Annotated in this window: 54 protein-coding genes, 3 pseudogenes and 1 other annotated feature (1 of these 58 running past the window's edge); of the genes and pseudogenes, 27 read left to right on the top strand and 30 right to left on the bottom strand. The window is 59.5% G+C overall.

Translation table 11 applies throughout. The annotated features are described in order from the left end of the window. The 4 genes in view from K410_RS0126200 to K410_RS37255 are tightly spaced (at most 36 nt apart) and all read left to right on the top strand, a layout consistent with a single transcriptional unit that may run on beyond the window. Positions 1-141, top strand: partial view of an acyl carrier protein gene (locus K410_RS0126200; RefSeq protein WP_196236065.1) — the 3' portion only. 96 nt of this gene lie to the left of the window's left edge; 141 of the gene's 237 nt are visible here — the last part of the coding sequence; the start codon falls outside the window, past its left edge; its stop codon occupies positions 139-141. 36 nt (positions 142-177) lie between these two features. After that, complete coding sequence (locus K410_RS37260) at positions 178-2,070, top strand: HAD-IIIC family phosphatase (protein WP_080672247.1); 1,893 nt, start codon at positions 178-180, stop codon at positions 2,068-2,070. Between the two features lie 12 nt (positions 2,071-2,082). Continuing rightward, positions 2,083-3,024: a class I SAM-dependent methyltransferase gene (locus K410_RS0126190; RefSeq protein ID WP_028137618.1), complete on the top strand. Its 942-nt coding sequence runs from the start codon at positions 2,083-2,085 to the stop codon at positions 3,022-3,024. Further along, entirely contained in the window at positions 3,021-3,473 is a 453-nt protein-coding gene (locus K410_RS37255) for a VOC family protein (RefSeq protein ID WP_155253696.1), read from the top strand. The genes K410_RS0126190 and K410_RS37255 overlap by 4 nt, the downstream gene beginning before the upstream one ends. Positions 3,474-3,791: 318 nt before the next feature. Here K410_RS37255 and K410_RS0126180 read toward each other — a convergent pair whose 3' ends face one another. Together K410_RS0126180 and K410_RS39815 are read right to left on the bottom strand one after the other, a co-directional pair. Then, complete coding sequence (locus K410_RS0126180; RefSeq protein WP_155253695.1) at positions 3,792-5,162, bottom strand: hypothetical protein; 1,371 nt, start codon at positions 5,160-5,162, stop codon at positions 3,792-3,794. A 100-nt stretch (positions 5,163-5,262) separates the two neighbouring features. After that, complete coding sequence (locus K410_RS39815) at positions 5,263-6,051, bottom strand: hypothetical protein (RefSeq protein ID WP_155253694.1); 789 nt, start codon at positions 6,049-6,051, stop codon at positions 5,263-5,265. On the opposite strand from K410_RS39815, the gene K410_RS0126170 reads away from it, so the two are divergent. From K410_RS0126170 to K410_RS37245, 6 genes are all read left to right on the top strand, one after another. Continuing rightward, positions 5,993-7,519 carry an MATE family efflux transporter gene (locus K410_RS0126170; protein ID WP_155253693.1) on the top strand — a complete coding sequence of 509 codons (1,527 nt, stop codon included), beginning with the start codon at positions 5,993-5,995 and terminating at the stop codon, positions 7,517-7,519. The genes K410_RS39815 and K410_RS0126170 overlap by 59 nt on opposite strands. A 221-nt stretch (positions 7,520-7,740) precedes the next feature. After that, positions 7,741-8,550, top strand: a complete 810-nt coding sequence (locus K410_RS0126165) for a class I SAM-dependent methyltransferase (RefSeq protein ID WP_155253692.1) — start codon at positions 7,741-7,743, stop codon at positions 8,548-8,550. 182 nt (positions 8,551-8,732) lie between these two features. Continuing rightward, positions 8,733-9,635 (top strand): hypothetical protein, encoded by a 903-nt coding sequence (locus tag K410_RS0126160; RefSeq protein WP_433994215.1) that lies wholly within the window; start codon positions 8,733-8,735, stop codon positions 9,633-9,635. Between the two features lie 29 nt (positions 9,636-9,664). Next, positions 9,665-10,078, top strand: a complete 414-nt coding sequence (locus tag K410_RS37250; protein ID WP_049820310.1) for a cupin domain-containing protein — start codon at positions 9,665-9,667, stop codon at positions 10,076-10,078. Beyond that, on the top strand, positions 10,075-11,181 hold the full coding sequence (locus K410_RS0126150) for a DegT/DnrJ/EryC1/StrS family aminotransferase (RefSeq protein ID WP_028137613.1): 1,107 nt from the start codon (positions 10,075-10,077) through the stop codon (positions 11,179-11,181). The genes K410_RS37250 and K410_RS0126150 overlap by 4 nt, the downstream gene beginning before the upstream one ends. An 8-nt stretch (positions 11,182-11,189) precedes the next feature. Next, positions 11,190-12,383: a glycosyltransferase family 4 protein gene (locus K410_RS37245; protein ID WP_049820309.1), complete on the top strand. Its 1,194-nt coding sequence runs from the start codon at positions 11,190-11,192 to the stop codon at positions 12,381-12,383. Between the two features lie 42 nt (positions 12,384-12,425). Here the strand turns inward: K410_RS37245 and K410_RS37240 are convergent, their stop codons facing one another. The 4 genes from K410_RS37240 to K410_RS0126125 all read right to left on the bottom strand — a co-directional run bounded on the left by K410_RS37240 (position 12,426) and on the right by K410_RS0126125 (position 17,255). Beyond that, entirely contained in the window at positions 12,426-13,217 is a 792-nt protein-coding gene (locus tag K410_RS37240; RefSeq protein WP_080672246.1) for a class I SAM-dependent methyltransferase, read from the bottom strand. Then, complete coding sequence (locus K410_RS0126135; protein WP_028137612.1) at positions 13,214-14,407, bottom strand: CgeB family protein; 1,194 nt, start codon at positions 14,405-14,407, stop codon at positions 13,214-13,216. The genes K410_RS37240 and K410_RS0126135 overlap by 4 nt, the downstream gene beginning before the upstream one ends. 667 nt (positions 14,408-15,074) lie before the next feature. Continuing rightward, positions 15,075-16,376: a hypothetical protein gene (locus tag K410_RS0126130; protein WP_028137611.1), complete on the bottom strand. Its 1,302-nt coding sequence runs from the start codon at positions 16,374-16,376 to the stop codon at positions 15,075-15,077. A 36-nt stretch (positions 16,377-16,412) separates the two neighbouring features. Further along, positions 16,413-17,255 carry a GumC domain-containing protein gene (locus tag K410_RS0126125; RefSeq protein WP_155253690.1) on the bottom strand — a complete coding sequence of 281 codons (843 nt, stop codon included), beginning with the start codon at positions 17,253-17,255 and terminating at the stop codon, positions 16,413-16,415. Positions 17,256-17,654: 399 nt separating this feature from the next. Here K410_RS0126125 and K410_RS0126120 point away from each other — a divergent pair, with 399 nt between their 5' ends. The 10 genes and pseudogenes from K410_RS0126120 to K410_RS39805 all read left to right on the top strand — a co-directional run bounded on the left by K410_RS0126120 (position 17,655) and on the right by K410_RS39805 (position 26,723). Next, positions 17,655-18,716, top strand: coding sequence for a Gfo/Idh/MocA family protein (locus K410_RS0126120; RefSeq protein ID WP_028137609.1), 1,062 nt, complete (start codon positions 17,655-17,657; stop codon positions 18,714-18,716). Further along, complete coding sequence (locus K410_RS0126115) at positions 18,713-19,180, top strand: acyltransferase (protein ID WP_028137608.1); 468 nt, start codon at positions 18,713-18,715, stop codon at positions 19,178-19,180. The genes K410_RS0126120 and K410_RS0126115 overlap by 4 nt, the downstream gene beginning before the upstream one ends. Before the next feature lie 4 nt (positions 19,181-19,184). After that, positions 19,185-20,288, top strand: coding sequence for a DegT/DnrJ/EryC1/StrS family aminotransferase (locus tag K410_RS0126110; protein ID WP_028137607.1), 1,104 nt, complete (start codon positions 19,185-19,187; stop codon positions 20,286-20,288). A 430-nt stretch (positions 20,289-20,718) separates the two neighbouring features. Next, entirely contained in the window at positions 20,719-21,939 is a 1,221-nt protein-coding gene (locus K410_RS0126100) for a glycosyltransferase family 4 protein (RefSeq protein WP_028137606.1), read from the top strand. After that, positions 21,936-22,898 carry an NAD-dependent epimerase/dehydratase family protein gene (locus K410_RS37235; protein ID WP_049820306.1) on the top strand — a complete coding sequence of 321 codons (963 nt, stop codon included), beginning with the start codon at positions 21,936-21,938 and terminating at the stop codon, positions 22,896-22,898. Before K410_RS0126100 ends, K410_RS37235 begins: the two co-directional genes overlap by 4 nt. A gap of 379 nt (positions 22,899-23,277) precedes the next feature. Then, a pseudogene (locus tag K410_RS39810) lies at positions 23,278-23,470 on the top strand (GDP-mannose 4,6-dehydratase); the annotation flags it as partial. A 134-nt stretch (positions 23,471-23,604) separates the two neighbouring features. Further along, the gene (gene istA, locus K410_RS0126090) at positions 23,605-25,338 is read left to right on the top strand and encodes an IS21 family transposase (protein WP_155253689.1); all 1,734 of its coding nucleotides are present in this window, start codon (positions 23,605-23,607) and stop codon (positions 25,336-25,338) included. Beyond that, on the top strand, positions 25,316-26,083 hold the full coding sequence (gene istB / locus K410_RS0126085) for an IS21-like element IS1631 family helper ATPase IstB (protein WP_028133017.1): 768 nt from the start codon (positions 25,316-25,318) through the stop codon (positions 26,081-26,083). The genes istA and istB overlap by 23 nt, the downstream gene beginning before the upstream one ends. Before the next feature lie 150 nt (positions 26,084-26,233). Further along, positions 26,234-26,405 (top strand): annotated as a pseudogene (locus K410_RS41055) (GDP-mannose 4,6-dehydratase); the annotation flags it as partial. 96 nt (positions 26,406-26,501) lie between these two features. After that, entirely contained in the window at positions 26,502-26,723 is a 222-nt protein-coding gene (locus K410_RS39805) for a hypothetical protein (RefSeq protein ID WP_155253688.1), read from the top strand. 234 nt (positions 26,724-26,957) lie between these two features. Here K410_RS39805 and K410_RS0126075 read toward each other — a convergent pair whose 3' ends face one another. From K410_RS0126075 to K410_RS38675, 4 genes and pseudogenes are all read right to left on the bottom strand, one after another. Beyond that, positions 26,958-28,799 carry a carbamoyltransferase family protein gene (locus K410_RS0126075; protein ID WP_049820305.1) on the bottom strand — a complete coding sequence of 614 codons (1,842 nt, stop codon included), beginning with the start codon at positions 28,797-28,799 and terminating at the stop codon, positions 26,958-26,960. Then, entirely contained in the window at positions 28,799-28,948 is a 150-nt protein-coding gene (locus tag K410_RS40555) for a DUF5989 family protein (RefSeq protein WP_196236064.1), read from the bottom strand. The genes K410_RS0126075 and K410_RS40555 overlap by 1 nt, the downstream gene beginning before the upstream one ends. Positions 28,949-28,956: 8 nt before the next feature. Next, positions 28,957-29,298: a hypothetical protein gene (locus K410_RS0126065; RefSeq protein WP_155253687.1), complete on the bottom strand. Its 342-nt coding sequence runs from the start codon at positions 29,296-29,298 to the stop codon at positions 28,957-28,959. 815 nt (positions 29,299-30,113) lie between these two features. Further along, positions 30,114-30,548, bottom strand: a pseudogene (locus tag K410_RS38675) (transposase); the annotation flags it as partial. Further along, positions 30,115-30,228, bottom strand: a sequence feature (AL1L pseudoknot). (Overlaps the previous pseudogene by 114 nt.) A gap of 384 nt (positions 30,549-30,932) precedes the next feature. Here K410_RS38675 and gmd point away from each other — a divergent pair. Both gmd and fcl read left to right on the top strand, forming a co-directional pair. Continuing rightward, entirely contained in the window at positions 30,933-32,003 is a 1,071-nt protein-coding gene (gene gmd / locus K410_RS0126055; RefSeq protein WP_028137601.1) for a GDP-mannose 4,6-dehydratase, read from the top strand. Further along, positions 31,984-32,928 (top strand): GDP-L-fucose synthase, encoded by a 945-nt coding sequence (fcl, locus tag K410_RS0126050; RefSeq protein ID WP_028137600.1) that lies wholly within the window; start codon positions 31,984-31,986, stop codon positions 32,926-32,928. The genes gmd and fcl overlap by 20 nt, the downstream gene beginning before the upstream one ends. An 83-nt stretch (positions 32,929-33,011) precedes the next feature. Here fcl and K410_RS37230 read toward each other — a convergent pair whose 3' ends face one another. Genes K410_RS37230 through K410_RS0126035 form a run of 3 tightly spaced genes read right to left on the bottom strand, consistent with a single transcriptional unit; the run spans position 33,012 to position 35,738 of the window. Continuing rightward, complete coding sequence (locus K410_RS37230) at positions 33,012-33,743, bottom strand: hypothetical protein (protein WP_245269528.1); 732 nt, start codon at positions 33,741-33,743, stop codon at positions 33,012-33,014. After that, positions 33,740-34,918 (bottom strand): ERF family protein, encoded by a 1,179-nt coding sequence (locus K410_RS0126040; protein ID WP_028137599.1) that lies wholly within the window; start codon positions 34,916-34,918, stop codon positions 33,740-33,742. Before K410_RS0126040 ends, K410_RS37230 begins: the two co-directional genes overlap by 4 nt. Next, on the bottom strand, positions 34,902-35,738 hold the full coding sequence (locus tag K410_RS0126035) for a YqaJ viral recombinase family nuclease (RefSeq protein WP_049820435.1): 837 nt from the start codon (positions 35,736-35,738) through the stop codon (positions 34,902-34,904). Before K410_RS0126035 ends, K410_RS0126040 begins: the two co-directional genes overlap by 17 nt. Before the next feature lie 403 nt (positions 35,739-36,141). Between K410_RS0126035 and K410_RS0126030 the strand changes: the two genes are divergently transcribed. Together K410_RS0126030 and K410_RS38670 are read left to right on the top strand one after the other, a co-directional pair. Next, the gene (locus K410_RS0126030; RefSeq protein ID WP_028137597.1) at positions 36,142-36,699 is read left to right on the top strand and encodes a D-glycero-alpha-D-manno-heptose-1,7-bisphosphate 7-phosphatase; all 558 of its coding nucleotides are present in this window, start codon (positions 36,142-36,144) and stop codon (positions 36,697-36,699) included. Positions 36,700-37,559: 860 nt separating this feature from the next. Continuing rightward, the gene (locus tag K410_RS38670) at positions 37,560-37,772 is read left to right on the top strand and encodes a hypothetical protein (RefSeq protein ID WP_080672243.1); all 213 of its coding nucleotides are present in this window, start codon (positions 37,560-37,562) and stop codon (positions 37,770-37,772) included. Between the two features lie 180 nt (positions 37,773-37,952). On the opposite strand, the gene K410_RS0126025 is transcribed toward K410_RS38670, so the two are convergent. From K410_RS0126025 to K410_RS0126005, 5 genes are all read right to left on the bottom strand, one after another. Further along, entirely contained in the window at positions 37,953-38,159 is a 207-nt protein-coding gene (locus K410_RS0126025; RefSeq protein WP_028137596.1) for a hypothetical protein, read from the bottom strand. Positions 38,160-38,514: 355 nt separating this feature from the next. Beyond that, positions 38,515-38,697, bottom strand: coding sequence for a hypothetical protein (locus K410_RS0126020; protein WP_028137595.1), 183 nt, complete (start codon positions 38,695-38,697; stop codon positions 38,515-38,517). Positions 38,698-38,747: 50 nt separating this feature from the next. Continuing rightward, positions 38,748-40,424 (bottom strand): recombinase family protein, encoded by a 1,677-nt coding sequence (locus K410_RS37225; RefSeq protein WP_080672305.1) that lies wholly within the window; start codon positions 40,422-40,424, stop codon positions 38,748-38,750. A gap of 124 nt (positions 40,425-40,548) precedes the next feature. Then, complete coding sequence (locus K410_RS0126010) at positions 40,549-40,776, bottom strand: hypothetical protein (protein WP_049820301.1); 228 nt, start codon at positions 40,774-40,776, stop codon at positions 40,549-40,551. Positions 40,777-40,934: 158 nt separating this feature from the next. Continuing rightward, positions 40,935-41,180, bottom strand: coding sequence for a helix-turn-helix domain-containing protein (locus K410_RS0126005; RefSeq protein ID WP_028137593.1), 246 nt, complete (start codon positions 41,178-41,180; stop codon positions 40,935-40,937). A 179-nt stretch (positions 41,181-41,359) separates the two neighbouring features. Between K410_RS0126005 and K410_RS0126000 the strand changes: the two genes are divergently transcribed. Further along, positions 41,360-41,875 (top strand): hypothetical protein, encoded by a 516-nt coding sequence (locus K410_RS0126000; protein ID WP_028137592.1) that lies wholly within the window; start codon positions 41,360-41,362, stop codon positions 41,873-41,875. On the opposite strand, the gene K410_RS0125995 is transcribed toward K410_RS0126000, so the two are convergent. The 5 genes from K410_RS0125995 to K410_RS0125975 form a co-directional block, all read right to left on the bottom strand. After that, entirely contained in the window at positions 41,859-42,263 is a 405-nt protein-coding gene (locus K410_RS0125995) for a hypothetical protein (RefSeq protein ID WP_155253686.1), read from the bottom strand. The two genes, K410_RS0126000 and K410_RS0125995, sit on opposite strands and share 17 nt — an antisense overlap. Positions 42,264-42,275: 12 nt before the next feature. Beyond that, on the bottom strand, positions 42,276-42,689 hold the full coding sequence (locus tag K410_RS41555; protein WP_433994209.1) for a DUF5681 domain-containing protein: 414 nt from the start codon (positions 42,687-42,689) through the stop codon (positions 42,276-42,278). A gap of 141 nt (positions 42,690-42,830) precedes the next feature. Next, positions 42,831-44,117: a site-specific DNA-methyltransferase gene (locus tag K410_RS0125990; RefSeq protein ID WP_028137590.1), complete on the bottom strand. Its 1,287-nt coding sequence runs from the start codon at positions 44,115-44,117 to the stop codon at positions 42,831-42,833. Positions 44,118-44,203: 86 nt separating this feature from the next. Beyond that, positions 44,204-44,614, bottom strand: a complete 411-nt coding sequence (locus K410_RS0125985; protein WP_028137589.1) for a hypothetical protein — start codon at positions 44,612-44,614, stop codon at positions 44,204-44,206. Between the two features lie 529 nt (positions 44,615-45,143). Further along, positions 45,144-46,367: a phenylacetate--CoA ligase family protein gene (locus K410_RS0125975; protein WP_028137587.1), complete on the bottom strand. Its 1,224-nt coding sequence runs from the start codon at positions 46,365-46,367 to the stop codon at positions 45,144-45,146. Between the two features lie 86 nt (positions 46,368-46,453). Here K410_RS0125975 and K410_RS0125970 point away from each other — a divergent pair, with 86 nt between their 5' ends. Further along, entirely contained in the window at positions 46,454-47,608 is a 1,155-nt protein-coding gene (locus tag K410_RS0125970) for an AGE family epimerase/isomerase (RefSeq protein ID WP_028137586.1), read from the top strand. Positions 47,609-47,620: 12 nt separating this feature from the next. Here K410_RS0125970 and K410_RS0125965 read toward each other — a convergent pair whose 3' ends face one another. From K410_RS0125965 to K410_RS0125940, 6 genes are all read right to left on the bottom strand, one after another. Next, a complete protein-coding gene (locus K410_RS0125965; RefSeq protein WP_028137585.1) occupies positions 47,621-48,460 on the bottom strand; it encodes an ABC transporter ATP-binding protein in 840 nt (279 codons plus the stop codon). 125 nt (positions 48,461-48,585) lie between these two features. After that, positions 48,586-49,869, bottom strand: a complete 1,284-nt coding sequence (locus tag K410_RS0125960; protein WP_028137584.1) for an ABC transporter substrate-binding protein — start codon at positions 49,867-49,869, stop codon at positions 48,586-48,588. A 43-nt stretch (positions 49,870-49,912) separates the two neighbouring features. Continuing rightward, entirely contained in the window at positions 49,913-50,986 is a 1,074-nt protein-coding gene (locus tag K410_RS0125955; RefSeq protein WP_028137583.1) for a branched-chain amino acid ABC transporter permease, read from the bottom strand. Between the two features lie 3 nt (positions 50,987-50,989). Then, on the bottom strand, positions 50,990-51,883 hold the full coding sequence (locus K410_RS0125950; protein ID WP_018317428.1) for a branched-chain amino acid ABC transporter permease: 894 nt from the start codon (positions 51,881-51,883) through the stop codon (positions 50,990-50,992). 118 nt (positions 51,884-52,001) lie between these two features. Beyond that, positions 52,002-53,933, bottom strand: coding sequence for a long-chain fatty acid--CoA ligase (locus K410_RS0125945; RefSeq protein WP_028137582.1), 1,932 nt, complete (start codon positions 53,931-53,933; stop codon positions 52,002-52,004). Further along, positions 53,930-54,751, bottom strand: coding sequence for an ABC transporter ATP-binding protein (locus tag K410_RS0125940; RefSeq protein WP_028137581.1), 822 nt, complete (start codon positions 54,749-54,751; stop codon positions 53,930-53,932). The genes K410_RS0125945 and K410_RS0125940 overlap by 4 nt, the downstream gene beginning before the upstream one ends. Positions 54,752-55,087: 336 nt before the next feature. Between K410_RS0125940 and K410_RS0125935 the strand changes: the two genes are divergently transcribed. Next, positions 55,088-55,762: a Crp/Fnr family transcriptional regulator gene (locus tag K410_RS0125935; RefSeq protein WP_028137580.1), complete on the top strand. Its 675-nt coding sequence runs from the start codon at positions 55,088-55,090 to the stop codon at positions 55,760-55,762. A 7-nt stretch (positions 55,763-55,769) separates the two neighbouring features. Here K410_RS0125935 and K410_RS0125930 read toward each other — a convergent pair whose 3' ends face one another. After that, entirely contained in the window at positions 55,770-57,032 is a 1,263-nt protein-coding gene (locus K410_RS0125930; protein WP_028137579.1) for an MFS transporter, read from the bottom strand. Between the last annotated feature and the right edge of the window lie 101 nt (positions 57,033-57,133).

Here is a 57,133-nt window from a genome sequence, read left to right as displayed (position 1 = left end):
GACGACGTGGACGGATGGGACAGCCTTGCGACAATTCGTATCGTTGCTGCAGTCGAAAGAGAGTTCGACCGCGAGTTCGATGCTGCGCAGATCGAGAGCGTGCGCTCGGTGAGCGATTTGATCTCGATGATCGACGCGTGACGTTGCCCAGTTCTTCTCAGTCCGAGCGAGCCTGTCGTGATCAAGCCGATGATGAGGTGGCTGCCGCAACCCACGGCAAGTGACATCGAGCTCAGCCGCAGCCTTGTCGGAAGCGGTGTCGCTGATCTGGTTCGCCTGGCGCAACATGAATGGGACGCAGGCGGCCTTCGGCGTCTTGCGACATGCCTGGCCGGAATTCAGTCATTGGATGGTCAGTCCAGTGGCCTGCAGCCGGTTCGCGTGTTGCTGCTCTCAAATTCCACGTCCCGGCACCTGAAGGAAACCCTGATCGGAACCGGGCTCCGGCATGGATTGCGTGTCGATGTCATGATCTCGGAATACGAAGATCCCGAAGTCTCGCTGGAGCGCGACCGTGACGGCATCGGCACTTTCAATCCGGACATCGTGGTCCTCGCGATGGACGTGCATGCTTTCGGCTTGCGAGCGGCGCCCGGAAATCCCGAGGCCGCCGTGGCAATCACGAATCGGGCAATCGATCGCCTGCGTGCAATCCGCGAGAGCATCCGTTCCTCGCTCAAGAAGCCTGTCATCTTTCAGACTTTGACGCCGGATCCCGCGCACGTCAGGCTGCATGTCGATCGGTTGATACCGGGCTCGCACGCGGACCTTGTTGGCCGGGTCAATGCAGGATTGTCCGATTTTGTGCGAACCAGCGGCGACCTGCTGCTGGACGTCGCGATGCTGTCCGAAAGGGTCGGTCAGGAGAATTGGAATTCCGCGCGGCACTGGGCTTTGGCCAAGTATCCGTTCGCGCCAGAATACGCGCCGCTTTATGCGGAGCATTTGGTTAGGCTGATTGCGCTGAGGTTCGGCAAGTCCCGCCGGGTTCTCGTCCTCGATCTGGACAACACCGTTTGGGGCGGCACCGTCGGCGACGACGGCAAGGAGAACCTGCTGCTCGGCCCCGGCAGCCCGGTTGGCGAAGCTCATTGCGCGCTCCAGGCCATGGCGAAGGAATTGCGCGACCGCGGTATCGTGCTCTGCGTTTCCTCCAAGAACGAGGAGAGCGTTGCACTGGATGCGTTTCGCACGCACCCGGAGATGGTTCTAGTCGAGGAAGACATCGCCGTTTTCCAGATCAACTGGACCGACAAGGCGGCCAACCTGCAGGCGCTGTCGGACATTCTCAACCTCGGCCTCGATAGCTTTGTCTTTCTGGACGACAATCCTGCGGAGAGGGCGCAGATCCGCTTTGCTCTGCCTCAGGTCGCCGTGCCTGAGCTGCCCAAGGATGTGACGAAGTGGATCCCGGTCTTCCAATCCGCCTGCTACTTCGAGACGACCGGGTTCACGGCGGAAGACTGCGAGCGGGCCTCCTACTATCGGGCCGATGCCAGGCGCACGGCCCAACTGAAATCGTTCGCGCGACAGGAGGATTATCTCCAGTCGCTCGAGATGGAATTGCAGATCAAACCGTTCGACGCGATCGGGCGCAAGCGGATCGCGCAATTAATCGCAAAGTCCAACCAGTTCAACTTGACGACCAGACGTTATTCGGAAGCAGATGTGGCGTCGGCGGAGGCCGACTCACGTCGCATCACCTTGCAGATGCGGCTCAGTGACGTCTTTGGCGACAACGGCATGATTGGCGTCATCATCGCGGACATCGGTGCCGATGCGATCGAGATCGATACGTGGCTGATGTCCTGCCGCGTGCTCGGTCGCGGCGTTCCCGAGGCGACGCTAGATTGGCTCGTCGCTCGTACCCGGCAGCTGGGCAAGAGGTTCGTGCGCGGCGTCTATATCCCGACACAAAAGAACATGATGGTCGCGGATCATTATCGTAATCTGGGGTTCGAATTGACCAGCGAGCGTCCGGGCGGCGAAACCGCCTGGGAGCTCGCCGTGGACACTTATCAGGACAAGAAGCCACCCATCCGCATTCGCGATGCCGTTGGCGCGCATTGAGGGAGAGATATCTTGAGCACGGCATCAAGCCTGATCGATGAACAGCTTTTTCCGCAGCTCGCCGCGCTGGTGCGGACTCAGTATGAGAGGACTCCGGCGCATCGTGCCTACCTCGAGATGCGGTTCTCGCATGCGTCGGCGGAAGATTTCACGACGCTCGAGGAGCTGGCCAGCCAGATTCGCCAGATCGCCGGTCCGCGCCTTGGCGAAATCTGTGACGGCTACGATTTCATTTGCAAGATCGTTCGAGAAGAAGAAATCTTCTTCCGACGGAAAGGGCGATACAGGCTGCAGACTTTCGAGGAAGCCAATCGCCTCGTCTACAGCAACACCGAATACATGGGCAGGTACATGGATGGCCTGCTTTTGACCCAGATCTACTGGTCGAACCACACGGCGTGCTATCAATTCTATCGCAACGTATTCCTGAAGCAGGCGCCTGCCGGTTACGACTATCTGGAGATCGGTCCGGGGCACGGGCTGCTCCTCTATCAGGCTCTCAAGGACGAGCGATCGGGCAGCGTGAAGGGCTGGGATGTCAGCAAGGCGAGCATCGGCCAGACATGGGACGCGCTTACAATCCTCGGCATGTCGGACAAACGGCCCGAGCTTGTTCTGCAGGACTTGTACGCCGTCCCGGACGACAGTGCAAAATTCGATTGCATCACATTTTCCGAAGTCCTTGAACATCTGGAGGATCCCAAGGGCGCCTTGCTCAAACTGCGTTCCCTGCTCAAGCCCGGCGGTCGCCTGTTCGTGAACGTCCCAATAAACAGCCCTGCGCCGGATCATCTCTATTTGTTACGAACGCCGGAAGATGCCGTTGACGCTGTTAGGCAAGCTGGGTTCGAATTAGAACGTGCGGAGTTTTTTCCGATGACAAACCACACGTTGGATCAGGCGCGTAAGCATAAGCTTACCATTTCAGCGTGCATTGTTGGACGATCGAATTGACGTTATCTTCCATCCATCCTGAGATGAGCTTCGATCACATTGGTCTCGTTGTCCGGGATTTGAAGGTAGGGTTTAATACTGTTTGTGCTTTGTTGCCTATCGCTTCAGCAACGCAGGTCTATCACGATGAGCTGCTTGGAGTTTCCGTGCAATTCCTGCGCGATGTGACCAATGTCGTCTTCGAACTCATCTCGCCACTCGGTGCTAATTCTCCGGTTGCAAAGATCGCAACATCCCGCAGGGGAGTGATCAATCAGGTTGCGTACCGGGTTAAGGATCTGTCGGAAGCGGGGCGATACTTCCGCGCTCATGGTGCCACGCCAACGGGATCGGCAAAGGCAGCGATCGCCTTTGGCGGTGCGCCGGTCCAGTTCTTTCTCACCTCAGAAGGGTTCATAGTGGAGCTTATCGAGGGCGATGGAGCTGTGCGCAAGTTTCTTCCAGTGTAGCCGGAGCGAACTCCAGCCTCTTGGTCAAGAACCTGATCTCGGTCGAGCGCAGCAGCGTCCGTAACGCGATCCAAGGTGCCGAGTACAGTCCGTGGGCCGCATCCTCATGGTTGCCCTGGGCCCAGCGTTCGGGCTCGATGATCGGGCCTATTTTGCAATTGGCTTCGTCTGACTGCTGAAGGCCGAGTTAGTCGTCGGCCAGCAAATGATATATTCCTCCCCGTTCCGGGCATCCTCTCAACCTACGGTTTTGGTGGGACAAGACCCCAATGCTACTCGCTGCGTTTGCTCTGGCGAGGCTTGGCCCAATCCTAGGGATCATCGGCTTCGATTGAGGTCTCCAAACGCGCGCCGCATGCCCTTAATCACGGATGGAGCGATCGTCTCTGGGTTGAAGCGGCCGCCTAGGCCAAACAAGGGCTGAAATCCCTCCACCTCGTAGCCACCTTCCGGAATCTGTGCCGCGGTGGGAAGATAGCCGAACAGCGCGCCAAGGTAACCTGCATAAAGCCTGATCCGGCCCGCCGGTCGTGGGACGGCTTGATCTAGGATACGCTCCCAGTCGACGCAGGGTTCCGCTGACAGCGCAACGATTTCGAGCTCTTCGCCGATCTGGACGAGCTGGACAGCCAGCAGCTTGTCAGGAGCTGCCCCCGCAAAAAACTCGCCAAGCGGGATTTGGGCTGATCCGGTTCGCAAGGCAGAGGGTGACAGCCGCCTGGCCGGGCTCCCCTCGACGATGTCGCAGACTGCTGCAGCCAGGCTTTGGCTCCAGTACATCCAGTCCTTCACCGAAGGGGGAGGAAACGTTGGACCCGATGCAATAGTGCGGATCACCCGGCGAAGCCGCTCGCGCATGCCGGCACGCTGCGAGGCCGGCATGTTCGGTCGGACGTCGCCGCAAAAACCTTGCGCAAACACGCATGGTATTTCGCCAAAGCGCTCTCGCAGTGCGCGGCGCACGACCCCGGGATAATCTGCGCTAATGACATTGTCCGGAACCACCGCCGTCGGATGACAGGTGTAGTGCCAGAGCATGCCGAGTACTTGTCCATCATCGACTTTGCGAAGCAGCGCAACCGTAGCGCATTCGTCCTTGGGACCTGACGGGTTTGGTGCAAAGCTCATGCTCGTCAGCCTGAAGCCGTAGGTACGTCCAAAGGTCGGAAATGGCCAATAGCGGCGGCGGTTGATGGAATGCTCCAGCCGCCCCCGAAATACCTCCAAGTTAATCTCGGCGGGCTGCTGGCGCCCAAGCCCGCGCACCAGGTTTTCCGTGGCCTCGGCCACCTCGCCGACGAATTCGACTTCCGGAATTCCGAGACGCGCGCAAGCCTGATCGGTTGCCGGAGCGCTGTGCGTGTGCGACGCTAGGAGCATGACCTCATCGGGCTGGAATCCTATCCGGTGAAGTTTCTCGATGATCAGATTCTGAAGCTCCGTTCCGATTATCATGAGGTCGAAGCTGAAGATCAGGCAGCGCTGTCCGGAGCATTCTAGCAGAACGACCGAAATCTCGATCGGGTCGAGGACGGTCGATGTCGCCTCGCGCGATAGATAGCCCGCTAGCCGGACCGGCCGGTCTCGCGGGGTCACCTCGCATGAGGCGGCACGTGCAAGCAATTTCGCCGACGACTCCAGCTGACCTTTTAAATGTGCCATTGTTGTATTGACCAGCTCTTTGCTCATCGCGTAAGTCAAACCAAAGGCTGCAGTTCAACAGAGTTGCCGCAAATGGCGGCCGGGCGTACCGCTCTTCGTGGCGCGGAGCAGCATGAGCGTCGCAAGCTCATTCTTTGGCCCGCGTGGATTGGGGACCATCCAGTATTGGTGAGCTGCAACCCATCACTGCGACTAACTGTCGGAAATGCCAATAGCGGCGGCGGTTGACAGATTGATTAAGTTGTCCTTGAAATAGTTTCAGCGTTGCATTCGTCCGTTCTTGCTGGAGCATGTACAAGACCAGCCCGTCTGAGGCTGCGGCAAGATCGTGGACGAAATTTGCTTCGAGAATGCGAACGGCCGAATAGGTGTGATCGGTCGCAGGTGCAAAGTGGTTGTGAGAGGCCAGAAGAACAATTTCTGCGGGTCGAAACGCCAGCTTGGCTAGCTTGTTGTGGATCTTCTCAAGCTCAGAACCGACGAACAGCAGGTCGAAAGAAAACATCAGGCAACGCTGTGCGAAGCCCTCAAGCAGAACCACGGAAATTTCGATGGGATCAAGGATCGTTGAGGCTGGACGTGTTCGCGAAGCATATCCGGCTAGGCGAATTGGCTGGTTGCGGGGGGACACGTCGCAGGAGGTTGCTCGGGCAAACAATGTTAGGGTTCCGATGAACAATGACGGATAACCCCAACTGGGATGAAAATCCAAGTATATTTTGGCCTCATCATGAACATCGAGCTTTGAGGCTGTCTGATCATCAAACTTTGAGCGCAATCTCCGCTTCATCGGGCCCGCAAGCCGATAGCGTTTTTTCGGAATGCTATTGATGCGAGGTGGCACATATGGCGAAAGCGTGAAGCCCTCGATTTCCAGCCGAGCTCTGCGCATTTTTGGAGGATGGTCGGCGAACATCTTTCAGCTGCTGGTTTCCCTGACGCAGCAAATCGTTCTGATCCCACTCTTTTTGAGATATTGGGGAAGCGACACTCTCTCCGCATGGCTGACGCTTTTTGCCGCCGGTAGTCTTGTGTTTGCTGCTGATGCTGGCTTGCATGCCTGGACTCTAAACCAGTTTCTTTCATTCAGGGCGCAACAAGATACAGATCTCAAAGCCGGTCGATACTATCGGGCAGCACTGCCGATTTTCGTGTGGTTCGCGGCATTTCTCACTGTCCTTCTTCTCATCGGAATTCTGAGTTTCCCACCATCGAAGGTGTTAGGTTTCGGCTCCGAGCCGCACTTCGATCTGGAATTCGCCGTCATGACTGTCGGTATGGTCGTGACATTGCCGGTCAATCTGGCCGCGGCCCTCTATCGCGCGAGCGGACGTTATCAGCGCATCGTGAACGTCCAGACCTTTGGAATGCTGATCGCCCAGATCGGCCAGATCGTCGGAGTGGTGACGACCGGAAATTTGCTCGTCGTCGTCGTCGCTTACGTCGTTGGCCAGATCGCGACGACGCTGTATATTCTAACGATTGATGTACGTCGGCATTTTCCCTTTTTGAAGAATAGTGGGGGCTCAGAAAGTTCTCTTCGGTGGGTCGTAAAGCAATTTGCAGGAGCTTTGCCGTTTGGAGTTATGAACTTCACCGAGATCGGGCTCAGTTACGTTTCTATTCTTCTGATTGGCGCGTTTGTTTCGGACCGCACTGCAATCGCTCAATGGGGATTAACGCGCACGATTGCTGCCTTGTTGAGAGGGCTTTCCTTTCAGATGTCTCTTCCACTGGCCGCTGAGCTTGGATATGATCACTCCGTTGGATCTCGCGACAGTCTTAATAGGCTGTATGCGAGAGGGTCGGCTGTTCTGATGGCCTTCGCCGCGGCTACCACTGCTGGTGCGTTGGCTTTTTGGCAGGACTTCTTTACGATTTGGACCCACGGAGCCGTTCCCCATAACGGGACCCTGACTGCGACATTGCTTCTTGGCTCATGCGTCGGCTTACCGGCATTGCTGGCCCTCAACTACGCGAATTATAGCAATCGAGGTAATTTGCTGCTGAAGACGAAATCCCTGCAGTTGGCGATTTTCGCTACGCTTTCGTTCTTGTTAATTCCACCATTTGGACCTTTGGGGGCCGCAATCGCGCTGGTGGCGAGCGACATTGTGGCTCAAGCGGGAATCCTGTTCTCTCTCGTTGCCAAGGAGGTACTCAAACGTCCGCTAGCCCACGCGTCGTTTCTGATAGTAGGAATGATAGTCATTCTCGTGCTGGGTTGGGCGCTGGGGGGAGTTATCAGACACCTCGTGCCTGGCATGGGTATGGTCCATTTTCTCGTGGAATGTGCCACTTGGTTGATTGCGATGGGAATGGTTGCATCTCCTTTGCTCAATAGGGCGTTTCGGGAAAAGCTTGTTGCATTTATCCCTCACTGATCCGAGGAGACGAGGAACGGCACCGAACGCATTCCGTTCAAGACTTATCGCTTTGGCGGTGTAGCGCTCCTTCATTTATGAATTATCCAATTTCATCAATTGGATAGATCGAATATTAGGGGCATTGTGCGCTCGCGCTCGTTCCGTTACCACTGGCATCGCATCGCTGGCACCCGAATTGCCAGCCCTGGGCTGCAGTCGAGGGAACCCGTCAAGTGGAAATGAGCAGATCAACCAAATCGGCAATTGCGAGGACGATCCGCGCTAATCCAATTGCGCGTAAACTGGCCCATCTTGCTGAGGTGGCGCTTTTCGGATCCGAGATCCGGGAAATTTTTGCGAAGGGCCTGTTGGCCAAATACTACCGTAGCATGTTTCGCCGTCAGTGGGCTTGGCAGGTCTACGGCGAGCCGCATTTTAGCATTCATTCCGGCGCCTTTTTCGGACTGCTCAATGGCGATCTGGGACAGGGTATTTACGCCTTCACGCGGGCATTCCTTTCAGCCGAGATCATCCGAGAGGGCGACAATGTGCTAGATATCGGTTGTGGCGATGGCAGTTTTACCAAGCGCTTCTATGCTCCTCGATCTGCTCTTGTCGATGCCATCGACATCGAAGAAAGTGCCATCAGCTACGCAACGACGCACAACGGTGCGGTGAATATCAGCTATCGCCGACTTGATGCGGTGAATGAGCCATTTCCTCGTTTGGGATACGACGTGATTATCTTCGATGGTGCCATCGGACATTTCACACGCGAAGGCTCTTCTGCTGTCCTGGAAAAGATTTCCTCGGCGCTTGCTCCTCAAGGCGTATTTTGCGGTTCTGAAAGCATTGGTCCGGAAGGGCCGGATCACTTGCAGATATTCCAGACCATTGACGACCTGCGCTCGTTGTTGCAGGAGCGGTTTCGGCACGTTCGCGTCAAGCAGCAGAGATACCCTGTAGAATTAATGGCTAATGACCGCATCGAGGCTTATTGGCGTTGCGCGAATGCCGATGGCGTTCTCGATGAATTTGACTGGAAATAGCGTGGATTACCATTTGACCGCTGGCGCTCAACGAATAGCTTGCCGCTGCCGGGCGCCACACGTTTTGGGTTGCAGTGACTTTACCCTTGCGGTAATCAGCGGATCCTGAAGCGTTTTGACATTTCCAGGCTTGACGGGGTGGAACGATTTGAATGCGTTGGGTGCGAAGAGTCCAACATTTGGTGGATGTCTATGGACGCGGATTGCCAACAATCAGCCAGCACGTTCACGATGCGAAGGTTCTGGCGGCAAAGGCGCTGGTTTCGCAAATCGCAAGTTTGGGAACGCTTGATGATATTCGGATAGCCGAGTTCAAGGTATTCTCTCAATTTGGCGAGGACGGCATCATCCAATATTTGGTCAGAAAGGCACAAATTGCGCCGCAGAACCACACTTTTGTCGAGTTCGGCGTCGAGTCTTATGATGAGGCCAATACGCGCTTTCTTGTCCTCAACGATAATTGGAGGGGGCTGATCATAGACGGCTCCTCCTCCAACATCCGCAGGGTGCGCAACAGTTCAATCTATTGGCGTCACAATCTCACAGCGGTTGACGCGTTCATCGACGCTGACAATATCAATGACATCATCCGGAGTGCGGGCGTTTCCGGCGAGATAGGTCTGCTCAGCATCGATATCGATGGAAATGACTACTGGATTTGGGAAAAAATCGACGTCATAAGTCCGGTCCTTGTTGTGGCAGAATACAATAGCGTTTTTGGTGCGCGGCACGCGGTGACCGTCCCGTACCAGAAGAATTTCGTGCGCGCCCGTGCCCATAGTTCCCAACTATACTGGGGCGCCTCTCTCAAGGCGCTGGTTGAACTTGGTCGCCGCAAAGGCTATGCGTTTGTAGGCTCCAACAATGCCGGCAACAATGCCTTCTTCATCCGGCTAGATCGGCTCAATGGCCAGAAGGAGTTGACCGCCGAAGAAGGTTATGTGGAATCGCAGTTCCGTGAATCCCGAGATGAGAATGGAAACCTGACATTCCTCTCGGGGGCGGCCCGCCTGCATGCCATTTCGGAAATGCTGGTTTTCGATCTTGAACGGAATGCGGTTGTCCGACTCCGCGATCTGAATTGATCTCCTTGCTGAAGAATTGGGGGTGCCGAATGGCTTTCGAGGTAGTTGAGCGCGATGGCAGACGATATGCCGAGATCATCTGGGCCGATACTTCCGTCGAAAAGACCATATTTTTCTCCCCAATGGAATCATCCTTTCAGTTCGGTCTCCTCGCGCACGAGGCGAGTTTCATTGAGACGCCGCACTATCATCCGCAGATCAAACGAACGATCAACGATTTGCAGCAGATGTTCGTCGTTCAGAGGGGCGTCATCGCAGTAGATTTCTTTTCCGATAGCGGGGAGCGGTTTCGCGAGGTCATTCTACGGCAAGGCGATGCAATCCTACTTATTGATGGCGCGCACTCGGTGCGAGTGATCGAGACGATGCAATGCGTGAGCGTCAAGCAGGGTCCGTTCCTCGGAGCCGAGCGAGACAAGGTCGACATAAGAGTTAAGCAATGATCCCAGTTTTTGAGCCAATGATTGGCGATACGGAGATCGCCTATGTCACGGATGCGTTGCGCCGAGGTGAGATTTCCGGAAACTTCGGCACCTATCTGGATCGCTTCGAGCAGGGGTTCGCGGCTTATTGCGGCTGCAAGCACGGCATAGCGGTGACTAGCGGCACGACCGCCCTTCACCTCGCTGTTGATGCTGTCGGAATTGGATCGGGGGATGAGGTCCTGATCAGCGCCAGTACAAATATTGCGACTGCACTCGGGGTCTACCACAACAATGCGATGCCGGTTCCTGTTGACTCAGAGAATGTGACTTGGAACCTAGATCTTAATCTTCTAGAATCATTGATAACGCCGCATACGAAGGCAATTATTCCGGTCCATCTGTTCGGCCATCCAGTCGACATGGATCAGTTGATGGACATTGCGAGGCGCCATGGCCTTTTCGTGATTGAGGACTGTGCCGAATCTCACGGTGCGACTGTGAGGGGGCGCATGACCGGTAGTTTCGGCGATATGGCCTGCTACAGCTTCTACGCGAACAAGGTGATCACCACCGGAGAGGGCGGCATGGTGGTCACCAATGATGACCGTTTAGCCGAGCGGCTCCGTCTGCTGCGCAACCTGGGCTTCACCAAACCCCGTTTCCGCCACGATGTGGCAGGCTACAACTTCCGTATGACAAGCTATCAGGCGGCGATGGGACTCGCCCAGCTGGAAAAGATCGACACGATCATCGGCAAGAAACGCCGGGTGGCCGCCAAGTATAATGAGTTATTAGCGGAGGTGCCGGGCCTTCGGCTGCCCTTGGAGCTCAACTGGGCCAAGAATGTCTACTGGATGTACGCAGTAACAGTGGAACCCGAGTTTGGCTTGAGCAGGGACGAGCTGGCCAGCAGGCTTGCGCAGGCGAACATCGAAACGCGTACCTTCTTCTGCCCGATGAATCGCCAGCCTGTCTTGAGGAAACTTCCCGGGTTTCGCTTAGATGACTGTCCTGTTGCCGACAGGCTGTGGGAAACCGGCCTCTATCTGCCGTCCTCACCAACCTTGTCCGACGAGAAGCTAGAATTGGTTCGCGACGCGATCGTCGCTGCAAGGAACTGATTTTTCAGATGCACGTCGCTGTGGTTCTGCGCGATATTGAGCCGCAGGCTGGAGGTGGGTTTACCTTCATCCACGATGTCGCTGACGCTCTTTTTGGTCTTGCCGCCGAAAGTCCGCACCGCTTCACGGTGCTGGCACCTGATGCTTACGCGGATTCGATCCGCGGGCGCAAGCTGGCCAAAAACGTGACCATCGTTGCGAGCAGCGCGTCGTCCTTACTCGACCGCGCAACCTCGTTGCTGCGCCACTATTTGCCGATCTTCGGCTATTTCTGGCACCGAGCTAGCCGGCTCGAGCGGCAAGTCACCTCGCTTGGCATAGACATCGTTTGGCTCCCGGGCGGGACCTACGAGACATATGATACTCCCTACATCACCACCGTCTGGGATGTTCAGCATATCACACACCCCTGGTTTCCCGAAGTCAGCGCGAATTGGACCTGGGATCATCGGGAACTGTTTTTGACGCGCCATCTGCGTCGAGCAACCTCAATCATCGTGGGCACGCGTGTAGGCAAGGATGAGATCGTTGGATACTTCGGTGTCCCCGAGGAGCATATCGCGATTTTGCCGCATCCTACCCCGAGCTTCGCCTTACGAGCATCGATGACTGCCGTGCCGCAAGTGCTGCCGCCTGACGTTCCAAAGAACTACTTATTTTACCCAGCCCAATTCTGGCCGCACAAGAACCACATCAATCTGTTGAAGGCACTGCGACTTGTTCTGAATGAGGACCCTACCGCACCTGCGCTTGTTCTGGCCGGATCGGACAAGGGTAATCGCGCTTTCGTTGAGCGCTGCGCCGCCGAGCTCGGCATTTTGCACAAAGTGATCTTTCTCGGCTTCGTCCCCACGGGTAATCTGATTGCGCTGTACCAAAATGCACGTGCGCTGGTCTACCCGTCCTTTTCTGGTCCGGAAAACCTACCGCCCCTCGAGGCGTTTGCGCTGGGATGTCCCGCGATCGTCTCGAACTACCGGGGCGCCGAAGAACAATTGGGCGACGCGGCAATTCTGGTCGATCCGGCGAGCCCGGCCGCCATCGCTGAAGCCATCACGCGGGTGCTGACCGATGCATCGCTGCGGGTTCAATTGATCGAGCGTGGAAAGATACGTGCAGCCAAATGGACGGGCCGCGAATTCGTGAGCGGCGTATTTAATATCCTCGACGCGTTCGAGGCGCAGCGCTCCTGCTGGAAGTAGTCGCCCGAGGCCCAGGAGTTGCTTTCCGGTGTCCGGATCCGATCAGCGGGCCTGCTTCGAAAAAAGGTAGGTCTCGGTCGTCGAGTGATGCCCCGTCACGTCGTGGACGTCGTAGGGGATGCATGGCCATTCGTGCTCAAGGCGGAGCCCGGCGCTTACGCACAACGAGATCAACTCCTTCTTATTAAATATGATCTCGGCGACTGGTCCGCCATACGCATACTTGCTGAGGAACATCGTCTGGTGCTGATGAACGGGCACGGTGTGCAGCACACAGTAGCGCGACGCGACCCGTGCAGCCTGGTGCACCGCCGCCTGATAGTCGACGATGTGCAGGAGAGAGACACCGTTGAACACGATGTCGAACGTATTGTCGCCATAGGGTAGGCGTGTGGCGTCTCCGAATTCGAAGGCGGCCGACGGATAGTGCGCGCGAGCCCGCGTGATCATGGCTTTCGAATAGTCGACGCCGGTGTAGCGGACGCGTCCTGGTAGAAGGGTCGCGAATACTTCGCAATAGTAACCGCTGCCGCATCCGACCTCAAGCAGGCTCGGATTGGCAATGCCGGTCGCGGCAACAGTCTCGATTGCCACCTGAAAATCGATCCGCGGTTCGCCGCGGTGCATCGCGGCAAGCAATCTCGCGTAGGCGCGCTCCTGCCGTGCTACGGTGCGCGCACCAAACCATCCGCTGGTCCAACCCGCCATGGCTCGCGCCTCTTCCGGCCCGCTGAGCAGGCGGTAGTCTGTGGATGCCAGAACGTGCCGACGCAGGATGGGAGTCGCCTGGATGATGCGCTTGCCAACCTGTCTAACGGGACCGGGAAGCTTCATCGCCGCGCCTGTATGTCCGCAGTGAATCCGAGGATTTCGGTAACGCGCTGGCGGTAGGTATGCTGCGCCAAGGTCCTGTCCTGACCGGCGCGAGCGATTTCTGCCCTGGCGTCGTCGTCCTCGATGTAACGGGCGATCTTAGCCAAGCAATCATCGATGCTGTGCCATGTCGCGACTTCGAGCTCCGGGGTAAACAGCGTATCCAGGTTATCCTTGAAGTCGGTTAGCAAAAACGTGCCCACGCCTGTGGCCTCGAACAGTCGCATATTGCCGGCCTCCTGCCCGGCGAGATCAATATGTGAATTGAGGGTGATGCGGGATCGGCGCAATACCTGATACATGTCCGCGCCCCATACTTCGCCCTGGAAGCAGCGATGAAGCGGCGACGAGGCTGGCAGAGTCTGTGGCCGGTTTCCCCATAGCTTGAGATTGTAGCGCTGGGCGACCGCCTCCAGGAGCGCAATTCGCTGCTGGTGGTCGACGGAAACGGTTCCGACAAAGGATATGTCTGTGTCCAGCGCAGGTGCTGCGGGCAATACTTCGAGAATGGCCGGCTCGAATGCGAGGTGATTGACCTCGGCGGAAACACCGAGGGCTCGGAACAACCTTACGGTTTTCGGCAACTGCGAGATCATCAGATCGTAGGCCGACCAGTCATGACCGCGCGACGGCTCTATTCCGACCTGGCCGATCAGTACCGGGTTGCCGATGCTCTTGATGCGCTGCGCAAGTCGGGTGTCGACGTGAAAGACATCCTGGTTAAGTACCACGTCGGGCCTGAAGTCTTCGATCTGGGCAAGGAGGATCTTTACCGCCTGCTCGTCCAACGATGGGCTGAGGCCAATCCTGCGGGCGAGCGGCCTCAAGAGCGGCTTGAACGGCTTGACGGAGCGCTCGAGCCAGTTCGGAAGGGTACGCCGCTCTCCGCTGCCTACCGATTCGGGAGCTTTGATCGCCATGCCGTGCGCGCGGGCCCAGGCGGTCTGCAGGAATGGATTGTTAACGTGGATCTCCGCTGCCGAGTGCTTAAGGCCTGCGAAATTTCTCGAGTAGAAGTCGGCGACGCCGAACAGGCTGGCATTCCGCGCCGCCATCTGCACGTCGTAGGAGGCCTGTTCGAGCTCAGGTTGGCGCTGGTAGAACCACAAAAGAAAGCGCGGATAGTCGGTATTGAGCACTAGGATACGCATGGGCAATCAGACTGCAGTGCGACAACCCTAATTGCCCTCAATCCAGACCTTGTAGGCTCCGCTGGTGGTGGCCTCCCGCCGTCACTCCTCTCGTGATCAAGGTGCCAACGAACCGTCCGCTCGATCTTGCTTTTGAGCTCAGTGTCACCGTGGCTGCCGAGTTCATCGCCCGCCCTGCTCGCACCGCGGTAGTCGTGACCGGAGCGACCGGCGAGATAGCCCGTAAACGAACGGGAGGTCCGGGCAGTCCCAGCCGGGCATGAGGACAAGCTCGCCAGGAAGCCCTTGTCCCGGCCGGATGGGCGGTTCATCGAGTCGCGGATCAGGTCGACCACGTTGCGGTTGTCGCACTCATTGTGGGGCTGAACGACGTCGTGCTCGGGCACGGAAAACAACACCGCCACCCACCTGGCATGCTCCAGATTATGGCCGATGAAGCCTGCACGTCCGGTGACCTGAACGCTATGAATTCGAAGTTCTGGATCAACTCTCACTTTGAAGGAAGCCTGCCTCGAAGAAATGGCGGATACAGACCGCAGGTTCAAGCGATGTCTTACAGAAGGTCGGGATTGGATGAAATACTATTGCTGATCGTGCTCCGCAATAGGGGCCGGTGTTCTGACCGTCAATAGGCGAGGCAGGCAAGCGTCCCGGGGCGCGATTAGGTTTACTTCGGTTCAAAGATCTTGTTAGGAACCAAATACCAAAGCAGAAAGAGGAGGGCCGCTCCGTTGGAGAGCAATGTGGTGGTAAGCGGCACGTTGAGGAAGACCTGCGGTAAGATCGCGCCGGACATAAGAACGAAGCGGAAAGGCAGGTGAGCCGACAGACAGTTGCCGAAAGCGATTACGAGTCCGCATGCAAGCGCCGATAATGGGGCAAGCTTCAATCCTACCGATGCCACGCCTTCAGTTGTAAACAGCGAGCCGTTGAAATTACCTACATTGTAGGCTCGGGCCATAATGATCGAAAGTTGATCAGTATACGGGCAGTTCGCCAGCGGCTTCAGAAGCGAGATTTGGCAAAAATAGGTGAGCTCATTCCTCGAAAAGAATTCGCTGTAATAGTCTAACGCACTCGCCGGGATTGCGATCATTCGGAAGTTGACGCTGCCGAAGTACAGCATCGCTCCTTCTTGGAACCATGAAATCAGTACCAGTCCGCCCAGCATGGGCAGCATTAGCGAGAGGATTGATGCGATTCTCGCCTCGAAAGCCATCGATAGAACCGCTACGCCGAGAAGCCAAGCGGGGGCAAACAGAGTCACTTTGCTAAGCGTAATCGGGTAGAGGAGCAGAAGCAAAACCAACACGATCGCCATCCGCCCATAGTTGCGCCTCATCGCGAAGCACGCAAAAGCAAAGGGTAAAAGCGCGCCAGTGCATATTCCGATCAGGTATTGAAGGGTGGTGGGAAGCTGCAACTCGCCTCGAAAATTATAGATATCGAAAAGTGATACTAGTCTAAAATTGTATGTAGCTCCGGATACGATCACGCCCGCGGCAAGAATGAGGATCGCATACAGTATGCGCTCAAGTGACCGTTCCGACATTTCGTAGACCGGCTTGAGCGGCAAGGTAATAAAGAGCACCGGCAGCAGAAAGCCGGTCAGAGAAAGAACCGCGGACACGCGAGCCAGGAAGTGATCGTAGTTCAGCGGGGTGAAGTAGCTCAACCAAATAAAGCCAAGTATCATTGTGTAGAAATAGAAGCCGATGATATAGCCGAAGCTAAATCTCGCGAGCGTGAAGAGCGGCGAAATCAAGGCTACGATCAATATGGACAGAGCGGCGTCATAAAACCGGTCGGTCTCGAAGGATATCTTGAAGAATGACTGATAGTGCTCCAAGACGTAGACCATTGATAAGCAGCTTATGATAACGTGCAGGTAGATCAGGAATGTTGGCCCTGGGCCCGCGAGCCAGCTTGCCCTCACGTCGTAGCTGATCGTATCCGTGCTTTCGGTCATGATCGCAGCATCAAGCGCTATCTTCCCCGACCGCCTTCATGGCCTTGAGCCGTACAGGTTATGCATCAGAGCTGCAGCTCCGAATCCAAAGAGCGCGGATACCACTAGCGCAGCAACAATTAGATAGAGCCGATTCGGTCCCACCGGCGCCGGGATCAGAGCGGGAGGACTCAGGATGCGCGTCTCTGGTGCCTGTTCGCTTTCAATGAGTGATACGGTCCTCAACTGGTCCTCGATCTGCTTGTCAGTCTGAATGAGCAGGCTGGCCAAGCTGAACTGGACAGAGGCGAGAGAAACCAGCGATGCTGTCGGTAATTCAAGCTTTCGGTCTTGACGGCGATCTTGCAATTGCTGTTGCGGGGACGAATCAGCAGGTATCCTAGCAGACTCGCTTCGGAGTTCAATTTCAAGAAGCCCCGCGTTCTTCACTTGTCGTTCGATCAAGTCGCGCTGTTCCTGCAGCGCTCGCAGGAGGTGACGCGCGGATTCTATTCGGATTTTCCGCCTTTCCTTCAACGTCTTCAGAAAAGGCGCGCGGTCCTGGATCACTTTGTCTAGAATGATCTGCTGAAGTTCTTTCGCGTTCTTTTCGAGCTCTGCGGGTATGGTGTTCTGGATAGTGATCGATCGTCCGATAGCCTCGGCGCGTAGGGCTTGAAGTGGTTTCGGAGCTGATGCGCCGCTGTTGGCAACGGTCACGATGGCCGAAGAAAGATAGGGGCCGGCAATCTGCCGCGCGACCTGCTCGGGAGATTCGATCGGGTCCTGTCTGCCGTCGACGGTTGAAAAGCCGATTTCAAGCAGTGATTGTACAACATAGTGCGGTCGCGTCAGGAAAATGACTACACAGAGGATCAAAAACGTTCCCGCTGCGACCACGAAGGAAGTCCGCACCGGTAAGCTATGGAGAGTCCATCCGACCATCTTGAATTCGTCAGCTCTCACTGAAATCGCTCTACAACTACAGATTTCGAAGGCTTCATTCGGAAATAATTCTTAGCTGAAGCTTCATTCCAAGTCCACGGTCGCCCCTTCCGGGCGGAGTTCCTTCGAAATTCTAGTGAATGAGCAGCCCGACGCGCCAGTTCTCCCCGATGGCTGCCGTTACACTGTTCGGAGATGGGGGAGTGGCAGCCTTAAATTGCTTGATTTCCTGTTGCTTTTGTCCATATAGATCACGCGTCGTTCCGCAACCCGCACGCTCGTGGCCGGATCGCTAGCTATCGTTGAGGCTCTCGTTGGTCCAGCGGGCGATGATGATCAGCAGGGAAGGCTTTAATGATCAAATTCGGCCTGCTAGGGTGCGGGCGTATTTCCAAGCGTCACTCCGACCTCTTGGGGGGCGGCCACATCAAAGGCGCCGAGCTGGTCGCGGTCTGCGATAGAGAGCGAGAGCGGGCGGATGCGATCGCTTCCAAGTTCGGCGTTTCCGCCTGCTATGAACCCGACGAGTTGCTCTCACGCAAGGACGTCGATGCGGTTGCCGTGCTGACGCCTAGTGGCCTGCACCCGCAGCATGCGATCGCCTGCGCTCGCGCGGGCAAGCACGTCGTGGTCGAAAAGCCGATGGCGCTGCGGCTGCAGGACGCGGACGACATGATCCGAGCTTGTGACGAGGCAGGGGTGAAGCTGTTCGTCGTGAAGCAGAATCGCTTCAATGTTCCGATCGTCAAGGCGCGCGAAGCGCTTGAAGCCGGCCGATTCGGGAAGCTCGTGCTCGGCACGGTCCGCGTGCGCTGGTGCAGGGAGCAGGCTTACTACGATCAGGACGCCTGGCGCGGCACATGGGCTTTTGATGGCGGTGTGCTTACCAATCAGGCCAGCCACCACATTGATATGCTCGAGTGGTTTTTTGGAGACGTCGTGAGCGTCCATGCGCGCAGCAGTACTGCCCTTGTGAAGATCGAAACAGAAGATACTGCAGTGGCAACTCTGAAGTTTCGCAATGGTGCTCTTGGTATCATCGAGGCCACCACCGCTGCGCGTCCCACCGACATTGAAGGCTCGCTGTCGATCCTCGGGGAGAAGGGAACCGTGGAGGTCGGGGGCTTTGCAATGAATCAGATTCGGCATTGGCGCTTTGTCGATCAACTGCCATCGGATAAAGAAGTAATTGAAAAGTTCTCTGTTAATCCACCCAACGTCTACGGCTTCGGCCACCAAGCTTATTATGAGCATGTCGTCGAATGTTTGGCCGAGCGCGGGGCCGCACTCGTCGATGGATTTCAGGGCCGCAAGAGCCTGGAGCTGATTTCGGCGCTCTACGAATCCATAGAGACTGGACAGGAAGTGTCGCTCCGCTTCGTGCCGCGTCGCAGTCGACTTGGCGTCCCCTCATGAGCAGTCCGAAACTGGCTCAGGCCGGCATCCGCGACGTCGCATTTGGCGCTGGGGTGAAGGTAGTTGAACCCTGTAATCTCTATGGCTGCACGATTGGCGACAACTGCTTCATCGGGCCGTTTACCGAAATCCAGAACGGAGTGGTGATCGGCGCGCGGACGCGTGTGCAATCGCATAGTTTCATCTGTGAGCTCGTAACTGTAGGCGTGGATTGCTTCATTGGCCACGGTGTGATGTTTATTAACGACACTTTTGCACGTGGCGGTCCCGCGAGAGGCCGAAAAGAACTGTGGCGCGAGACCAAGGTCGGGAATCGAGTGTCCATCGGCTCGAATGCGACCATCATGCCGGTGCAGATTGTCGACGAGGTTGTGATCGGTGCTGGCGCTGTCGTGACCAAAAACATCATGGTATCCGGTACCTACGTGGGTAATCCGGCCCGGCTACTCATCTCGGGGAAATAGAGGCATGGTCGTTCCCTTTGCTGACCTTCAGCTTCAATATCAGACCATCAAGCGCGAGATCGACGCCGCAATGGCCGACGTGATCCGCGATAGTGCTTTCATCCGCGGCCCGTATGTGGAGTCTTTCGAGCGCGAGTTTGCCAAGAGTGCATCCGTCGAGCATTGTGTGTCCTGCGCCAACGGAACGGATGCGCTTTATCTGGCAATGGCAGCGCTGAAAGTGAGGCCGGGCGATGAGATTATCACCACGGCCCATTCGTGGATTTCGACTTCCGCGATGATCACTCATGCCGGTGCAACGATCAAATTCTGCGACACGGATGGCGTTACCTTCACAATCGATCCGGCGGCAATCGAAGCCTCGATCACGCCGCGCACGGTTGGGATCATTCCAGTTCACCTTTATGGTCAGCCGGCTGATATGGACGCGATTATGGGAATCGCGAGGAAGCACGGATTGTGGGTGATCGAAGATTGCGCACAGGCGCATTTAGCGCAATTCAAGGGAAGGGCGGTCGGGACGTTCGGTAACGTGGCAACCTATTCCTTTTACCCGGGCAAGAATCTCGGTGCGATGGGCGATGCGGGCGCAGTGGTCACTAACGATGCGGCTCTTGCCGAGCACGTCGCGATGCTCGCTCGCCATGGCGGGTTAGTAAAGCATCAGCACCAGATCGAGGGGATCAACAGCCGGCTGGATGGTTTGCAGGCTGCTATTTTGTCTGCCAAGTTGCCGCATCTGGCGGAGTGGACGAGGGCGCGCCAGGAGGCCGCAAGATTTTATGATGCGGCACTAAATCAGATCAAGGGCCTGCAAACGCCTCATGTTGCCGCCGGCCGAGTTCATGTTTATCATCTGTATACGATCAAACACCCAAACCGAGATGCTCTAGCCTCTTACCTAAGTGCGAACGGTATTCATACGGCCATAAACTACCCTACTGCCTTGCCGTTCTTGCCTGCTTACAAGCGCTTTGGTCATCGTTCTGAGCAGTTTCCGAGGGCATTTGATGATCAGAACAAGATCCTTTCGCTCCCGATGTTTGCCGAGATCACTCGTGAACAACAGGAAGAGGTCGTGAACCTGGTTCGCGATTTTAGTTCCTGAGATGCGCTCAATAGATCTGTGCGGCACTTAGTTGCTCATTGAGGCATGTTGTACAACTACGATTAAAGGTCGCCGTGAGTGTTGACACGCGTCGCGCCGTCACCGAGCGTCTCTACGTATTTACTGTTTCAGTGAGGAACTGGTAACAGAATTGAAGGGTCGAGAAGGATATTTTGAGTCTGCTATTGAGGTGTTCTTGTGAGCGATGTTGTGCGGGCTCCGCGGCCTGCGGCATCACGATTGCCGAATGTTAAGATGGAGTCGCTGATGCCGACATTGCTTCAAATGCATTTTGCCGCTCGGCACGCGATTGGGGAGACGATAGGCCCCATAGTCACGAGCATCCTGACGGATGCTGTTCTGGAATTCGGTAGTGCGTGACCGTTGTTCTCCGTAACGACGCTTTGCGAAGTGATATCGGCAGCCTCTGATGCATTCTACAGGGAAGGTCGTCGTAGCAAGCCAGCATTACCCGCCGGACCATAGTACAACGGCGTCTATTATGTCTGACATTGCGTGTCGCCTTGCGCGAGACCATCAGGTTGTCGTGTTGTCGGGTACTCCTGGGGGCCTGCCTGGCGCTCTGAACGGACCGGGCAAGCCACACGTGATTTCGGTCAAGAGTCGGATCACAGAAAAGGCGGCGCTAGTCCGGCGCGCGTCGGCCGAGGTCCTGTTTGCTCTGCGAACGTTTGTGGCCCTCACAAAGGAGTTGCGGCGCGGAGACGTTGTGCTCACTGTGACAGCGCCCTTTATGCTACCTTACGCCGTTGCTGCGGCCGCGAAGTTGAGGCGCGCCCGGTCTGCGCTGATCATGCACGATCTCTTTCCTGATGTGCTCGTCATGGCGGGTCTGTTGAAGCCCCATTCTATCGTGACCGCCTTGATCCGTGCGGCGAACGCTTGGATGTTTCGCGCGCTCGATGCAGTTATCATCATTGGCCGCGATGCCGAAGCCCGGATAGTGAGCTATCGTGGGGTGAAGCACGGGAAGGTCCGTTTCATTCCGAATTGGGCCACGATTGTTCCCTTCCTGCGCCCCGTTAGCTTTGAGAATCCCTTCCGCCGCGTGATTAAAGCGCGCTTTGTTGTCGGCCTGTCCGGCAATCTCGGCTTTACGCATGATCCGGAGATCGTATTCGAGGCAGCACGATTGTTGCGGCAAGAGACTGAGATCCATTTCCTCCTCTCTGGTTGGGGCATCGGCTTCGAGCGGTTGAAGCAGCTACAAGCCGAGTGGGGCTTGCCGAACGTTACCTTGGTGGGGCGTGTTGAAGACGCGGAGCTCGAGACATTTCTTGCCGCTGCTGACGTTTGGATAATCCCCTACCGAAAGAACGTCACGGGCGTTTCGGTTCCGAGCCGCTTCTACAATCTCTTGGCTATCGGTCGGCCGGTCATTCTGGTCTCCGAGCCCGACGCAGAGGCCGCGCTGACCTTAGTGGAAGATCGGCTGGGCTGGGTCGTGGGGCCTGGAGAGCCTGAACAACTGGCGGAAGCGATCCGAACGGCGTTTCGCAGTGACGACAAAGCGATGGCTGAGCGTGCCGTGCAGGTAGCTTCTAAATTCGATCGTCACGCTGCTATGAACGCTTATGCCGATCTGGTTGGTGAACTGCTGTGCTCTCCTAGAGTACCGGAGCCAAAATGAGCGAAAGCAAACCAGTGGTGCTGGTTACCGGGTCAAACGGCTTTATCGGCCGCCATCTCGCGCCAATGCTGACGCGCGACGGCTGGTCAGTGCGTCGCGCCGTGCGCCGTCCGGAAGGCCGGGACGGTGAGGTCGTGGTCGGCTCGATCGGTCCAGAAACCGATTGGCAGGCGGCTCTCGCTGGTGTTGACGCCGTTGTTCACCTGGCTGCCAGAGTCCATCATCCTCGTGAGCGCGCGGCTGACTTATACGACTCGATCAATGTTGAAGGAACTCTGCGGCTTGCACGCAGCGCAGCGCGCGCACGGGTCCGGACATTTGTTTTCCTTAGCACTGTGCTGGTAAATGGCGGTTGTACGGATGGCCGAAGCGCGTTTACCGAAGCGGATGAACTCGCTCCTCGCGGAGCTTACGGGCTGTCAAAAGCTCGCGCAGAGGCCGGTCTGAAGACCATTTCTAATCAATGCGAAATGAAGATCTCTATAGTAAGGCCACCACTCGTTTACGGCGCTGGCGCGGTTGGCAACTTTAAGAATTTGGTGAAGGCAATCGATCTGGGGCTCCCCCTTCCGTTCGCGTCAATTCGCAACAGGCGTGCCTTCATCGGTGTTCACAACTTGGGATCGTTCATCGAGACTCTCCTTCGTTCTGACAAGAATGGACTTCAGATTTATCTTGTTGCTGACGATGAGCAGATTTCAACGCCAGAGTTCATCGCTCGTATTGCGGGAGCAATGAGTAGGCGGGTATGTTTACTGCCGGTTTCTGTGAGGCTGTTGGAGCTCGCATTTCGTGTGACTCGACCCGAGTTGCGCGACAGCATAGTAGGCTCAATGGAAATCGACATATCGGCGGCTCTATCGATGGGATGGAAGCCAACGGTGACGATGAACGAAGGATTGAAGATGGCATTGCTGCAACCGTCTGGTTCCTTCGATCCCACCGCCAGTCCAGTGTAGTCGCGGATCTTGTTCCTGCAAATCAATGACAGCCTTCTTTCTGATCCGCGGATCCGACCGCGCGTTTGCTCTTGCGTGACTTGGGCCAAGGAGCTGCTCCGGTCCATCAGCGCCTTCGGTCGCGTTGCATTGTAGCTGGACCTTCTCCTTCAAGACCTACTTTCCGGAGAGGGATTGCACGTCAGGCTCAGGTACTCATCAGAGGCCGAGCGACCCCAATCGGGCTCGGCCCGAGAGCATGGCCCGCGAGTGGGTTCTCTTCGGGATTGACCCGGTCACCCGATACGGTCAGGAAGGGTCACGGGGGTCGTTCGATGAGCCGCCCAGACACTTACGTCAGTGTGAGCTCCCGTCGAATGGATCAAAAAATGGGTTTGGTATGAAGGAGCGGGTTGCTCTTGTCACCGGCGTTACCGGACAGGACGGCGCATATCTCGCCGAATACCTGCTGTCACTCGGCTATATAGTGCACGGTATAAAGCGACGAGCGTCATCGTTCAACACCGCGCGGGTCGATCATCTCTATCAGGATCCGTATTTCGGGCAACGTGCCGTTCCTGGCCCCCGTGGGTCGGTCAAAATCCCCCGGGTATGGTCACTTGAAACTCCCCCACCTGATGATCGCCGGCAGCGCCGCTGAACAGCGGTAGCCGGTCCGGCAGGACGTTTATTTTCGTCCCCTTTTATCCAGCAAGGGGACTGGGAGTTGAACGTCTTGAAGCCACACCTGCAAAGCACTGTATTTACATTACTCGATCGCAACGCCAGCCAGCGCGAGATCCACAGGCTGACGGGGATCGATCGCAAGACGATCCGGCGTTACCGAGCGCTGCGGGCTGGTGCGGAGGCAAATTCCCCCGGGGAGGTGACCACCGGCTCGGCGAGCGGGGACAGCCAAATTCCCCCACCCCGACCACCGGCTTTTGGGGCATCGGAAGCGACGGTCACCAGCAGCCTAGCCCGTTCGGCTTGCGAAGCGCATCGGACGTGGATCGAAGAACAGGTCCGCCTGAAGCGGAACGCGCAGGCGATTTACCAGGACCTGGTCGATCAATTTGGCTTTCTGTCCAGCTACCAGAGCGTCAAGCGGTTTGTGCGCACGTTGCGGCACGCCGATCCCGAGCAGTTTGATCGGCTTGAGTTCCTCCCCGGCGAGGAAGCTCAGGTCGACTATGGCGAGGGGGCGCCGACGGTTGATCCGAAGAGCGGGCGGTACCGTCGTCCGCGCCTGTTCGTGATGACGCTGCGCTACTCGCGGCGTAGCTTCCGGCGGGTGGTCTGGAAGTCGAGCCAGCAAATCTGGGCGCAGCTCCACGAAGAGGCGTTCCGGTATTTTGGCGGGGTGCCGAGCTATGTCGTGCTCGACAATCTGAAGGAAGGCGTCCTCAAGCCGGATTTGTACGAGCCCGAGCTCAACCCGATTTACAGCGCGATGCTGGCTCATTACGCCGTGGTCGCCGATCCCGCGCGGGTAGCCGATCCCAATCGGAAAGGATGCGTCGAGAGTGCTATTCAACATACCCAGGGCACCGCGCTGGCCGGAGGGCGCTTCGAGACACTGGAAGCCCAGAACGAGTTCTTGAGGCACTGGGAGGAGAATTGGGCCTCCAAGCGCATCCACGGCAGCACGCGTCGTCAGGTCGAGGCGATGTTCCAGGAGGAGAAGCCACACCTGCGGCCGTTGCCAGTGGCTGCCTTCCGCATCTTCACCGAGGTCGTTCGGACCGTCTGCGACGATACCACCGTGCGTGTTGATAGCAGCTATTACGCCGCGCGGCCTGCACCCATCGGCAGTCAAGTCGTGGTGCTGATCTACGCCTCCACGATCGAGATCCGTGATCGCCACACCCATGCGCTGCTGCGTGTTCATTCCCGGACGACGCACCCCGGTTCTGTCGTCCTGCCGACCAGCGAACGGCCGTTCAATCCGTCGCGGCAAACCGCCGTGCTGCTGGCGAGCGCCGAGCGCATCGGGCCGCAGACCAGGGCGCTGTGCCAGCAAGTGTTCGACACCGAGGGGCGCCCCGGACAGCGCGCGATGTGGGGCATTGTCGGGCTGAGCCGGAAATATCCGGCATGGCTGGTCGAGCAAGCCTGCGCGCACGCCATCGGCAACCGCATCTACCGTTACAAGCATGTGCTTGCGACCGTCGAGCGGTTGTTCGAACAGGCGATCGCGCAGGTTGGAGCGACGCCACAGCCGGCATCGCCGCTCACCCAGGATCATCCGCTGATCCGCGCCGCCGCCGAATACGGCGACCTCTTCAGCCACGCTGTGCGGCACGATGCCGGCAACAATGGCCGGCAGGCCGAGGCCCACGACAGCCGCGCTCGTGTCGCCTGCGCAACCCCGGCCAGCTCCGGCGCCACGAGCGCTCCCGCTGCGCCTTCTCACCTCAAACTGGAGACCCAGCCACATGATGACCATGCCGGAAATTGAGCGTTGCCTGCGACAGCTGCGCCTGTCAGGCGTCCGAGACACGCTGCAGACGCGCGTGCTGCAGGCGCAGGGCGCCAACCAGCCATTCCTCGAGACCTTCTCCCTGATCCTGCAGGACGAACTGGACCGTCGTCAGTCCCGCCTTATCGAGCGACGATACCGGCAATCCGGACTCGACGAAAAACTGACGCTCGCCGAGTTCGACTGGTCCTTCAATCCCAAATTGCCGCGCCAAACCTGCTTCCAGCTCCACACCCTGGCGTTCATTGCCGCCGGCGAGAACGCGCTGCTCGTCGGCAAACCTGGCACCGGGAAGTCCCACATCGCCAAGGCGATTGCCTATCAGGCGATCCTGCAAAGCCACAAGGTCCAGTATCTTGAGACCGACGACTTCTTCCACCGCTACGCCCTGAACTCCCCGGCGCAGCGCGAGGCCCGCCTGCGAACCATCATCGACTGCGATCTCCTCGTGCTGGACGATCTGTTCCTCGCACGCGCCATCCCTGACGACGCCGGCGCCTTGCTGCAGACCCTGATCCATCAGCGCTACAAACTGCACCGCAGCGTCATCGTCACCTCCAATCGCGTCGTGCAGGATTGGGGGACATACCTGGGGGACAACACCATGAGCACGACGATCCTCGATCGCCTGATGCATCATTGCCATCTGCTTGAGTTCGACGGACGCAGCTATCGGCTCAAAGAGGCCGCTGAAGCTCTTGCCCGCGAAACAATGTCAAACTAACAATCCACTTCTGTCCTGCCTTGGGGGTGGAGGAGTTTGACTGACCGCACCCGGAGGAATTTGAAGTGACCCGCGGGGCTGGCGCACTACGGCGACATGACCGATTCGACCAATCTGATCCCGCCTGGTGCAGCAAATCAGGTCGACCGAGATAGGCCGGACGATTTTGTGTGCTTGCTACTGGCGAGACCCGCTCCGTGCGCGAAATGGTCGAACTCTCCTCTGCCCGGACCGGGCTCAGGGCGTCGATGAAATCGGCGTTGACGGTAGGAGCAGTAAGACTGTGGTCCGGATCGATCCGCGCCAATTCCGCCCGACAGACGATGGGGAGCGATCTCGCCGAGGCGAGGCGAGAGATAGCAAGTGGCAAGCACCGTTTGAGCTGAAGGGCAAGTCCGTTTTCGTCGCCGGAGTCCCGATGTTTCGATTTTCCGCGCGCCTTGCCGGCGCAGCCGTCGCGCTGACCCTTGTGGCAGCGGCGTCTTCGCATGCTCAGCAACTCGAGCCATCGAGGCATGGTCGGCAGCGCCCTGGTGCGGCGCCTGGCGTTGGAAGAAGTGGGTTGCTCATCATCGGCCTCGAGGAGGTCGACCTTTGCAATCAGTTTATCTATGATAATGTCGCGATCGCCGAAATTTAGACCACTGAGATCGCCTATCGCAACGCCGCAATGTTCGAGGGGCTCGTTAGACGGAAGAAACAGCGGGTAAGAGGATCCAATTTGCTTCGGAATTGCGGCGCTAGTTAAATGATTGAGAAGTTCCAAGCCCAAGACAGACTCGCGAGTATCCGGCTGGGAGTTTTCTTTGTAGGCGGCACGAGAGGGTGATTTTGACAGGTGGGCGAAGGACGACGCCAAGGGCTGCGAAGGGTCCTAGTCGAGCTCGAACACGTTCTTGTAGTCGAGCTTCAAGGAGGCGTCCTGATCCTCCTTGCGCAGGATGCAGTTGCCGACGACGAGGACCTCGATGTCGCTGCCCATGAAGCAGCGGAACGCGTCCTCGGGCGTGCAGACGATCGGCTCGCCGCGGACGTTGAAGCTGGTATTGACCAGAACCGGGCAGCCCGTGCGCTGCTTGAACGCGCTGAGCAGGTCGTGAAAGCGCGGATTGGTGTCCCGATGAACCGTCTGGACCCGCGCCGAGTAGTCGATATGCGTCACTGCCGGAATGTCCGATCGCGGCACGTTCAGCTTGTCGATCCCGAACAGCGCCTTCTCTTCGGCCGTCATCTGCCGACGCCGGCTCTCGACGACGTCCGCGACCAACAACATATAGGGACTGTCCCCGTCCAGCTCGAACCAGTCGGCGACGTCCTCGCGCAAGACCGCCGGCGCGAAGGGTCGAAAGCTCTCGCGATACTTGACGCGCAGGTTGAGCGATCGCTGCATCGTCGCCGACCGCGGATCACCCAGGATCGAGCGCGCGCCGAGCGAGCGCGGTCCGAATTCCATGCGTCCCTGGAACCAGCCGACCGCCTTCTCATCGGCCAGCGCGTCGACCGTCCGCGCAATCAGCTCGTCGTCACCGACGACTGAGAAGCGCCCGCCGCTGCCCGCAAGCCGGCTTTCGATATCGGACTGCGCGTAGGACGGCCCGAGATAGGAGCCGCGCATGCGATCGGCGCCGCAAGGTGAATTCCGCTGCGCGCCCTCGAATTGATGATAGGCAGCGAGCGCCGCTCCCACCGCGCCACCAGCGTCGCCGGCCGCGGGCTGAATCCAGATGTTCTTGAATTTGCCGTCCCGCAGGATCTTACCGTTGGCCACGCAATTGAGCGCGACGCCGCCGGCGAGGCAGAGATTCTGCGCGCCGGTTTCGCTGGCGATGCTGCGCGTCAGGCGCAGCACGATCTCTTCGGTCGCCTTCTGAATCGACGCGGCGAGATCCATGTGCCGCTGATCCAGAAGCCCGTCGGGTTTGCGCGGCGGCCCGCCGAACAAATCGTGGAAGCGATCCGTCGTCATCGTCAGGCCCGTGCAGTAGTTGAAGTACCGCAAGTCCATGCGATAGGAGCCGTCCTCCTTGAGGTCGACGAGATGGTCGAAGATCTTGCCGGCATATCTCGGCTCGCCATAAGGCGCGAGGCCCATCACCTTGTATTCGCCGGAGTTGACCTTGAAGCCGGTGTAGTAGGTGAAGGCGGAATACAATAGACCGATCGAATGCGGGAAATGGATCTCGCGCAGAATATCCAGCGTGTTGCCGCGGCCGACGCCGTAAGAGGTCGTGGTCCATTCGCCGACGCCGTCGAGCGTGAGGACCGCGGCCTCTTCGAAAGGCGAGGCAAAGAACGCCGACGCCGCATGGCTCTGATGATGATCGGTGAAGAGAAGCTTTTCCTCCCAGTTCACCTCCGGGTCGATCTCTTCCAGGTTCTGACGTAGCAGCCGCTTCTGGAACAGCTTTTCCTTGAGCCAAAGCGGTACGGCGAGGCGGAAGGATTGATAGCCTTGCGGCGCGAAGGCGAGATAGGTCTCCAGCAAGCGCTCGAACTTGATGAAGGGCTTCTCGTAGAACACGACGCGGTCGATGTCGCGCGCCGCGATACCGGCTTCGTCCAGGCAATATCGGACCGCAGAAAGCGGAAATGAGGCGTCGTGCTTCTTGCGTGTGAACCGCTCCTCCTGGGCCGCGGCGACGATTCCGCCGTCGATCACCAGCGCCGCCGCACTGTCGTGATAGAAGGCCGAAATTCCGAGAATGCGGCTCGCCATCAGAACAGCGTGTAAATGAACGGCGCGACAGCCGAACCCTTGGTCAGCACCAGCAACCCGCCCAGAAGAAGCATGACGATGAAGATCGGCGCGAGCCAGTATTTCTTGCGCACCAGGAGGAAGGCAATGAATTCACGAAGGAAGGACATGGGCTCGATCAAAATTGCTGACGCATTGATGCATTCGGCTGTCGATCGTCGGTCAGCGGCAGCCAGTAGGATTTTACATCCTTTTCGAGTCTGAGGCGCAACGGGTCTTTGCCAAGGGCCCTCATGAGCAGGCCGATCGGCAGGATCGTCCCATAGAACAGGATCGCCATGATGACCGGGCTGACGAGTCGGTGCAGCAGCAGTCCCAGTTTCAGCCAGAGGCTGTTCGGAAGCGACAACCATGCTGGCCGCAACAGTGCCAGAAGGCCGAACGTCGCGGCCAACCCACCCCAGAGATAGGCCCAAGGGGAAACATGAAAAGCCTTGACGATGGCGATGACAGCCAACACCGCGCCGATCGTTAGGCCGAACTTCCGATTGCTGGGGCCGGACGTGTCGTCCTCGCGCCTCAGGTCTTCGTGTAGCGCTCCCCCCGGCATCGTTTCCCGTGACCTAGACAACGTTTGATGAACGTCCGGTGACCGTTTTAGCGGGGGGAGCCGGCACTTGCAACCGAACCGGCGGGCAATTTTCCAGACCTGAGCGGCAGGCCGCCCAATTGCAGGCCCGAAAGGACGCGGCGCACGAGAGACCGTCCTGAGATCGCGCGGGCTGCAGTCACGCCCGTCCGCGCTATGACCAGCCGCCCCGAAAGAGGCGTCGAGTTCGGCTAGCTCACGGGCTTCTCAACCCCTATCCCGCTCCAGATGACGGCTTTTGCTCGTTTGAAAGCTGAACTGCCATATTTGCGCGGTATCGAATGAGTGGATCCAAGAATGAAAGCTTATGGTCAGCGAAGTGGATCGACGCCCTGCCGGCCAAACACTGGTTACCAGGGCAGAAAGGCCATCACGTATACAAACAATGCAATCGTTATAATAAGCCAGAAGATTGGGCCCTTGAATGCTTCGATGTTCAAGATGGCACCTCTCTTTTTGGACCGACAGTTGTCAACTCTCGATAAGGCGGATCGGTTCCCACGCGGCCCGCCCGAAAACGGGGGCTGCGCTCGATCTGCGCTGCAGCGTACATGCTGAATCGAGGCTGAGCAAGAATTGGCTCGTTCGCGGTCCTAGGCCGTAGCGAACCGGGCGATTGCGAGCGGGGCTGAAATAATCGCCAGAAGGTCGATAGAGCAACTTTTATGCCGTGCAGGAGGGCTGCGAGGGTGCATCCGCAAGACCTTGCAGATCGGCTCGACCCCAGGCGCCCTACGATGATCGTCGATGAAGGCGATCATGGCTTGGACCGGCGGTCGAGCTCCCCTCGCCCGACAGGCGATGTCTTCATTCGCCGAAAGGGGCATGGCAAAAATAGGCGCTTGCCTTGCGCAGGGTCTCGTTGGCCTGCCAAGCTCGCGGTTCTCCCGTTCCAGCGCCTTCAGCTTCTCGGCCATCTCGGTAGGAATGCCGGCCCGCTGCCCGCTGTCGACTTCCGCCTTCCTGACCCAGTCATGCAGCGTCTGCGGCGTGCAGCCGATCTTGGCCGCAATCGAGGTCACCGCCGCCCACCGCGACGGGTGTTCGAGGGCATGATCCAGAACCATCCGAACCGCACGGGCCTGGACCTCCGGTGAAAAGTTGTTTGTCTTGCTTGTTATGGCTCCATCCTCTCAGGAGTTGAAGCCTCCGGCAAACCCGGGGCGGTTCATGCCATCAATCCAGTATATATCGAAGCAGGTCCGACGCGGCGGTTCGCGCAACCCCCTTGGTGCGTGCGACGAACTGTGCCTCCATGTCACATTGAGGTACTGAGTTCGTGTGGAGGCCCAGTGGGAAAGGCGGAGTGATATTTGTGACCACCTGGCCACTGTCCCGTCGGTTGGCCATCTCACTGTTTCCATCAGCTTGCAGACGTTTGACAGACGCCCGGGCTGGGGGGTTGACGTGCGAATGGTGATCTGTCCAAGAAGACGTGTGAACATGCTTCGGCTGGCGCCTCGTCGCGCCTGTTTTATCTCAGATGCGCGGGAACAAGGTAGGCCATGACCAAACGGGTCGCTTTAATCACCGGCGTGACGGGTCAGGACGGGGCCTATCTCGCCGAGTATCTGCTGTCGTTAGGCTATACCGTGCACGGCATCAAGCGGCGCTCGTCGTCCTTCAACACCGCGCGCGTGGACCATCTCTACAAAGACCCGCATGTCGGATCCGTCCCTTTCCTGATGCACTACGGTGACATGACGGATTCGACCAACCTTATTCGCTTGGTGCAGCAGATAAGGCCGACCGAGATCTACAATCTCGCTGCCCAAAGCCACGTCGCCGTCAGCTTCGAGAGCCCGGAATACACTGCTAATGCCGATGCCCTCGGCGTGCTGCGCCTGTTGGAGGCGATCCGCATCCTCGGCATGGAGAAAGAGACGCGGTTCTACCAGGCCTCGACTTCCGAGCTCTACGGCCTCGTGCAGGAGATCCCGCAGCAGGAGACCACGCCGTTCTATCCGCGCTCGCCATATGGCGTCGCAAAGCTCTACGGCTACTGGATCACGGTGAACTACCGCGAAGCCTACGGCATGTTCGCTTCCAACGGAATCCTGTTCAACCACGAGAGCCCTATCCGCGGCGAGACCTTCGTCACCCGCAAGATCACCCGCGGCGTCTCCCGGATCGAGGTTGGGCTGGAGCAGATGCTCTATCTTGGCAATCTCGAGGCCAAGCGCGACTGGGGTCATGCCAGGGATTACGTCGAGGGCATGCACATGATCCTGCAGGCCGACAAGCCCGACGATTTTGTACTCGCCACCGGCGAGACGCGCTCGGTGCGCGAGATGGTGGAGCTGTCCTTCGCCCATGTCGGCCGCCGCATCGAATGGCGCGGGACGGGCGTCGACGAGACCGGCGTCGATGCCATCAGCGGCAAGACGGTGGTGAAGATCGATCCGACCTATTTCCGCCCGACCGAGGTCGATCTGCTCGTCGGCGATGCCAGCAAGGCGCAGAAGGTGCTCGGCTGGAAGCCGAGGCGGACTTTTGCGCAGCTCGTCGACGAGATGATGAAGGGCGATCTGGCCGAGGCCAAACGGGAAGCAGCTCATGGCAAGCGTACCGTTTGAGCTGAAGGGCAAAAGCGTCTATGTCGCCGGCCATCGCGGCATGGTCGGCAGTGCGATCGTGCGCCGGCTGGCGCGGGAGGATGTGAATCTCGTCACCGTCGAGCGTCGCGAGCTCGATCTCTGCAACCAGGCGCAAGTGTTCGACTGGTTCGCGAAGGTGCGGCCCCAGGTGATCTTCCTCGCCGCCGCCAAGGTCGGCGGCATCGTCGCCAACAACTCGCTGCGCGCCGAGTTCATCTACGACAATATCGCGATCGCCACCAATGTGATCCATGCTGCGCATGTGAACCATGCCGAGAAGCTGATGTTCCTCGGCTCGTCCTGCATCTATCCGAAGCTGGCGCCGCAGCCGCTACGGGAAGACTCGGTGCTGACGGGCCCGCTGGAGCCGACCAACGAGCCCTATGCCATCGCCAAGCTCGCTGGCATCAAGATGGCGGAGGCCTATCGCAGCCAGTATGGCAGCGACTTCATCAGCGTGATGCCGACCAACCTCTACGGGCCTGGCGACAATTATCATCCTGAATTGAGCCACGTCGTTGCCGCGCTCATCCGCCGCTTCCATGAAGCCAAGCTGTCGGACGCAAAGACCGTCGAGGTTTGGGGCACCGGCACGCCACGGCGCGAGTTCCTCTATGTCGACGACATGGCGGATGCCTGCGTGTACCTCATGAAGACCTACTCCGGCGACGGGTTGGTCAATATCGGTACCGGAAAGGACATCGCCGTTGCTGAGTTCGCCCGACTCGTCGCAGACATCGTCGATTACAACGGTGAGATCGCTTTTGACACCACGAGGCCAGACGGCACGCCGCGCAAGCTACTCGATGTCAGCCGCCTTGAAGGGCTCGGCTGGCGCGCGAAGACCCCCCTCACGGACGGTCTGAAGCAGGCGTACGCAGCATACCTGTCGCTCGGGGGATAGAGCGGGTTACTCCCGCTTAATTTATCGTGAGCTGTCCACGGGAGCCGTCATCGCTTTTGAAGGTGAGGCACTTCGAAGACAATCTAATCAGATCCTTCGATACTCTTAATACTTGGACGGTGTTTGCATCGTCTGCGAAAGCAGGGACGGCGCTCGCGCTGGTCTGCTTCGATCACTTCATTGGTGTCATCGGTCAAGCTTTGTTGACGTTCGCCGCCCCGCAGCAAGGCGGTTCTATGCGCGCGGCGGTTTGAGGGCCGTCTGGCCGATTGCCGCAGAGCATTGAATTCCTTGATCAGCAGCAGCCGCCGAACCTGCGCTCCGTTCAGAAGTGATTCAAATAGCGAGAGAATCTCCCGCGCCTGGACGTAAACCTCCATACTCACGGCGTGTTGATCGAAACCGTACGATCGGAGGCGGGCTTCGATGTCGAGCGCCGCAGAGGCATCCAATTGCCAATCCAGGGCATTACCAATGATGTAGATCTCGGCTACATCCTGGAAGTCCGGTGCAATGCCCGCCAGATCGACGCGTCGAAGGGTCATCTCGACGGCCTTCTGGCGATAGGTGCTCAGGAGTCTATGCCGCAGGACCCGATAGCGCTGCATCTCCCAGGAGAGCTCTGCGATGTCGATCGCAAGCAGCCATTCAATGGCAGAGTGCGGATCGAGGTCGCGGAAGATCAGGGCCTGAAGGGCCTGATAGTGGTCGATGTTCTCGCCAGGAAGAAGTAGGGGCGGGAAACACAGCGCCTCGAACTGGGGCGGCAAGACGCTCGCCGGTTGCGATTTGCGCAGATCGACAGGACCATTCATTGACCTTGTGCCTCCGATTGCGGACGTGGGGTCGGCGCATCGATGTTGGCTCCGTTGGTCAGATGGACGGGGCTCGCATCCCAAAGCTCCTTCGCGATCGGCAGCGGCGAAATCTGCAGGTTGTTCCACCAGGCTCTTTCGTCTCCGTGTTGGTGCAGAGATTGGTGGTGGGATCGGCAGAGTGGCACCGTGAACTCGTCGCTGACCTTGCGACCTAAGGAGCGTGGCTGGGCAAACTTCAGGTGATGCGCATCAGCAGGTGTCTTCTGACAAACCAAACAGCATTGGCTGCGAATGAAAGCGAGGTGATCCTTGCTGCGTCTTCGGGGCGGCTCCTTCGGGAAGGCAAGACCGGCCTGCTCTCCGGGAGAGGCGCTGGCACGTGCGCGAACGTCGCTGGAAAGCTCCGAGGCTTGCCCACGTCCGGGCTGTCCGGCCGCCGATATGGGCCGCTGCTCTGTTGGATCAATCTCTGGGAGCGCGGCTTCCTGGAACCTGTTTTGGTAGGCGGCCTCGAGCACACGAGCGTCCGCCTCCAGGAGAGTGTTCTTGAGAGGGAGGCTGATCCTGGCCCAGGCGAGCAGTCCGTCGCTGCCCTCTTGGTTGGCCAGATCGCCCAGGAGCCGGTCCAGGAGCGCGGCGGAGCGTTCGGGCGGCAATACCGCGGGCCGGTTCGGGACGCGGCCAGGCGGCCTCCTATTCGGTCCTGAAGCGGCCTGCGGCTCCGGGGCAGCGGGAGGCTCCGTGACGACGTCAGGCGCGTCCAGATCGTCCTCTCCGGCGATTCCAACCAAGGCAAACAGGGCATAGCGGCGCGCATAGGTCAGCGCGGAGCCCATCCGGTGTGGCGCCTCGACCTCCTTGGAGGCGCAGACCGGTAGGTCCGAGGAGATCCATTCCCCGGAGGCGTGGGCGAGCAGGGTGGTGAGGTGGATCTGACCTGTGCCCTGGTCGATCCGGGTGGTCTGGATGGTGGCGATCTCTTGCTGGCTTAACGTCTTGCGGACGATGTCCAGGCCGGAGGCCAGGGACGCGTAGCGGAAGGTGCGATCATCCTCCCGGGGGAAGGGCGACCGGATCACGGCAGTCAGGGTCTTTTCGGGGTTGGTCAGTTCAGCCTGGGCCCGGGCAAGGGCGGCGGCGATGGTCCCGATGCGCTCACTGGACTGATGCATGGGATCCCTCTGCCGTCTGGGCTTCGAAGCTTATCGCGCCGGACTTGGAGCGCTTGGCCTTGACGCCATGACCAGTTGCCTCCTTGGCGTCCTCCGGCATGAGTTTCTTCAGATCGGCCTTGGCGGTTTCATGCTCACCATGCGCCTCTCGGGTTCGGAGGTAGGTGGCCGCCAGCTCTGCCCATTGGTTGGACGTGGACATGTCGACGACCTTGACGGCTTCCAGTCTTGGGCGGGGCGTTTCGATGTTGAACAGGGTAGGGCGTTCGCCGCTCTGGACGCAGCGCCAAAACTTCTTCTCGGCCGTGAGGAGGAGGTGTTGGTACAGCGGGTCGGCGTGAAGCTTGATCTCGACCCATTTGCCGCCGCCCGTGATGATGGAGAGAACGGCGCTGCGGGATGCGGTGACCCACATGTTATGCTGCAGCTGAGCCATATGCTTGTCGGCTGCGGCTTCCTCGGTGAAGGCCCAAGGCAGCATGAACTTGGCTTCGAAGACGGCGCCGGTCTGCTCGACGGTCCCGTCCAGCGTTGCCGCCATCCATTTGTGGACGGGATGGCGGACGCGCTTCTGGATGTCCTTGACCGTGTGCCCGCTTGCGCGTTGATACCAGGCGCGGTTCAAGTCCTCGGTCACGGTGCCGAGCTGGACAATGAGGTTTTCCGAGAGGTCCTGCGGCGCTGCTTCGCCGCGCTTTTCGCGCCAAAGTCGGATCAGGCTCTCTTGATCATCCCCCATTATGATGCGGGCGTCCGAGCCGCCGATGAAATGGCGGCGGTCGTTCGGATTGAACCTGATGATTTGATGCTGTGGCTCGATTTGGTCGTCACTCGGTACGCTACGCACTGGTATCTCCTTCAAGAACAGCGGCGATCTTCGCCGCACTGCCCGAAGCCCCGCGTCCGCGAGGCGAGATACCGGCGCTATAATCGGTTTTGGCGCCCGGCCGACTCAGTAACGCTCCAATCGCGGGGGAACGCCAGTCCTTTCTGCAGCAATCTTGTTGCTCGTTCTAGCGGCTGGAATTGCTCTTGTTCTCACCTTTGGAGGGCAGGGACGACGATGAGGCTGACCAGCATCAAAACGACAAAACGAAGCCAATCTATGCCCCGAGGGCCGCGCGGGCCGCCCTAGAAGCCTGTTCAACCGCGCCGGATGTGTTGAAATGAAGCGGCGATTGTCGGAAGATCGGCAATATCCCCTCAAGCGCGAGCTGATGAGCTTGAAGCGTCCGGCAGTGTTTTTTGATCGTGATGGCGTCCTCAATGAGGACGACGGTTACGCTTTTGATCCGGACAAGATTCGGTGGGTCCAAGGAGCCCAACAAGCAGTAAAAGCAGTCAATGACGCCGGATATTTTGCGTTTGTCGTGACGAACCAGTCAGGAATCGCGAGGGGGTATTATGAGGAGCGGCATGTTCGCAATTTGCACGAATGGATGTCGCGTGAACTTTCTGTTGTGGGTGCGCATATCGATGCGTTTGAGTTCTGCCCCCACCATCCCGACGGCTTGATTGAGCGCTACCGTGTGCTCTGCAACTGTCGCAAGCCGCAACCGGGCATGATTAGAGCCCTGCTTGAGCGTTATGCAGTGGATATCGATGCTAGCTTCATGATCGGGGACAAGCAGAGCGACCTTGCTGCAGCGCAGGCGGCCGGCATCGCAGCCCATCTGTTTGATGGGTCTAACCTCCACACTTTCCTAGCTCCGCTGCTGGCGGACGGGTCCGCTGGCGGTCCTCATCGATCACGGGCGTCACGCGGAGGCGGGGTAACGTAGGATCTGTGGTCGATTGCTGGCTCGGGAAATCAAGGAGGGACGTTGGCGTCAAAGCGACAAATCGAAGCCAATCGCGCAAACGCGACGAAGAGTACCGGCCCGCGAACGAGCACTGGAAAGGTCATCTCGAGCCGCAATGCCTATCGGCATGGCTTGTCTCGCTGGGACGATACCGATGGTTCTGGTCTCGCCAGGTTCGATGCGGTTTTTGCGGAGGAATTCAAGAGTGCGGGAGCGGAGATCGCGCTTCAAGATCTGGCTCAAGCCAGGAATCGGCAGGATCGGTTGCGAGCTATCAGGCTAGGTCTGATCTTGGCCGTGATTGAGAGGGCTGAACCAAAGCAAATGAAATTTCTGTCGCGCTTGGAACGATATGAGAAAGCTGCCCTGTCGCGGCAGCGGCGAGGCCTCAAACGCGTAAAGCGAGACCAGGGATCAGGACCATAAGCAAGATAGGAGCGTCGAAGCAGAAGCTGAGTGGGGCCGGTTAGTAGGTGGGGAACATCTTCCCGATTGGACGGTATTTGCAGAACTGCTATTATCTGGTTCGAAGCCTGGAGGCTGCATGAATTACATTTTCCCACTGCTCGCGTTGGCCATCACCATTGGACTTTTTGTCCTCTACGCGATGCTGCGGCCGTATTTGCGCCGATCTCGGCCGGCCGATGAGGTTCCTCACTGGCCCGATTCAAGTCTGAGATAGGTAAGTAGGCGCTTTAGATCTGCCATTATCGGCTAGTGCGCGACGGTAACGAGGCGTTACCGCCGACAAGCGTATCGAAAAAACCGAAATGGAACTTGCATTGTCGGGCAAAACACTGGTTTATGGGGGGCTGGTCCAGTAATGGGGAGCCCAGCCGATGGCCGACGAATGCAAGGCGTTATCTGATCTGCCGGAAGTAGCTAAGCTCAACGGGGAATTTCGCAAGAACTATGGAAAGCTTCTCGGTGCATTCTTGTATCTGCGTTCGATTAGCGCCGCCCGCGGACGGTCCTGGTTCTGGACCGCTTTGCTTTCAGCCATTTGTTCAGCGGCATTGGCGTGGCTGGGGAGGCGGGGTGTCGCGTTGTGAGCTGCAGATTTCAGACTGAGCGGCAATCGACGACATCGACCCGCATGGTTTCGGCCATACTCCCCCCGCTACGGAGATTCACGGACGGCGGTGCACTCAGGCATGAGCAATGTTCCGAGCGCTATGACGAGTTCTCGTCCGCAAAGCGCTGGGATGTAAGCTTCTGCGCGCGAGGCTGAGCTAAACCATCCCGCCGAAGTCGATGCCTTCCTTTGCGAGCTCCTCGGCTTCCTCGGCGGAGGCGGCCGGCTTCGTATCAAGGTATGGATGCTCGGAAGCCGGTAGGATGGTGCGAATGTTCTGGCCATCCGCCCGCGTGATGCGGGCCGTCCAGCGCTTGTGGCCGTGCTCAACTCGCTGGATGTGGTACTGCTTGTACGTAGTCATGACTCTTAAACGCAACTGTCCTGAGACCGGTTGTCCTTTTAGCCATAAGGGATGCCGCCGCACAATAGATCTTAAAAGTTTCGTTAAGATCGCACAGAAGCTGGCAGCGTCCGTGGATCCAAGGATACAAAAGAAAACCGCCGGCCTGGGAGCCGGCGGGAAGTGAACTGAGATTGCGACCGGCTTGTGATCGCCAGAGACGCTTAACACAGCGAACGGCCAACGTGAACGGCTGGAACTTGCCCACTTTTTCGCCTGGTTCTTCGAAATCTGCCCCGAGACATGGTCGTTGGAGAAGGCAGCCTTGGCTTGCAGCTTGCCGGGTCGAAGCGGTACCCGTCAGAATGCTGGAGGGCTACTGGTTTCCATTCCCGCCTGCAGCACCGAAGTCACGCGCAGCAAGCCCCAATTCAAGATAAGTGATCCGCTCGAAAATGTGAGCTGCGATCTTCTCTGACTCGGGGATGGTCAGTGATCGGATACCGATCGCCGCCAATTCCTCTCTGAGGATTTTTGCGACAATTGCCGTGACGCTCATCATACGATCCCAAAGCCGGTATCAAAGCTCAACGCGACGGGCTGCACAAGCTAGTCGATTGTAGGTCGTCGGGCAGCGCGGTCAGGGGAAAGTTTGGCTTTGCGCCGCCTTGCCCTCGGCGGCTGGCTCTGCGGATCCGCCCGCGTTCGCGAGGTGGAGCGCGCCTTCACAAATTGGCGGACGATCGCTTGAACGAGACCATTGACCGTCTTAAAGCGCAGAATCCCTCGTCGCGCCCGCGCCGATTCAGAGAAGCGGATGGTGCGCTTCACTTTGCCGTCGGTCGGCAACAGGACGTAATCGAGGACCGTCTTGTTGTGTTCGGCTAGGCGGATGGCGGCAATCCAGCCGTCTGGAAGACACGCCTCGCGCTCGATGCTCCAGTAGGGTGCATGGGTTGGCTTTTGGCCGGGTGTCCAACGGGCCGCCCTGACCGAAAGGCAGGCCCTTCCATTCACGCGCAGAGAATCGCTCCAGCCGCCCGAACTTGTGCGTCCGCCCGCCGCCTTAATGGCGCTCGCGGCTTGCTCGACCAGCTTTGCCCTTAACTGAGACCAAACAGAACGAGAGTCCAAGAATTCATAGTTCCGCTTCGGGGTATAGCCGAGCAACCGATAGAGATTTCGAAAATTGCCGAAGTGAGTTTGGCAGGTGGCAGAGCAGGGCAGCCCTGGCGTTCGATCGATAATTGTCGGTGTCAGGCGGCCTTCTCTGAGAAGAGCTTTGCGCAACCGAACGAGCATTTCCTCCTCGGTCAGATCAACTCGTCGCTCCTCGATTATCTTTCTAACGCTGAAGAAGACCTCGCGAGCGACGATGGGCTCGATGCAACCCTCGCTTCTAATCCACTGTTCGGGCGGGTTCTTCACTGCCTTCTGTCGGAGCTTTTGGGACCTTCTGTTGAAAATGAGATTTCCGATATAGCTCTCATTTCTGAGAACGGTGCCGACCGCAGCGCGGGTCCATGGCGCGCCAGTACTCGATACAAGCCCCTTCCGGTTGAGCTCCCAAGCGATGACCGTCTCTGACCTAACCTCCAAGAACCGTTCGAAGATCCACTTCACGACGGCGATTTCCATGGGATCGCCCGGCCTAATGCGAATGTGGTCAGTCAGGAGGTATTTTCGGTCGCCCTTCTTCATCACTCGTCTGGTTTGCATCTTTTCGTCGACGAGCTCCCGGACGAGCGCGTAGCCGGCATGTCCGCAAGGCTTGTAGCCCAGTCGCGCAAAGCGGCATTGACCGGCATAGACCTTCGCTGACAGCTCGCGGCTGTACTCGGCGGCCATCACGCGCTTGATGTTCTTGACGATGCTCGCGAGCATGCTCCCATCGTTCTCGAATTGCTCGGCGCAGTAGACGACTTTGATTCCAGCGCGCCGACAAACGAATTCATAATGCGCGCTTTCGTCAACGTCTTGGAAGCGGCCCCATCGGCTTACGTCGTAGACCAGCAGATGACCAAAGTCGGCCAGATTGCTCTCGACATCCTCAAGCAATTGGAGGAGCCCGGACCTGTTCTTGAGGAGCAACCCGCTCTCGCCCTCGTCCTTGTAGGTTCGCACCAGCGTAAGATGATGGGCATGGGCGTAGGTGGCGATGACGGCAGCCTGATTCTCAATTGAGTACTGCTGCCGATCGGTTGACATGCGGACATATTGCGCTGCCCGTACGCTAAGGAGCGGTTTTGGCAGATGAGCTTTGTGAACGACGAGCGCATTACTCATTTTCACCTCATCCCGACGCCGGCCTACGGAGGAATGAAACTCCTTCGAACTCGACTCTTCAAGATGGACCATTCCTGATTGGTGTTGAAACCGTTGTTGCGCTCGCGAAGGGGATGGCTCGGCGCTACCGGTCCCCCGCAATCATTTGGCCGAGCAGTACAGCAGCATCGTGAAGCCGGTCCACATCATAGACGAGCTGCTCAATGCCCATGGAGACCTGCACGGCCTCATTGACGCGACCGGCCTCCGCACATGCCTCCGCGGCCTTGGCGATTTGCCGAGCGTCCTCCAGCTTCGTTTCTATCTGTCCGAAACAGGATTTGATTAGCGGTGCGATCGACTTCGTATCCATATCTGCTCACCGATTGCTTGGTGAGCCATGCACGCTCGGATCTGCCGGGAAGTCCAGCAGATTTCGAGCAATTTCTTGGCTCATGAGGGCGTTGGAGCACAAACTGATCCGCGCCAGGTGGTTGAGATGCTCGCGCCAGAGAGGGGTTGCAAGGCCGCCTAGCGTGTCCTGCTTTGTAGGAACCGGCGCAGCAGCTTGAGCGGATCGGCGCCCAACGCTTCGGCTATGACAATGAACTCGATGACGTCCAGACGGCGTTCGCCGCCCTCATATTTCGCGACGAAGGACTGCGGTTTGCGGAGCTTCTTGGCCAAGGCTTGCTGACGGATGCCCGCTTTATGTCGCGCTGCGACAAGAATTGCGATGAAACGGGCATATTCGGCGGATTTGAGGGACTTTTCCATAGCCGCCGGGCCTTCGTGATTCGGCGGCAGCCAATTTGATCCCAGATCGGGATTATCCCAAAAAAGGATTGTATTAACTTTGGAGTGCGAAGCTGCGTGCGAGAGCCCGGGTTGCGCTGGACTTGTACCGGTTGTGGAGCGCAACTGGCGCGGCATACCAACCCAAAGGAGCCTCACCAATGTTAGCTGAACTTCACCAGAACCCGCTTACCGCTCACTCCAGGGCCTCGCACATTCGGGAGCAGGCGCTCTTGCATCTTTTTCTCGGACAGCTGATGGCGGAACGCTGGGAGCAGGGCCGCCACGATATCGAGGTGCTCACGAGTGAGGTCGATCGGGGCGGCTATGACATCGTGTTGGAGGCCAACGGCATCGTCCGGCACGTCCAGCTGAAGTCGACCTTTTCGGGGTCGAGCGTCCGCCAGGTGACCGTCAGCACCCGGCTGATGGAGAAGCCAAGCGCCTGTGTCATCTGGCTCGAAGTCAATCAGCGTACCCTGGCGTTCGAACGGTACTTCTGGTTCGGTGGCGAGCCGGGAGCCCGACTGCCTGATCTCGGCGCCAAGGTCAGCCGGCATTCGCGCGGCGATAGCAATGGGCAGAAGCTGGAACGTCCTATGCACCGCGACCTCGGCAAGGCGAGCTTTGCCGTCTTGAGCGGGATGGATGAGCTTCTCGTCAGATTGTTCGGGTAGACTTACTCTGGACAATACTGACACCGTATTCCTCCAGGAGCTCGTCGGTATTCCAGATCTTCTCCGGAACAACGATTGGCTTACCAGCTATCGCGGGGTCATTCTGATCGACGAGCTCTCCGCTTCGCTCCAGAAGCCGCCAGATGTTGTTCCCCGCGCTCTTGTCGCCTTGAAGCGCGGCAGTGTAGTTCTTCAGGAGAATAGCCTCCGCTCGGGTCATCTTTTGTCCGCGGCCCTTAATATCGGGGATCGTTACGAGCTCCATTGCAAGCCGCTTAAAGATGGCAATCACGCTGTTTTGCGTGGCCCCGCGCTCTGTGTGGCGGGGGCGACTTGGTCTCACTGTGCTCATTTCAGTATGTGATGATCGCCGATTCTTCAGGTCCATTCAGATGCTCCGCTAGCTATTCTTGTTTGGTGCTGACAATTCAGGGGTATCCGACACTGCAGACGGTCTGGTCTTCACAATGATCGGACCTCTGCTCTGCGCAGCCTCTCGCCGGAAGAGGCCAGCGCGCTCCATCAAGTCCAGGAATCGTCTAAACTCGCGAGGATTTCCTGCCATCGCATCGTTCAGGATGCGGCGGACCATCAATTCTCGTCGAGAGAACGCGCTCCCATTCTGGGTGCGTTGAACACCATCGAGCAGGCCCTTCAGGCTAATCCCTTCGGGACGCTTTGGGCGCCCCTTGGGATTTCCGGATCTTCCCTTGGGAAATTGCGTATGTCTGGGCGGACATTTGTACCCAATCTCGTAGCCTGATTGAGCGCTATCGGCCTCTGTGGATGTGATTGAAGTTGGGTGGTCGTCCATAAGCTTTTGCCCAGATTTGAAGTCTGAACGGCAAATAGCACGACCAGCCAGACAGAGCGCTCACGACAATTCGGAAGCGAATTCTGATAGCAGCGGCGAGGCAGATCGAGAAACTCCTCGGGGGTTTGAAACAATGAGCGGTCAAGCCGCCCTTGTCTCCACAAGCTCCTCAAAGGTCTCCTGCATGGGATAAAGCCAAGCCTTCTGTCCGGTGTACTGCTCCCAGCGCCGCACGGCGACATCGACATAAGCGGGGTCGAGCTCGATTGCGCGGGCGCAGCGACCCGTCTTCTCCGCTGCAATCAGAATCGTTCCGCTACCGCAGAACGGATCAAGCACGATCTGGCCGCGCTTAGAGCAGTCCTTGATGGCATCGGCCACCATGGTCACCGGCTTCACCGTCGGGTGCAGCTTCAGCTCCTCCATCCGACCCGCCCTCATACTGGTTGCGCCCTCATAGTCCCAGACATTGGTTCGATAGCGCCCGTGCTGACCAAGTTCGAACGTGTTGGTATGCGCGGCAGATCCGTTCTTCCAGACGAACACCAGCTCGTGCTTGGAGCGGTAGAACGATCCCATCCCGGCATTGGTCTTGTTCCAGATGCAGAGGTTCTTGAGCTCGGCATAATACCGATCCCCGGCGTGCAGCATTTCCCGCATATGCCGCCAATCCATGCAGACGTGGTGGATGGAGCCGTCCTTGGAGTAGTAACAAAGCAGCCGGAAAATCTTTGAGAGGAACGTGGTGAATTCCTCCTCGCTCATCTCTCCCGACGCCATGGCAAATTCGCGATGCTTGATGGCGCCCAGTCCGGATACGTTGCCACCAATCCGAACATTGTACGGTGGGTCCGTGAAAATGAAGTCGGCCCGCTCGCGATCCATGAGATTGCAGTACGTTGCGGGATCCGTCGCATCACCACAGAAGAGGACGTGCTTACCGAGGCGCCAGGTATCTCCGAGGCGGCTCACGGGTGGACCTTCACCGCGCTCCGGAATCCGGTTTTCGGGCTGCTCGCTGTCCTCCTCGAAGTCTTCGATGATGCAGTCGACCTCGGCGGCTTCAAAGCCCGTCAAATCGACGTCGAACCCGACGTCTGCGAGCTGCTTCAGCTCGATCGCAAGGATTGCATTATCCCAGCCGGCCTTTTCAGCAAGACGATTGTCAGCAAGAACATAGGCCCGCTTGTCGGTTTCGCTCAGGTGCGAAAGGCGAACGCAAGGCACAGTCTCGCGATTGAGCAGGCGTGCAGCCGCCAGACGTCCATGCCCAGCAATCACCTGGCCTTCATCATCGATCAAAATGGGGTTGTTAAATCCGAACCGTTCGATGCTCTGTGCGATCTGCTTGATCTGCTTTGGCGAATGGGTGCGAGCATTTCCTGAGTAGGGCGTCAACGTGTCAATTGGCAGCCGCTCGATCTGCATAGGTTCTCTCCTATTGAGTTCGCTTGGGGCGGTTCACCCCGGGAGAGTTTTTTGCAGATCGAGCTATGGAATGCGCTCACGGAAAATCAGGGATTGCGGATTGCGGGATGATGCGGAAACTGGCGCTCGATCTCTGCGTCAAAGTCCTCCGAATCTCGGCGGTCTTCTTCGGAAACACTACGAAGCTTCCACAAGGTGTGCTTGTTACGGAGGGTCGTCCAATGAATGTTCGGAAAGCGCTTTATCGCCCAATCGGTCAACAGCTCGTAAGCCTGCTCGCTGATAACCTTATGATCGGCGGTGCGCGGCTTCGCCACGTGACGTGCCTTGAGCCGCCTGCACAGCCACGGATAGATCCGGTCGATCTGATCCAGCGTAAAGTCCTCCAAGGCCGGATGGTTGCGGGGGCGACCCCGGCGCTTGGTGGTGGGAAGCTCGTGCCGGACGAACCAAGGCGGATCGTCGCGAAGCTGCTGCTGATCGAATGGTATGCTCATCCTGTGTGTCTCCTTGAGGTCGTTGGTGCGGAGACGCTAGCCGAGAATGGAGCTGCAGCGGAACGCGGCGCACCGCGTTGGTAAACGCTCAAAATTCGATATTGCGGATTCGGAGGGCTATGGGGGTAGCGGGTGAGTCCAATTGACGAATGTAGAGGCCTCCTATTGGATTTTCGGATTCGATCACAAGCTCGTGACAAACAAGCTGGCCTCCAATGCGACGGAAGAAGATCGATGGACTGATGCCTGTGGCCGCGCGTTGCTGGAGCGGCAGGCGCGCCAGGGCTCAAACCAGACGTCTTGCACGCAGCTATTCGCGCCGACCGATTAGCTTCCCTGCTTCGGCTCTGCAGATTCCCTGTTCTTGGCCTGGGAATTCCCTGATAGCGGTTGGAATTCCCTGTTATTTTCCGCCCGCTGCTCGCCAGAGGCGCGTAAGCCTCGGATATTCCGCGGATTTTGCGCGGGTGCGCGTCTGAACAGGGCGCAGATCTGCGAAATATTCGCTGTTACCAGAACAAGGGCATCTTTAGCGTTCGTCCGCGATCACCTTGCCGTCGTTCGGCAGTGCGCCGGGGCTGACCAGTTCGACGGCGCCGCCGAGCTTCGTCACGGCGCGCAAAGTTCCGGCGATCTCCTCGCGTAGCGCCTCGCTCGCGGTCGCCGTTTCCGCTCTCAATGTCATCGCGTCGGTCTCGTCCTGTCGTGTCACCACGAGGCGCAGTCTTCCGAGCGAGGAATGACGCTTGCCGATCTCGGCGATCTGCTCAGGACGCACGAACATGCCCTTGACCTTCGTGGTCTGATCGGCGCGGCCCATCCAGCCCTTGATGCGCATATTGGTGCGCCCGCATTTGCTCGGACCTGGGAGAGCGGCGGTGAGGTCGCCGAGCGCAAGGCGGATCCAGGGATGATGCGGGTCGAGCGACGTCACCACGATCTCGCCGACGTCGCCGGGCGCCACGGGATCGCCGGTGCCGGGCTTGACGATCTCCAGGATCAGGTCCTCGTTCACGATCATGCCCTCGCGCGCCCCGGTCTCGAACGCAATGAGGCCGAGATCGGCGGTGCCAAAGGCTTGGTAGGCGTCGATGCCGCGCGCCTTGATCTCGGCCTGGAGCGAGGGCGGGAACGCGGCCCCGGAAACCAGTGCGCGCTTGATCGAGGAGACGTCGCGGCCCGAGCTCGCCGCCGCATCGAGCAATATCTTGAGGAAGTCCGGCGTGCCGCTGTAGCCGACCGGGCGGTAGGCCTCGATCAGCTCGAATTGCTGCTCGGTATTGCCGGGCCCTGCGGGAATCACGGCGCAGCCGAGCGCACGCGCCGACGCATCGAAGATGAAGCCGCCGGGGGTGAGATGGTAGCTGAAGGTGTTGAGGACGATGTCATCGGGCCGGAATCCGGCCGCGAACAGGGCCCTTGCGCCGCGCCAGGGATCGGCCTGCCGTCCCTCCGGCTCGAAGATCGGCCCGGGAGAGGTGAAGAGGCGGGCGAATGAGCCGGGGGGCGCCGCGACGAAGCCTCCGAAGGGCGCAGAAGCCTTGTGCAAAGCAGGCAGTTCCGACTTGCGCAGCACCGGCAGGTCCGCCAGCGCGGCCCTGGAGGCCACGGCGGCGGGATCAAGGCCCCTCAGCCGCTCGGCGTAGGCCGGTGCGGCCATCGCGGTGCGCAAGACCTCTGGCAGGCGGGAGAACAGATCGGCCTCGCGGGCTGCCGGCTCGCGCGTCTCGCGGGCGTCGTAATGGGCGGTCATGGCTGTTCTTTCCGTGTTGGCATCCGTTGCGCGCCGCCACCGGCATGGGTATCAGACCGCCATTGGCGAGGCCTGGAGAGGACCCGATGGCGGACATGGGAAGCGTTGCGGCGGCGAATGAGGCTGCGGATGTCGTGGCGCGCCTGAAGCTCCGCATGGTCGCCGAGGCGCTGCCGCTGTGGTCGACCGTCGGCTGGGATCAGGCTACCGGCGGTTTCATCGACCGGCTGCACCGGGACGGCACTGCGGATGCGGCTGCGCCGCGGCGCGTGTTCGTTCAGGCCCGGCAAATCTATTGTTACGCCAAGGCGGCGCAGATGGGCTGGTATCCTGAGGGGCGCGCGGTCGCGCTGAAGGGACTGGAACATCTGCTGGCCAAAGCCAAGGCGCCCGACGGCCGGCCCGGCTTTGTGCACCGGCTGACGCCGGACGGGACGGTGCTGGACGGCCGGCGCGATGCCTACGACCACGCCTTCATCCTGTTTGCCCTCGCGACCGTCTACGCGCTTGACCAGGACGCGCAGGTTCGCGCCGAGATCGATGCGCTGCTCGCTTTCCTGGACGGCCATCTCCGTTCGCCGCATGGGGGCGTGCACGAAGGCCTTCCGGTCTCGCTGCCGCGCCGGCAGAACCCGCACATGCATCTGTTCGAGGCGATGATCGCCTGTTTCGACGCGACCCACGATCTGTCGTTCCAGAACCGCGCCGGCGAATTCTTCGCGCTGTTCCTGGCCAATCTCTACGACAAGCAAAAGCGCATCCTGACGGAGTATTTCGAGGAGGACTGGTCGAAGATCCAGCCGGTCAGCGTCGAGCCGGGCCATCAGGCGGAATGGGTCTGGCTGCTGAAGGGGTTCGAGCGCATCACGGGCTGCCCGACCGGGCAGCGGCGCGCCGAACTCCTGGCGACCGCGCTGCGCTATCGCGACGAGACCACGGGCTGCCTGATCGACGAAGGCGACGACGTCGGCAACATCCGCCGCAGCACCCGCCGGCTGTGGCCGCAGACCGAGATCGCGAAGGCGTGGATCGCGCAAGCCGAGTCGGGCGAGGCCGGCGCGGCCGACGAAGCGCGCGCGGCGCTGGTGCGGCTCGAACGGCATTATCTCAGCCATCCCGTAAAGGGTGGCTGGTATGACCAGTTCGATCGCGACGGCAAATCGCTGATCGACACCATTCCTGCGTCGTCGTTCTATCATGTTCTCTGCGCGGTCACGGAAGCGGAGCAGGTGCTGGGCTAGGCTTCTTGTGGATCACAGCCAGCGCTTGCGCCGCTTGAAGCTCTTGAGGTTCTTGAAGCTCTTGCGCTGGTCGCCGGCGCCGCCGAGATAGAATTCCTTGACGTCCTCGTTGTCGCGCAATTCGTCGGCACTGCCGTCGAGCACGACCTTGCCCTGCTCCATGATATAGCCGTGGCTCGCCACCGATAGTGCGGCGCGTGCGTTCTGCTCCACCAGGAGGATGGTGACGCCGAGGTCGCGGTTGATCTTCTGGATGATCGAGAACACCTCCTTCACCAGCAGCGGCGACAGGCCCATCGAGGGCTCGTCCATCAGGATCATCTTCGGGCGTGCCATCAGCGCACGGCCGATCGCGAGCATCTGCTGCTCGCCGCCGGAGAGATAGCCGGCGAGGCCGGTGCGCTCCTTCAGGCGCGGGAAATAATTGAAGACCATGTCGAGGTCGGAATCGACCTCGCGGTCCCTGCGGGTGAAGGCGCCGAGCTTGAGGTTTTCCAGCGACGTCATGTCGGCGACGATGCGCCGGCCCTCCATCACCTGGAAGATGCCGCGGCGGACGATCTTGTCGGGATCGATGCCGTTGATGCGCTCGCCCTCGAACAGGATCTCGCCGCGAGTGACTTCGCCGTCCTCGGTCTTGAGCAGCCCCGAGATCGCCTTCAGCGTTGTCGACTTGCCGGCGCCGTTGGCGCCCAGCAGCGCCACGATCGCGCCCTTGGGCACGTCGAGGCTGAGACCGCGCAGCACCAGGATGACGTCGTCATAGACGACCTCGATGTTGCGCACGGCGAGGAGTGGAGGCGCGCCCACGATGCTGGGGGAGGGACGGGTTGCTTCGCTGATCTCGGTCATTGGGTCTGCCGCCAATCCGTGACTGTCGTCATGCCCGGGCTTGTCCCGGGCATCCACGTTCTTCGTGCCGCGCGTTCAGACGTGGATGGCCGGGACAAGCCCGGCCATGACGTCGGAGATTTCAATCACCAGCCCAGCAATTCCGGCTTGCGCGGCAGCTCGACGGTCTTGACCTTCTCGAGCTTGATCGTGCCCTTGGCCATGAGATCGTTGAGGTCGCCGTCGGTCGTGCCCGAGATCTTGGTGCGATAGAGATCGACCTTCAGCGTGCCGCGATGGTCCTTGTCGGTCCAGGTCGAGGGATTGCAGACACCTTCCATTCCGGCCGGCACCCAATCCTTCTTCTGGTAGAAGCCCTTGGCGACGTTCTCGCCGGTGGCGCCGCCGTTCTTGGCGGCCCAATCGATCGCTTCCTTCATGTACATCGCGGAGCAGACGGCCGCGACGTAATGCACCGGGCGATAGACCTTGCCGGTCGGGTCGGACATCTTGGAGATTTCCATCACCGTCTTCATGCCGGGCGCATCGCCGCCCCAGCTCACCGCCGTGCGCAAGGGGAAGATCACGCCGTTGGCGGCATCGCCCGCGGTCTTCGCAGCGTTCTCGTCCATGCCCCAGACGTTGCCGAGGAACTGGATTTCGACGCCGGCAGTCTTGCAGGCCTTCATCACCGAGATGTTCGAGGCGGCGGTATTGCCGAGATAGGCGTAGTTGGCGCCCGAGGATTTCAGGCTCAGGCACTGCGCGCTGTAGTCGCCCGGTGCGAGGGCGAACACCAGCGGCGGCAGCACCTCGAAGCCGAGCTCCTGCGCCATCGCTTCCCCGGCGGCCTTCGGCGCGTTCGGATAGGGATGATTGGCACCCATGTGCACGAATTTCGGCTTGCCGGATTTGCCCTTGGCCTTCCAATCCTCGGCAGCCCACATCAGCATCGCGCGCAGCGCGTCCGAATAGCTCGGGCCATAGAAGAAGTTGTAAGGTGCGGGCTTGGCCTTGCCGCTGATGCCTCCGGGATCGGTGAGTGCGGCGGCATAGGAGCCGGACATGTCGGGGATCTTGTCCTGGGCGAGGAAGCCGGTCAGCGCTTCGGTGTCGGCGGTGCCCCAGCCCATGATCGCGGCGACCTTGGTGTCCGGTGCCGACCACTTCTTGTAGAGCGCGATGGCGCGCGGCACCTGATAGCCATAGTCGTTGGTGTCGAGGTTGAGCTGCTTGCCGCCGACGCCGCCGTTCTTGTTGACCCAGCCGAAAGTGTCGGCGACGGCCTGGCCAAAGGGCGTGCCGACGTCGGAGGTGCCGCCGGAATAGTCGGCGAGGTGTCCGATCGCGATCTGCGCCTGCGCGCCGGTCGAAAACGCGGCGATCGCGATCGCGAGCGATGCGGTGCTCAAAAGGGACTTCATGGTCATGGTCAGTTCCTCCTCTTTATTGTTTAAGTGAAGTTGCCCGCGCTCAATGCGAGAACGGGTAGAGTTTCCAGTACGCCTTGATCTGCCGCCAGCGATGCGCAAGCCCATCGGGCTCGAACATCAGGAACGCGATGATGATCACCCCGATCGCGATCTCGCGCAGGAAGGTGATGTTGGTGTTGAGTGACAGCGCCTGGTCGATCGCGCCGCCCTTCAGATGATGGCTCAGCCATTCCATCGATTCCGGCAGCAGCACCACGAAGGCGGTACCCATCAGCGTGCCCATGACCGAGCCGGTGCCGCCGATGATGATCATGGCGAGGAACAGGATCGAACGCTCGATGCCGAAACCTTCCTGCGACACCACGAGCTGGTAATGCGCGTAGAGCGCGCCGGCGATGCCGGCGAAGAAGGCGGCGAGCCCGAACGACAGCGTGCGGTATTTCGTCAGGTTGATGCCCATGATCTCGGCGGAGAGATAATGATCGCGGATCGCCACCAGCGCGCGGCCGTCCCGCGTACGCATCAGATTGGTGACGAGGATGTAGCTCACGAGCACATAGGCCAGCACGACGTAGAAATATTGTCGGTCGCCGCGCAGCGTATAGCCGAAGATCGAGAAAGGCGCGGCACTTGCCGGCACCGAGCCGCCGGAGAACCATTCGGCGCGGGAGAAGAAGTCGAGCAGGATGTACTGCGCAGCCAGCGTCGCGATGACGAGATAGAGGCCCTTCAGCCGGGCCGCCGGGATGCCGAAGATCAGGCCGACCAGCGCGGTGACGATTCCCGCAAGCGGGATGGCGAAGAACACCGGGATCGGCGCGTTGTTGGAGATGTAGGCCGAGGTGAAGGCGCCGAGCAGGAAGAAGGCGGCGTGCCCGATCGAGATCTGGCCGGTGAAGCCGACCAGGATGTTGAGGCCGAGCGCGGCGATCGAGAAGATGCCGATCTGGATCAGGATGCTGAGCCAGTATCCGCTGAAGAATTGCGGTGCGAAGCACAGCAGCGCGACGCCTGCGATGGCGAAGTTGCGGCTGGTGGCGGTCGGGAAGATCGTGGTGTCGGCCGCATAGGAGGTGCGGAAATCACCAGCAGGAATGAGGGCAGGGCCGGCCATGGGTCAGATCCGTTCGATGTCGTGGGTGCCGAACAATCCGTAAGGCTTGATCATCAGCACGATGATGAGGACGTAGAACGGCGCGATCTCGTAGAGATTGCCCCAGTGCAGATACTCGCTGTCGACATATTGCGCGACGTTCTCGAGCAGGCCGATGATGATGCCGCCGAGCACGGCGCCGCCGACGGAATCGAGCCCGCCGAGGATCGCCGCCGGAAAGACCTTGATGCCGTAGGCGGCAAGACCCGACGACACGCCGTTTACGACCGCGACGACCACGCCGGCGACCGCCGAGACCGTCGCCGAGATCGCCCAGGCCATCGCGAACACGCTCTTGACGGAAATGCCGAGCGATTGCGCGACCTGCTGGTTGAACGCGGTGGCGCGCATCGCCAGGCCATATTTCGAAGCACGGAAGAACCAGGCCATGCCGATCATCATGGCGACGGAGACCACGAGGCTCATGACATAGACGGTCTGGATCTGCAGCCCGAGCAGGCTGACCGATTGGCTCTCGAACACGCGCGGGAACGGCTGCGGATTGACGCCGAACATCCATTTCAGCGTGGCCTGCAGCACCGTGGAGAGGCCGATCGTCACCATGATCACGGAGATGATGGGCTCGCCGATCATCGGCCGCAGGATCAGGACCTGGACCGCGATGCCAAACACGAACATGAACACCAGCGTCATCGGCATGCCGATCCAGAACGGCACCTGGTACTTCGCCAGCAGCGCCCAGCACACCCAGGCGCCGACCAGCAGCAGCTCGCCTTGCGCGAAGTTGACGACCTGCGTCGCCTTGTAGATCAGCACGAACGACATCGCGACCACGCCATAGAGCGTGCCGACCACGAGGCCGTTGACCAGAAGCTGGATGAGGAAGGCGGTGTTCATTTCGGATCACCCAACTCGTCATTGCCGGGCTTGACCCGGCAATCCATCGATGCGGAAGGAAGACTGTTCGGAAAAGGATGGATGCGCGGGTCAAGCCCGCGCATGACGACTATTTGTGTCACTCCGCCGCCTCCGCCATGTGCCCGTGCATCCCGAGGTCCACCACTCGCAATGTCGTCCGTACCCGCTGTGTGGTGCCGTCCTGGAAGCGGATCACGGTGTCGACGGGAATGTCGGAATCGCCGCGGTAGATCGCGTCGATGATGCCGGCGTATTTCTCGTTGATGACGCTGCGGCGCACCTTTCTGGTGCGGGTGAGCTCGCCGTCGTCGGCGTCCAGCTCCTTGTAGAGCAACAGGAAGCGCGAGATGCGCTGGGCCGGCGGCAGCGTGGCGTTGACGGTCTCGACCTCCTTGTGCAGCAGCGCGTAGACCTCGGGCCGCGAGGCGAGGTCGGTGTAGGTGGTGAAGGAGAGGCGGTTCTTCTCCGCCCATTTCGAGATGATGGAGTAGCGGATGCAGATCATCGCCGCGAGCGCGTCGCGGCCGGCGCCCAGCACCACCGCTTCGGCGATATAGGGCGAGAATTTCAGCTTGTTCTCGATGAATTGCGGCGAGAAACGCTCGCCGCGCGAGGTCTCGGCGAGATCCTTGATGCGGTCGATGACGACGAGCTGGTTGTTGGCGTTGAAATAGCCGGCATCGCCGGAGCACATCCAGCCGTCCTTGATGTCGGCGACGCTCGCTTCCGGATTCTTGTAGTAGCCTAGGAACATGTTGGGATGCCGCACCACGATCTCGCCGACGCCGTGAACGTCGGGATTGTCGATGCGGATCTCGACATTCTCGGCCATCGGCACGCCGGTCGTATCAGGATCGACCTTGCCTTCGGGATGCAGCGTATAGGCCCCGAGCAGCTCGGTCTGGCCGTAGAGCGTGCGCAGCGGCACGCCCATCGCCTGGAAGAACTTGAAGGTCTCGGGGCCGAGCGCCGCGCCGCCGGTCGCGGCCGAGCGCAGGCGGGTGAAGCCGAGGCGGTCGCGCAGCGCGCGGAACAGGATGGCGTCGGCAAGGGCGGAGCGCTTGCCCTGTTCGAGCGCGGCGAGGCCGCTCTTCATGCCGATGTCGAACAGGCGCTGCTTGAGAGGCGTGGCGTCCATCACCTTGGCCCGGACGTCGGCGGCGATGGATTCCCAGACGCGTGGGGCGAACAAGACGAACGTCGGCGCGATCTCGCGCAGATCGTTCATCATGGTGTCGGGCTCTTCGACGAAGTTGATCTTCATGCGGCACAACAGGCCTTTGCCGAGCACGTAGACCTGCTCCATGATCCACGGCAGCGGCAGCACGGAGACGTATTCGTCGTCCGGCCCTTTCGGATCGAAGGCGAGATAGGTCGCGCAATGACCGAGCACCCGGCCGGCGGCGAGCATCGCCAGCTTGGGATGAGACGTGGTGCCCGACGTCGTGCAGAGGATCGCGACATCCTCGCCATTGGTGGCATCTACGAGGCGGTCGTAGAGCTCCGGCTCGCGCGCGGCACGTGCCCGGCCGAGCTCGGCAAACGCATCCGCCGACATCAGGCGCGGGTCGTCGTATTTCCGCATCCCTCGCGGATCGGAATAGATGATGTGCTTCAGCTTCGGTGCGCGGTCGGCGAGGGTGAGCAGCTTGTCGACCTGCTCCTCGTCCTCGGCGAAGACGAGCTGCGCCTCACCATAATTGAGGAGATAGGAAGCCTCCTCGTCGAGCACGTCGCGATAAAGCCCGAGGCTGAGGCCGCCGATGGCGTGCGTCGCGACTTCCGCCGCGACCCAGTCCGGCCGGTTGTCGCCGATGATGCCGATGACGTCGCCGCGGCCAAGGCCCATTTCGACGAGACCGAGCGCGAAGTCGCGCACGCGGGCCTGGTAGTCGTTCCAGGTGAAAATGCGCCAGAGCCCGAGATCCTTCTCGCGCAAAGCGATCTCGTTGCCGTGCTCCTTGGCGTTGAGCCGGAGCATCTTGGGATAGGTGTCGGCCTGCGCGACGCGGCCTGCGTAATCCATCATGCCGCGCTCTCCTGCGCAGGCGGTGCATCGTCGGGATCGACCAGCACCTCGTCTTCCTCGCCGAGATAGGCGCGCCTAACGTGAGGATCGGCGAGCACCGTCGCGGGGTCCCCTTCGGCGATCTTCTTGCCGAAATCCAGCACCATGACGCGATGGGAGATGTCCATCACCACGCCCATGTCGTGCTCGATCATCACCACCGTCATCCCGAACTCCTCGTTGAGGTCGACGATGTAGCGGGCCATGTCCTCCTTCTCCTCGAAGTTCATGCCGGCCATCGGCTCGTCGAGGAGGATGAGGCGAGGCTCCAGCGCCATGGCGCGGGCGAGCTCCACGCGCTTGCGCAGGCCGTAGGAGAGGGTGCCGGCGGTGGCTTTGCGCACTGACTGCAGATCGAGGAAGTCGATGATCTCCTCCACCTTGCGGCGGTGCTCGAGCTCCTCCTTGCGCGCCCCGGTGAGCCAGTACAGCGAGCCCGTCAGGAAATTGTTCTTCAGGAGATGATGGCGGCCGACCATGATGTTGTCGAGCACGCTCATGTGGTGGAACAGGGCGAGATTCTGGAAGGTGCGGCCGATGCCGAGCGAGGCCCGGGCATTCGGCGTCAAGCCGGTGATGTCGCGGTCTCCATAGAAGAGCTGGCCTTCAGTCGGCTTGTAGCGACCGGAAATACAGTTCACGATCGAGGTCTTGCCGGCGCCATTGGGGCCGATGATCGAGAACAGCTCGCCGTCCTTGATGGCGAAACTGACATCGGTCAGCGCACGGACGCCGCCGAATCGCAAGGACACGCCGCGCACTTCAAGACTGGTAGCCACCAAACGAAACCCTCCCGGTGATGGCGCTTTTTAGCCGCGCTCTTCGTCCGTTCTGTCCGGCGATCCTAGTACGGTGGTGCCGGTGAGGCCATGCAGCAGATGGTCTCGACCGGAGCCCGCGCCACTCTCGTTCCCGTCAGGGATCAAGAGCCGCATCGCCGAGGTGGTTCTCAATAGGGGAAAGCGCTATTTTGAAATGTCTCCCGGCTGACAATTCTGCGACAAAGTTTGCCGGGCGGCAGCGGCCTTCATCTTTCGTCGGGTGGCAGTCGTCATAATCATGTTGCGATGCAACAGAAGGTGGAGTGACGAAACGGTGCGGCTGGCCGCGAGATCATGATTTCAGAAGATCATCTGAAGCGCGTCGCCGCCTGGTCGCGCGAGCTCACGCAAGCGGAGATCGAGGTCGCGCGCGCCGGAATCACGGAGCGGTCCTACGGCACCGGCGAGACCGTGTTCATGCGCGGCGATATCTTCGCCTATTGGGCCGGCATGGTCAGCGGTCTTGCCCGCATGGGCGGGGTCTCGCGGGACGGCAAGGAGACGAGCCTGGCCGGGCTGACGGCAGGGGCCTGGTTCGGCGAGGGCAGCGTGCTCAAGAACGAGCCGCGCCGCTATGACGTGGTCGCGCTGCGTGACAGCCGCGTCGCGCTGATGGAACGCAGCGCCTTCATGTGGCTGTTCGAGAACAGCGTCGGCTTCAACCGCTTTCTGGTGCGCCAGCTCAACGAGCGGCTCGGCCAGTTCATCGGCATGCTCGAGGTCAATCGGACCCTCGATGCGACCGCGCGCCTTGCCCGCAGCATCGCCTCGCTGTTCAACCCGATCCTCTACCCGGAATCGACCGCGCATCTGGAGATCACCCAGGAGGAGATCGGCGCGCTCTCCGGCATGTCCCGCCAGAACGCCAACCGCGCGCTGAACCGGCTGGAGAAGGAGGGGCTGCTGCGGCTGGAATATGGCGGCGTCACCATCCTCGATATCGAGCGGCTGCGCGGCTACGGGGACTAACGCGACCTCATCGCGCATTGGCGGGCGCGTGCACCGGCCAGAGATCGGCGCGCCAGCGGATCGCGATCGCCAGCATCGTGATGAAGCCCGCGGCGGCATAGAGCGAGCCGGTTGCGGAATAGCCGATGACGTCGATCATGCTGCCGGCCGCGAGCAATCCGATCGGCAGGCCGTAGATCACCATCATGCGCACGCCCATCACGCGGCCGCGAAGATGCGCACTGGCCGACCGCATCAGGATCACGGCTGCCGAGATCATCGACATGCTCTGGGCGATACCGGCGAGAACGAGGCAGGCCATCGCCACCGGCATGGTCCTGATTTCGACGAATACCAGCAGCATGGCGTACCAGGCCAGCGTCGCGCCGATCAGAAGCCGGGCAATGCGCAGTCCGCCGACGAGGCTGAGCGTGATGGAGCCGATCAGCGAGCCGATCGCGAAGCTCGCCGAGAGGTAACCGAGGCCGGTCTGGTCGGTATGAAAGATGTCGCGGGCGATGTAGGGCAATAGCCCGCCAGTGAAGGGAAATGCGGTGAGATTGGCCAGGAACGCCACGCACAGCGCCGCGCGCATTCCCGGGCCATTCCAGGCGTAGACGATTCCTTCCTTGAGCTCGCCCAGCAGTCGCGACACCGCGTGGCTGTTGGCCGGAAGATCGCTCGTGACGACGGTTCTCTTGGGCCGGGTCAGGCATAGCATGAGAAGCGCGGCTGCCAGATAGAGGCACGCGATCGCCACATAGACGAGGCCGATGCCGAGGACGGCGAACAACCCGGCGCCGGTCAACGCGCCGGCGATGCGCGCACTGTCCTGGGTGGTGCGTGCAACGCTGATGGCGCCCACCAGCTGCTCGGCCGGCATGATCTCGGCGAGCAGCGCGCCCCGGACGCCGAGATCGGAGGGACGAATCAAACCCATGATTGCGACGATGATCATGACGCTCAGCGGCGACAGATGACCGGACAGCGCCAGGACCATGATGGTTGACGAGAGCACCGTATAGGCAAGACGCATCACGATCAGCAGATCGCGATGGCCCATGCGATCGCCGATCATGCCGAACACCGGCGCGACCAATGTCCCGACGAACTGGAGCGAGGCAAGCACGGTGAGCAGCAGCACCGAGCCGGTCTCGACCAGAATGTACCAGCCGAGCACGAGCGTCTCGACCTCGAACGCCCAGGAGGTGAGCAGATCCGACGGCCATTGAAAACGATAATTGCGAATGCGGAACGGCGCGAGCGCGGAAGTTCGTGCGGCTCTGCTCAAGGCGCGATGGCTCGTATCACGGCGATTTCCCAGCCCGTGTGGTTTCTTCTTGCTCGCAAGCTAGCGCCAGCGATGCTCGTGTCAATCGCAGCTGCCGCAGG

Source organism: Bradyrhizobium sp. 22 (assembly GCF_000482425.1).
Classification (GTDB): domain Bacteria; phylum Pseudomonadota; class Alphaproteobacteria; order Rhizobiales; family Xanthobacteraceae; genus Bradyrhizobium; species Bradyrhizobium japonicum_B.
Note: the sequence above shows the minus strand (reverse complement) of the source record. Positions and strands in the feature narration are given on the sequence as shown.

Excerpts from the sequence above, each read along its gene's own strand:
- K410_RS0125955 (WP_028137583.1), bottom strand. The coding sequence starts at position 50,986 with ATGGCCGGCCCTGCCCTCATTCCTGCTGGTGATTTCCGCACCTCCTAT.
- K410_RS0125970 (WP_028137586.1), top strand. The coding sequence starts at position 46,454 with ATGGCGGACATGGGAAGCGTTGCGGCGGCGAATGAGGCTGCGGATGTC.
- K410_RS0126000 (WP_028137592.1), top strand. The coding sequence starts at position 41,360 with ATGTTAGCTGAACTTCACCAGAACCCGCTTACCGCTCACTCCAGGGCC.
- K410_RS0125975 (WP_028137587.1), bottom strand. The coding sequence starts at position 46,367 with ATGACCGCCCATTACGACGCCCGCGAGACGCGCGAGCCGGCAGCCCGC.
- gmd (WP_028137601.1), top strand. The coding sequence starts at position 30,933 with ATGACCAAACGGGTCGCTTTAATCACCGGCGTGACGGGTCAGGACGGG.
- K410_RS0125965 (WP_028137585.1), bottom strand. The coding sequence starts at position 48,460 with ATGACCGAGATCAGCGAAGCAACCCGTCCCTCCCCCAGCATCGTGGGC.
- K410_RS0125950 (WP_018317428.1), bottom strand. The coding sequence starts at position 51,883 with ATGAACACCGCCTTCCTCATCCAGCTTCTGGTCAACGGCCTCGTGGTC.
- K410_RS37250 (WP_049820310.1), top strand. The coding sequence starts at position 9,665 with ATGGCTTTCGAGGTAGTTGAGCGCGATGGCAGACGATATGCCGAGATC.
- K410_RS0125935 (WP_028137580.1), top strand. The coding sequence starts at position 55,088 with ATGATTTCAGAAGATCATCTGAAGCGCGTCGCCGCCTGGTCGCGCGAG.
- K410_RS0126115 (WP_028137608.1), top strand. The coding sequence starts at position 18,713 with ATGAGCAGTCCGAAACTGGCTCAGGCCGGCATCCGCGACGTCGCATTT.
- K410_RS0125990 (WP_028137590.1), bottom strand. The coding sequence starts at position 44,117 with ATGCAGATCGAGCGGCTGCCAATTGACACGTTGACGCCCTACTCAGGA.
- K410_RS0126180 (WP_155253695.1), bottom strand. The coding sequence starts at position 5,162 with ATGAGCAAAGAGCTGGTCAATACAACAATGGCACATTTAAAAGGTCAG.
- K410_RS37230 (WP_245269528.1), bottom strand. The coding sequence starts at position 33,743 with ATGAATGGTCCTGTCGATCTGCGCAAATCGCAACCGGCGAGCGTCTTG.
- K410_RS41555 (WP_433994209.1), bottom strand. The coding sequence starts at position 42,689 with ATGGACGACCACCCAACTTCAATCACATCCACAGAGGCCGATAGCGCT.
- K410_RS0126110 (WP_028137607.1), top strand. The coding sequence starts at position 19,185 with ATGGTCGTTCCCTTTGCTGACCTTCAGCTTCAATATCAGACCATCAAG.
- K410_RS37235 (WP_049820306.1), top strand. The coding sequence starts at position 21,936 with ATGAGCGAAAGCAAACCAGTGGTGCTGGTTACCGGGTCAAACGGCTTT.
- K410_RS38670 (WP_080672243.1), top strand. The coding sequence starts at position 37,560 with ATGGCCGACGAATGCAAGGCGTTATCTGATCTGCCGGAAGTAGCTAAG.
- K410_RS37225 (WP_080672305.1), bottom strand. The coding sequence starts at position 40,424 with ATGAGTAATGCGCTCGTCGTTCACAAAGCTCATCTGCCAAAACCGCTC.
- K410_RS0126075 (WP_049820305.1), bottom strand. The coding sequence starts at position 28,799 with ATGGCGAGCCGCATTCTCGGAATTTCGGCCTTCTATCACGACAGTGCG.
- istB (WP_028133017.1), top strand. The coding sequence starts at position 25,316 with ATGATGACCATGCCGGAAATTGAGCGTTGCCTGCGACAGCTGCGCCTG.
- K410_RS0126150 (WP_028137613.1), top strand. The coding sequence starts at position 10,075 with ATGATCCCAGTTTTTGAGCCAATGATTGGCGATACGGAGATCGCCTAT.
- K410_RS0126165 (WP_155253692.1), top strand. The coding sequence starts at position 7,741 with ATGAGCAGATCAACCAAATCGGCAATTGCGAGGACGATCCGCGCTAAT.
- K410_RS0126100 (WP_028137606.1), top strand. The coding sequence starts at position 20,719 with ATGCATTCTACAGGGAAGGTCGTCGTAGCAAGCCAGCATTACCCGCCG.
- K410_RS0125960 (WP_028137584.1), bottom strand. The coding sequence starts at position 49,869 with ATGACCATGAAGTCCCTTTTGAGCACCGCATCGCTCGCGATCGCGATC.
- K410_RS0126120 (WP_028137609.1), top strand. The coding sequence starts at position 17,655 with ATGATCAAATTCGGCCTGCTAGGGTGCGGGCGTATTTCCAAGCGTCAC.
- K410_RS40555 (WP_196236064.1), bottom strand. The coding sequence starts at position 28,948 with ATGTCCTTCCTTCGTGAATTCATTGCCTTCCTCCTGGTGCGCAAGAAA.
- K410_RS0125995 (WP_155253686.1), bottom strand. The coding sequence starts at position 42,263 with ATGGACCTGAAGAATCGGCGATCATCACATACTGAAATGAGCACAGTG.
- K410_RS0126025 (WP_028137596.1), bottom strand. The coding sequence starts at position 38,159 with ATGACTACGTACAAGCAGTACCACATCCAGCGAGTTGAGCACGGCCAC.
- fcl (WP_028137600.1), top strand. The coding sequence starts at position 31,984 with ATGGCAAGCGTACCGTTTGAGCTGAAGGGCAAAAGCGTCTATGTCGCC.
- K410_RS0125945 (WP_028137582.1), bottom strand. The coding sequence starts at position 53,933 with ATGATGGATTACGCAGGCCGCGTCGCGCAGGCCGACACCTATCCCAAG.
- K410_RS0126040 (WP_028137599.1), bottom strand. The coding sequence starts at position 34,918 with ATGCATCAGTCCAGTGAGCGCATCGGGACCATCGCCGCCGCCCTTGCC.
- K410_RS0126130 (WP_028137611.1), bottom strand. The coding sequence starts at position 16,376 with ATGACCGAAAGCACGGATACGATCAGCTACGACGTGAGGGCAAGCTGG.
- K410_RS0126135 (WP_028137612.1), bottom strand. The coding sequence starts at position 14,407 with ATGCGTATCCTAGTGCTCAATACCGACTATCCGCGCTTTCTTTTGTGG.
- K410_RS0125985 (WP_028137589.1), bottom strand. The coding sequence starts at position 44,614 with ATGAGCATACCATTCGATCAGCAGCAGCTTCGCGACGATCCGCCTTGG.
- K410_RS39815 (WP_155253694.1), bottom strand. The coding sequence starts at position 6,051 with ATGTTCGCCGACCATCCTCCAAAAATGCGCAGAGCTCGGCTGGAAATC.
- K410_RS0126005 (WP_028137593.1), bottom strand. The coding sequence starts at position 41,180 with ATGGAAAAGTCCCTCAAATCCGCCGAATATGCCCGTTTCATCGCAATT.
- K410_RS0126010 (WP_049820301.1), bottom strand. The coding sequence starts at position 40,776 with ATGGATACGAAGTCGATCGCACCGCTAATCAAATCCTGTTTCGGACAG.
- K410_RS37240 (WP_080672246.1), bottom strand. The coding sequence starts at position 13,217 with ATGAAGCTTCCCGGTCCCGTTAGACAGGTTGGCAAGCGCATCATCCAG.
- K410_RS39805 (WP_155253688.1), top strand. The coding sequence starts at position 26,502 with ATGTTTCGATTTTCCGCGCGCCTTGCCGGCGCAGCCGTCGCGCTGACC.
- K410_RS37245 (WP_049820309.1), top strand. The coding sequence starts at position 11,190 with ATGCACGTCGCTGTGGTTCTGCGCGATATTGAGCCGCAGGCTGGAGGT.
- K410_RS0126020 (WP_028137595.1), bottom strand. The coding sequence starts at position 38,697 with ATGAGCGTCACGGCAATTGTCGCAAAAATCCTCAGAGAGGAATTGGCG.